Origin of the sequence: Flectobacillus major DSM 103 (assembly GCF_000427405.1) — a bacterium.
Classification (GTDB): domain Bacteria; phylum Bacteroidota; class Bacteroidia; order Cytophagales; family Spirosomataceae; genus Flectobacillus; species Flectobacillus major.
In genome coordinates, this window is the sequence record NZ_ATXY01000004.1 from 1 (window position 1) to 57671 (window position 57671).

At 37.1% G+C, this 57671-nt stretch carries 49 protein-coding genes (1 of these 49 running past the window's edge); 27 read left to right on the plus strand and 22 right to left on the minus strand.

The features are described from left to right. Positions 1–43: 43 nt before the first annotated feature. Entirely contained in the window at positions 44–397 is a 354-nt protein-coding gene (locus FLEMA_RS0100695; RefSeq protein ID WP_026993800.1) for a hypothetical protein, read from the plus strand. A gap of 78 nt (positions 398–475) precedes the next feature. Continuing rightward, positions 476–3730 (plus strand): TonB-dependent receptor, encoded by a 3255-nt coding sequence (locus FLEMA_RS0100700; RefSeq protein ID WP_044170365.1) that lies wholly within the window; start codon positions 476–478, stop codon positions 3728–3730. Between the two features lie 103 nt (positions 3731–3833). Here FLEMA_RS0100700 and FLEMA_RS0100705 read toward each other — a convergent pair whose 3' ends face one another. Beyond that, positions 3834–4883, minus strand: a complete 1050-nt coding sequence (locus FLEMA_RS0100705; RefSeq protein WP_026993802.1) for a replication initiation protein — start codon at positions 4881–4883, stop codon at positions 3834–3836. 813 nt (positions 4884–5696) lie between these two features. Here FLEMA_RS0100705 and FLEMA_RS0100710 point away from each other — a divergent pair. From FLEMA_RS0100710 to FLEMA_RS0100720, 3 genes are all read left to right on the plus strand, one after another. Next, a complete protein-coding gene (locus tag FLEMA_RS0100710; protein ID WP_026993803.1) occupies positions 5697–6650 on the plus strand; it encodes a ParA family protein in 954 nt (317 codons plus the stop codon). 6 nt (positions 6651–6656) lie between these two features. Further along, positions 6657–7565, plus strand: a complete 909-nt coding sequence (locus FLEMA_RS67060; RefSeq protein ID WP_052353892.1) for a ParB/RepB/Spo0J family partition protein — start codon at positions 6657–6659, stop codon at positions 7563–7565. A 204-nt stretch (positions 7566–7769) separates the two neighbouring features. Next, positions 7770–8666, plus strand: coding sequence for an SMP-30/gluconolactonase/LRE family protein (locus FLEMA_RS0100720; protein ID WP_144080021.1), 897 nt, complete (start codon positions 7770–7772; stop codon positions 8664–8666). Between the two features lie 172 nt (positions 8667–8838). On the opposite strand, the gene FLEMA_RS67065 is transcribed toward FLEMA_RS0100720, so the two are convergent. The 3 genes from FLEMA_RS67065 to FLEMA_RS0100740 form a co-directional block, all read right to left on the minus strand. Beyond that, positions 8839–9375, minus strand: a complete 537-nt coding sequence (locus FLEMA_RS67065; protein WP_044170368.1) for a hypothetical protein — start codon at positions 9373–9375, stop codon at positions 8839–8841. Between the two features lie 90 nt (positions 9376–9465). After that, positions 9466–11232: a beta-helix domain-containing protein gene (locus FLEMA_RS0100735; protein ID WP_229359311.1), complete on the minus strand. Its 1767-nt coding sequence runs from the start codon at positions 11230–11232 to the stop codon at positions 9466–9468. 62 nt (positions 11233–11294) lie between these two features. Beyond that, positions 11295–14090, minus strand: coding sequence for a TonB-dependent receptor (locus FLEMA_RS0100740; protein WP_044170369.1), 2796 nt, complete (start codon positions 14088–14090; stop codon positions 11295–11297). 439 nt (positions 14091–14529) lie between these two features. Here FLEMA_RS0100740 and FLEMA_RS0100745 point away from each other — a divergent pair, with 439 nt between their 5' ends. The 13 genes from FLEMA_RS0100745 (at position 14530) to mgtA (ending at position 25849) form a co-directional block, all read left to right on the plus strand. After that, positions 14530–14754, plus strand: a complete 225-nt coding sequence (locus tag FLEMA_RS0100745) for a hypothetical protein (RefSeq protein WP_026993807.1) — start codon at positions 14530–14532, stop codon at positions 14752–14754. Between the two features lie 125 nt (positions 14755–14879). Beyond that, positions 14880–15218: a cupin domain-containing protein gene (locus tag FLEMA_RS0100750; protein ID WP_026993808.1), complete on the plus strand. Its 339-nt coding sequence runs from the start codon at positions 14880–14882 to the stop codon at positions 15216–15218. Positions 15219–15302: 84 nt separating this feature from the next. Continuing rightward, positions 15303–15569: a YtxH domain-containing protein gene (locus FLEMA_RS0100755; protein WP_026993809.1), complete on the plus strand. Its 267-nt coding sequence runs from the start codon at positions 15303–15305 to the stop codon at positions 15567–15569. Positions 15570–15620: 51 nt separating this feature from the next. After that, the gene (locus FLEMA_RS0100760) at positions 15621–15962 is read left to right on the plus strand and encodes a hypothetical protein (protein WP_026993810.1); all 342 of its coding nucleotides are present in this window, start codon (positions 15621–15623) and stop codon (positions 15960–15962) included. A gap of 6 nt (positions 15963–15968) precedes the next feature. Continuing rightward, on the plus strand, positions 15969–16394 hold the full coding sequence (locus FLEMA_RS67070) for a hypothetical protein (RefSeq protein ID WP_174395942.1): 426 nt from the start codon (positions 15969–15971) through the stop codon (positions 16392–16394). Positions 16395–16542: 148 nt separating this feature from the next. Further along, entirely contained in the window at positions 16543–16728 is a 186-nt protein-coding gene (locus tag FLEMA_RS0100770; protein WP_026993811.1) for a CsbD family protein, read from the plus strand. A gap of 32 nt (positions 16729–16760) precedes the next feature. Next, the gene (locus tag FLEMA_RS0100775; protein ID WP_026993812.1) at positions 16761–17423 is read left to right on the plus strand and encodes a BON domain-containing protein; all 663 of its coding nucleotides are present in this window, start codon (positions 16761–16763) and stop codon (positions 17421–17423) included. A gap of 537 nt (positions 17424–17960) precedes the next feature. After that, positions 17961–18350: a sll1863 family stress response protein gene (locus FLEMA_RS0100780; RefSeq protein ID WP_144080022.1), complete on the plus strand. Its 390-nt coding sequence runs from the start codon at positions 17961–17963 to the stop codon at positions 18348–18350. Between the two features lie 185 nt (positions 18351–18535). Next, positions 18536–19174 (plus strand): porin family protein, encoded by a 639-nt coding sequence (locus tag FLEMA_RS0100785; RefSeq protein ID WP_026993814.1) that lies wholly within the window; start codon positions 18536–18538, stop codon positions 19172–19174. A gap of 624 nt (positions 19175–19798) precedes the next feature. After that, the gene (locus tag FLEMA_RS67075) at positions 19799–22159 is read left to right on the plus strand and encodes a glycosyltransferase (protein WP_081681223.1); all 2361 of its coding nucleotides are present in this window, start codon (positions 19799–19801) and stop codon (positions 22157–22159) included. Positions 22160–22388: 229 nt separating this feature from the next. Then, positions 22389–22544, plus strand: coding sequence for a lmo0937 family membrane protein (locus FLEMA_RS76710; RefSeq protein WP_144080023.1), 156 nt, complete (start codon positions 22389–22391; stop codon positions 22542–22544). Between the two features lie 48 nt (positions 22545–22592). Further along, positions 22593–23054 carry a hypothetical protein gene (locus tag FLEMA_RS0100800; RefSeq protein ID WP_026993815.1) on the plus strand — a complete coding sequence of 154 codons (462 nt, stop codon included), beginning with the start codon at positions 22593–22595 and terminating at the stop codon, positions 23052–23054. 287 nt (positions 23055–23341) lie between these two features. Further along, positions 23342–25849: a magnesium-translocating P-type ATPase gene (gene mgtA / locus FLEMA_RS0100805; protein WP_044170371.1), complete on the plus strand. Its 2508-nt coding sequence runs from the start codon at positions 23342–23344 to the stop codon at positions 25847–25849. A 94-nt stretch (positions 25850–25943) separates the two neighbouring features. Here the strand turns inward: mgtA and ppk1 are convergent, their stop codons facing one another. From ppk1 to FLEMA_RS0100830, 4 genes are all read right to left on the minus strand, one after another. Further along, a complete protein-coding gene (gene ppk1 / locus FLEMA_RS0100810) occupies positions 25944–27995 on the minus strand; it encodes a polyphosphate kinase 1 (protein ID WP_026993817.1) in 2052 nt (683 codons plus the stop codon). Positions 27996–28328: 333 nt separating this feature from the next. After that, the gene (locus tag FLEMA_RS67080; RefSeq protein WP_044170373.1) at positions 28329–29252 is read right to left on the minus strand and encodes a DMT family transporter; all 924 of its coding nucleotides are present in this window, start codon (positions 29250–29252) and stop codon (positions 28329–28331) included. An 80-nt stretch (positions 29253–29332) separates the two neighbouring features. Further along, positions 29333–30238 carry an alpha/beta fold hydrolase gene (locus tag FLEMA_RS0100820; RefSeq protein ID WP_026993818.1) on the minus strand — a complete coding sequence of 302 codons (906 nt, stop codon included), beginning with the start codon at positions 30236–30238 and terminating at the stop codon, positions 29333–29335. A 194-nt stretch (positions 30239–30432) separates the two neighbouring features. Continuing rightward, positions 30433–31263, minus strand: coding sequence for a helix-turn-helix domain-containing protein (locus FLEMA_RS0100830; protein WP_026993819.1), 831 nt, complete (start codon positions 31261–31263; stop codon positions 30433–30435). 153 nt (positions 31264–31416) lie between these two features. Here FLEMA_RS0100830 and FLEMA_RS76880 point away from each other — a divergent pair, with 153 nt between their 5' ends. Continuing rightward, positions 31417–31554, plus strand: a complete 138-nt coding sequence (locus FLEMA_RS76880) for a hypothetical protein (RefSeq protein WP_159102645.1) — start codon at positions 31417–31419, stop codon at positions 31552–31554. Between the two features lie 60 nt (positions 31555–31614). Here the strand turns inward: FLEMA_RS76880 and FLEMA_RS0100835 are convergent, their stop codons facing one another. The 5 genes from FLEMA_RS0100835 to FLEMA_RS0100855 form a co-directional block, all read right to left on the minus strand. Continuing rightward, entirely contained in the window at positions 31615–32031 is a 417-nt protein-coding gene (locus tag FLEMA_RS0100835; protein WP_026993820.1) for an OsmC family protein, read from the minus strand. A gap of 263 nt (positions 32032–32294) precedes the next feature. Then, positions 32295–33206 carry a helix-turn-helix domain-containing protein gene (locus FLEMA_RS0100840; protein ID WP_044170375.1) on the minus strand — a complete coding sequence of 304 codons (912 nt, stop codon included), beginning with the start codon at positions 33204–33206 and terminating at the stop codon, positions 32295–32297. Between the two features lie 145 nt (positions 33207–33351). After that, on the minus strand, positions 33352–34470 hold the full coding sequence (locus FLEMA_RS0100845) for an efflux RND transporter periplasmic adaptor subunit (protein WP_026993822.1): 1119 nt from the start codon (positions 34468–34470) through the stop codon (positions 33352–33354). 110 nt (positions 34471–34580) lie between these two features. Beyond that, a complete protein-coding gene (locus FLEMA_RS0100850) occupies positions 34581–37865 on the minus strand; it encodes an efflux RND transporter permease subunit (RefSeq protein WP_026993823.1) in 3285 nt (1094 codons plus the stop codon). A gap of 3 nt (positions 37866–37868) precedes the next feature. After that, on the minus strand, positions 37869–39269 hold the full coding sequence (locus tag FLEMA_RS0100855; protein WP_026993824.1) for a TolC family protein: 1401 nt from the start codon (positions 39267–39269) through the stop codon (positions 37869–37871). A 415-nt stretch (positions 39270–39684) separates the two neighbouring features. On the opposite strand from FLEMA_RS0100855, the gene FLEMA_RS0100865 reads away from it, so the two are divergent. From FLEMA_RS0100865 to FLEMA_RS0100875, 3 genes are all read left to right on the plus strand, one after another. Further along, positions 39685–40368, plus strand: coding sequence for a response regulator transcription factor (locus FLEMA_RS0100865; protein WP_026993825.1), 684 nt, complete (start codon positions 39685–39687; stop codon positions 40366–40368). Positions 40369–40472: 104 nt separating this feature from the next. After that, positions 40473–41774: a sensor histidine kinase gene (locus tag FLEMA_RS67085; RefSeq protein ID WP_052353893.1), complete on the plus strand. Its 1302-nt coding sequence runs from the start codon at positions 40473–40475 to the stop codon at positions 41772–41774. Positions 41775–41959: 185 nt separating this feature from the next. After that, a complete protein-coding gene (locus FLEMA_RS0100875; protein WP_026993826.1) occupies positions 41960–44455 on the plus strand; it encodes a cation-translocating P-type ATPase in 2496 nt (831 codons plus the stop codon). Between the two features lie 46 nt (positions 44456–44501). Here the strand turns inward: FLEMA_RS0100875 and FLEMA_RS0100880 are convergent, their stop codons facing one another. Continuing rightward, positions 44502–45074, minus strand: coding sequence for a helix-turn-helix domain-containing protein (locus FLEMA_RS0100880; protein ID WP_026993827.1), 573 nt, complete (start codon positions 45072–45074; stop codon positions 44502–44504). A gap of 709 nt (positions 45075–45783) precedes the next feature. Here FLEMA_RS0100880 and FLEMA_RS77030 point away from each other — a divergent pair. Together FLEMA_RS77030 and FLEMA_RS0100895 are read left to right on the plus strand one after the other, a co-directional pair. Next, complete coding sequence (locus FLEMA_RS77030; RefSeq protein ID WP_169719922.1) at positions 45784–45942, plus strand: hypothetical protein; 159 nt, start codon at positions 45784–45786, stop codon at positions 45940–45942. Between the two features lie 164 nt (positions 45943–46106). Continuing rightward, entirely contained in the window at positions 46107–47153 is a 1047-nt protein-coding gene (locus tag FLEMA_RS0100895; RefSeq protein WP_026993828.1) for a glycoside hydrolase family 130 protein, read from the plus strand. Positions 47154–47472: 319 nt separating this feature from the next. On the opposite strand, the gene FLEMA_RS0100900 is transcribed toward FLEMA_RS0100895, so the two are convergent. Beyond that, positions 47473–47868 (minus strand): T9SS type A sorting domain-containing protein, encoded by a 396-nt coding sequence (locus FLEMA_RS0100900; protein WP_026993829.1) that lies wholly within the window; start codon positions 47866–47868, stop codon positions 47473–47475. 295 nt (positions 47869–48163) lie between these two features. Between FLEMA_RS0100900 and FLEMA_RS0100910 the strand changes: the two genes are divergently transcribed. Continuing rightward, the gene (locus FLEMA_RS0100910) at positions 48164–49024 is read left to right on the plus strand and encodes a bifunctional helix-turn-helix domain-containing protein/methylated-DNA--[protein]-cysteine S-methyltransferase (RefSeq protein WP_026993830.1); all 861 of its coding nucleotides are present in this window, start codon (positions 48164–48166) and stop codon (positions 49022–49024) included. A 97-nt stretch (positions 49025–49121) separates the two neighbouring features. Then, the gene (locus FLEMA_RS0100915; RefSeq protein WP_310587194.1) at positions 49122–49829 is read left to right on the plus strand and encodes an alpha-ketoglutarate-dependent dioxygenase AlkB family protein; all 708 of its coding nucleotides are present in this window, start codon (positions 49122–49124) and stop codon (positions 49827–49829) included. Between the two features lie 38 nt (positions 49830–49867). On the opposite strand, the gene FLEMA_RS67090 is transcribed toward FLEMA_RS0100915, so the two are convergent. The 6 genes from FLEMA_RS67090 to FLEMA_RS0100945 form a co-directional block, all read right to left on the minus strand. Then, a complete protein-coding gene (locus FLEMA_RS67090) occupies positions 49868–50635 on the minus strand; it encodes a c-type cytochrome domain-containing protein (RefSeq protein ID WP_052353894.1) in 768 nt (255 codons plus the stop codon). 2 nt (positions 50636–50637) lie between these two features. Then, positions 50638–51186, minus strand: a complete 549-nt coding sequence (locus FLEMA_RS0100925) for a YceI family protein (protein WP_026993832.1) — start codon at positions 51184–51186, stop codon at positions 50638–50640. A 4-nt stretch (positions 51187–51190) separates the two neighbouring features. Continuing rightward, the gene (locus tag FLEMA_RS0100930; protein WP_026993833.1) at positions 51191–52105 is read right to left on the minus strand and encodes a DUF5777 family beta-barrel protein; all 915 of its coding nucleotides are present in this window, start codon (positions 52103–52105) and stop codon (positions 51191–51193) included. Positions 52106–52179: 74 nt separating this feature from the next. Beyond that, positions 52180–52623, minus strand: a complete 444-nt coding sequence (locus FLEMA_RS0100935; RefSeq protein WP_044170380.1) for a Rieske (2Fe-2S) protein — start codon at positions 52621–52623, stop codon at positions 52180–52182. Between the two features lie 81 nt (positions 52624–52704). Continuing rightward, positions 52705–54078, minus strand: a complete 1374-nt coding sequence (locus tag FLEMA_RS0100940; RefSeq protein WP_026993835.1) for an outer membrane beta-barrel protein — start codon at positions 54076–54078, stop codon at positions 52705–52707. A 5-nt stretch (positions 54079–54083) separates the two neighbouring features. Then, the gene (locus tag FLEMA_RS0100945; protein WP_026993836.1) at positions 54084–54635 is read right to left on the minus strand and encodes an RNA polymerase sigma factor; all 552 of its coding nucleotides are present in this window, start codon (positions 54633–54635) and stop codon (positions 54084–54086) included. Between the two features lie 848 nt (positions 54636–55483). Between FLEMA_RS0100945 and FLEMA_RS77315 the strand changes: the two genes are divergently transcribed. After that, positions 55484–56287 (plus strand): redoxin domain-containing protein, encoded by an 804-nt coding sequence (locus tag FLEMA_RS77315; RefSeq protein WP_052353895.1) that lies wholly within the window; start codon positions 55484–55486, stop codon positions 56285–56287. A gap of 98 nt (positions 56288–56385) precedes the next feature. Here the strand turns inward: FLEMA_RS77315 and FLEMA_RS0100960 are convergent, their stop codons facing one another. Next, positions 56386–57671: the 3' portion of a glycoside hydrolase family 127 protein gene (locus tag FLEMA_RS0100960; protein WP_052353896.1), read on the minus strand. The gene runs 1123 nt beyond the window's last position; the window shows 1286 of its 2409 coding nt (coding positions 1124–2409); the start codon falls outside the window, past its right edge — the gene reads right to left on this strand; its stop codon occupies positions 56386–56388.

The following is a 57671-nucleotide window of genomic DNA, read 5'->3' on the forward strand; positions in this document are numbered from 1 at the left end:
TACCCGAAAAGATTAATTAATACTGTGGATATACTTTTGTAGTATGAAATTACTGAAATATATACTTATCGTGCTAATTGGTCTACTATCTGTAGAGCAAAAGTCTACGCATTTAGACAGTGTATATGCTATCGTTAAAAGCCATGTAAAAACCAGTCTGTTGCAAGGCTCTCATCTTTCAGTTTTCAATACGTTCAAACAAACTTCTTTTAACGATAATTCTTTTGATATAGAAATTGATGATGACGACGAAATTCGAGAATTAATCACATTTTCTGTACAAAAAACGCTTACCAATCCTATCCAATATGTATTTTTTACGCAGGCTATAGTGCGTAAGAAAAGCGATTTCCAACAATCGACTCGTTACATATTATTTCGTCAACTCCTCATTTAGGCCATAATTCATTTAACATTTAATTCTTCGTATATCCAAAAGGGTATATGCGTTAACTACTATATCTTAATCAAAATCATGAAAAACAATTTTTATGCTAAGCAATTTTGTCAATTGCTGACCACTCTCATTATGCTCTTTTGTGGCGTAAATACGTATGCTCAAATTACTACTTCGGCCATTTCGGGTCGAGTAAAAGACAAAGCAGGCCACGAAATTCCGGGGGCTTCGGTTATTGCTACTTACTTGCCAACAGGAGCAAAATATGGCGTAGCTTCTAGTTCTGACGGCCATTTTACTATTGCCAATATGAACCCTGGAGGGCCTTATAAAATTGTAGTAACTTTTGTAGGATATGCCCCTCAAGTAGCTGAAGGCTTGACGTTTAATTTGGGTTCTAATGCCAATGTAGACTTTATTTTACAAGAAGAAAGTACCGCTTTGGCTGAAGTGGTGGTAAAAGGCGAAAAAGGCGGTACAAAGCTAGGAGCAGGTACTAATTTGGGCGAGAACCAAATCAAAACCTTACCAACCTTGAGCAGAAGCCTTACCGATATGACCCGAATGACTCCTCAAAGTGCCAATAACTCGTTTGCAGGAACAAACTTTCGCTATAATAACGTAACTATCGACGGTACAATCAATAACGATGCCATTGGCTTTAGTCCATCGTTGGGAGGACAAAGCGGTACATCGGGTATGCCAGGGAGTAGTACAAGAACAAACCCTATTTCGTTAGATGCCATTCAGGATATACAGGTGTACATTGCTCCTTATGATGTCAAAATTGGTAATTTTACAGGTGGTTCAATCAATGCCGTAACCCGAAGTGGTACAAATGAAGTGACTGGGTCAGTGTATGGATTTGGGAGAAATGCTACTATTACAGGCCCTAATAATGCAGGCGATGGAGCTAAAGTTCCAAGCAGTTATTACGATTATCAGACAGGTTTTAGAGTGGGTTTACCTTTGATAAAAAACAAACTATTTTTCTTTACGAATGAAGAAATTACCCGCCGCCAAGAGCCACTTTTTTATGGGGCAGGTTATAAAGATGCCAACGGCAATCAGTTGTCGTTGATTGATGCAGCAACAGCACAAAAAATTACTGATTTTGTTAAAACTAATTATGGATTTGATGTTGGTGAAGCCAATAACTACAATATTTATGCTAAAAGTAATAAATTCTTTAATCGCTTAGATTGGAATATCTCAGACAAACATCAGTTGTCGATTCGCAACAATTATATCACTTCAGAAGCCAGCAATCTTGAGCGTGATTTAGCGAATTTTAGGTTTTCTAGCATGGATTTCAAACAAATCAACAACCAAAATTCGACAGTAGCCGAGCTAAAAAGCCGTTTTGGGAATGCCTCTAATAGCCTCATTTTAGGGTATTCAGATATTCATGATTACCGACAGCCTTTGAGTGGCAATGCGTCTTTTCCGCAGGTAGAAATTGCGGCTAATGGAGGTACTATTTTCTTAGGAAATGACCGTGAAGCAACGATTTTTAATATGCGTCAAAAAACCATTGAATTTACCGACAACTTTACTTGGTTTTCAGGGAAACATACATTTTTGGTAGGTACTCACAACGAAATTTATCATATCAATTATGGCTTTGTCAATTCTTGGAATGGCCGTGTAGCATACCGTAATTTAGACGAGTTTTTTGCTGGAAAAGTAAACCGTGTGCGTGGCTCATATAATTTTACAAATAACGACCGCGATTATAACTTTGATAATCCGTATGCCAAATTCAATGTAGGAATGTTTAGTGTATATGCTCAGGACGAAATTCAGGTAAATGACCGTTTAAAACTTTCACCTGGCTTAAGGTTTGACTTAGCCACAACCGACTCGCCAGCGATTAGTACCATCGCCCACAATACGCCTATCGACCCTAATGCGGGTACTACTTACAGTGCTACGCCACTGTCGCAGATTAATAATAAGATTTTTGGACAAGTATTGGTATCGCCAAGAATTGGCTTTAACTATGATGTTAATGGCGACAAATCGTTGATTATTAGAGGTGGTTCGGGGATATTTACGGGTAAAATTCCTTTTGCTTGGCTAGGGTATGCCTTCTATAACGATGGCGTTGGTTATGGTTCGTTTGATGTTAATAACCTTGCAACAAAAACTGGTGTAAAAGGTGATGTGCTGAAAGATGGTGCAAAAACTTTTGCTTTCAATAACGGACAAGGCAACCAAACTCAGGTTGATGTTATGAATAATAACTTCAAAATGCCTCAGGTTTGGAGAAGTAGTTTGGCTGTTGATTATAATACCAATGGTTATAAATTTACCCTTGAAGGAATTTTTACAAAAACTATTAACGACCTAAAATTCCAACAAGTTAACCTCAAAGATTCTGTAAAATACTTTAGTTATGATACCGACCGTCAAATGCCTATTTATTTGTCGGGAGGAGCCTCTGGACAAAAAGTAAATACTGGATTCTCAAATGCTTATATGCTGTCTAACACTTCGCAAGGGTATCGTTATAGCTTGACGGGTCAGGTAGCCAAAAATTATAATTTTGGCTTGAATATCTCGGTAGCTTATACTTATGGCCAGTCATGGGATTTAACCAATGGTATTCGTAACTCGATGGAGTCTAACTGGCAACTGAACCAGTCGTTGACACCAAACGACCCTAAATTAGCTTATTCAAACTTCGATATTCGTCATAGAATTATAGCGTCGATTGGTTATAAAAAGCAATGGAATAAAACTCATGCAACTACCGTTTCAACAGTGATTAGTGCTCAGTCGGGCAATCCGTTTACATGGGGCTTTGTGAATGCTACATTGGCCAATACACCACAAGCTGCTGGCTTGGCATATATTTTCAAAGATACCGACGAGGCTACCAAATACATGGTTGATTATAAAGATGCTAACGGTACTACCATTACGGCAGCACAGCAGGCTCAGGAGTTTATGAATTTTGTCAATGCAGATTCGTATTTAAGTACCCGAAAAGGCACTTTTACCGAGCGAAATACTGGCCGTACACCTTGGAACACAACAGCCGACCTCAGAATTATGCACGATATTGCTATCCATTCAGGTAAAAAGGCTCATACAATCCAAGTGTCGTTAGATGTCATCAATTTTACCAATTTATTGAATAGCGGTTGGGGAAGGGTGTATTTTGTATCAAATACCTTCAATTCAACGTCGAGTCTTGGATTGGTTCGCAAAAACTCAGGTACAGCTGCCGACCCTGTTTATAACTTTATCAAGCCTTCTACTCCTTATTCGGTCGACCAATTGGCTTCTCGATACCAAGCTCAGTTGGGTTTGCGATATAGTTTTTAAGTAAGTTTTGGCTACAATCAAAATCGGCGAATCTTGGTATAAAAGGTTCGCCGATTTTTTTGATAATCAAAAATTCAATCTCGGAATACTGCACACCTCAATTTTATGCCTTGGTTTTCTTTTTTACTAATCCTAAGCAAGCCAGTATCCAAGCGGTTCGGTTTTTTACTTTTGGGTGTACTCCATTGTTGAGTTCTATATCGAGCATAATAAACTGCCGCAATAAATCTTGGTTGGCTAAGATTTTTTCAATCTGGTAATCGGGCATATTGTAATCTCGTTTCAAAATAATAGAGGCTGAAGTTACAAGAGAGTACGGGTCGGCCATTTGCTGTACAGCTACAGAAAGCTCTTCTTTTTCTCGGTTACTAATCGTAATGGCATTGATAATTGTAAAGGTTAGATGCGTAATATTTCTGAGTTTTTTATCAGTACTTTCATAGTCAAAATGAATGGGTTCGTAGCTACTTTCTGCTAGTTCTCGTTTGGCGGGTTCTATTACGTACTTTTTAAAGTCCTTGAAATTGGTATATTTTTCGGTATCTACTCCTAGTATTTTCCGAAGTTCATCGATACTATAAATGAAAACACTTCTATTTTGTCCGATGTGCATCCTCAAAAGACGGTACATCGGGGTTGTATACACCGATTTAAAGCTCAATACGCTCTCCAATTTGTACTTGGCATACTGTTTCTCCAGATAGAATAAAAACGGCGAAATTTGGGGATTTGTGTAAAACTCCAAAAAACCTTTGTCGGGGTTGTATTCTATTTTGATAAATGGAAAAATATGAATAAACTTTTCTTTCTTGGATGTCTTCGATATTTCTTCAATTGTAATAGGTTTTGAGCCAAGTGTGGCTGAGTATGTTTTTAAATCGGCATACTTGATATGCTTTGAAATATACCGCAGCGGAATCTTGATGATAAGCCCCGTTGTTGTTGACATATCTTTTGATTTATCAAAATCTATTTGATTAATAAAAAATTCAAAAATCTTTTGTTCGATACGACTGTAACGGGCATGACTTACAACCAAGTTATTGGGCAGGTAGTTATGAACCCTCTTCTCAATAAAAGTTTGTTCTTCAAAAAGATATTCTGCACTTTCAACGCTTGATTCTTCTTGCTGTTTTTTTTCTTTTTTTGTCATGTTCTTGCTCATTGAAAATTATGTTAGATGTAGGTTGGGTTTGTTATTTGGGGAGGCTTTAAGTTGTGCTGTTACAAAAGTTATCCACATTTTAAATGACTTATTCTTGAATATATGCTATAAATATACGTAAAAGTGTCCGAAAACTCCCCTTAGAGTGTCCGAAAACTCCCCTTATTTTCGTTTTAAGTGTCCGAAAACTCCCCTTAGAGTGTCCGAAAACTCCCCTTACGGTTTGTATATTACTGTATATCAAGCACTTACAAGCCCCCTAAATCATACAAATTATAAATGATAAATATATAAATCAAGAGAAAAATTTAAAAAAATTACTAAAAATAATAGGTTTTAGGTTTTATTTTCTGGAGTTATCCACATTTTCAGCTTTAACAGTTTCCTTTGTTTTATTGAAAATAAAAATGCCGCGAGTGTCCGAAAACTCCCCTTATTTTCATAAAAATAAAGCTAAATGAGTCTTTATGAGACAAATACTAAAAATGCCCGAGTGTCTGAAAACTCCCCTTACGGTTTTTTTGGCTAAAACCAAGACAGACAATTTTTAGTAAAAACTGGACTTCGAGTGTCCGAAAACTCCCCTTAGAGATATTTTGGGCCTTTTTTTCATGACAGAAAAGGCTTTTTCTGTCATTTTTAGGCCTATTTTAAGAGTTATAATCCTCTATTTGTTAGAGTGTCCGAAAACTCCCCTTATTAGTTTTTTTTACAAAATACTAATAAATATCCTCCTTTTTGTAGTAAAGTTATGACAAAATAGTATATATTTGTAACAACTTTACTACAAAATATTTTACAATGCTTACACACGAAAATGCCTTAAAATTTTTTCGACATCGCCCTGCTATATCGGTTGCAGCAGTAGAAAAACAAGCCTCTATTCCTTCAGGAACAATTGCTCAGGCATTATCAAAAGGAAGACAACTCAGCGAAAAACACTTAGTAGCCCTAGATGGCGTGTTACGAGATTACGGATATACCGACGATTTATACCAAAAAGCTCGTGTTGTTTCGGTGATTAACCACAAAGGCGGTGTTGGCAAAACCACTACCGTTTGTTCGCTTGGTGAAGCATTGGCCAATAAAGGTTTTAAGGTTTTGATGATAGACCTCGACCCACAAGGCAACCTCAGCCAAATCTTGGGTATCGAACAGCCCGAATCGCAAGTAGCAGATGCTTTGATTCACGATGCTGAGTTTCCAACGATAACGCTCGACGAAGGATTAGACCTTGCTCCTAGCGATATAGACTTAGGTAATGCCGAATACCAGCTCATATTAGTACCAGGAGGTGATTTACGCCTTAAAAACCGTATGACTCCCCTACTGACCAAATACGATTATATTTTGATTGACTGCCCTCCTTCTTTGGGTAAACTCACGGTTTCGGCCATGTATGCGTCCGACTCGTGCTTGATTACGATGCAACCCGAAATGGCCGCCATGAAAGGCGTAAATTCGTTGTTGGAGAAAATACACGAAATCAAGAAAAACCTTAATCCGATGCTCGATATAGATGGTTTGGTATTTACGATGGTCAAGAAAAACAGTGTACATGATGGAATCAAAGAAGCCGTTCGTCAAAATCTTCCTTTGCGTATTTTCAATACAGAAATAAAACATTTGGTTGATTTTCAGAAAGCTCAAGTAGCTGGTAATACCATTTCAAAGTTTGCCAATAATTCGGAAGCTGCAAGTCTTTACAATGCTTTTTGTGCCGAATACATCGATTACCTTCAGTTTGTAAAATAATTAGAAATGGCTAAAATCAATATAGGCAATTTAATTGCTAGCAAAACCAAAGAGACATTCAGCAACAATCAGTTAATCAATAGTGAGACTGTCAAAAATAATATTCAAATTCTGGAAGAGCTTAGGGTTTTTATTCCACCTTTGGGCATAGATGAATATAGCCAGCTAGAGGCTAATATTATTAAAAATGGGTGTCGTGATGCCCTTACTGTTTGGGAAACAACCGCAGGAGTACTTGACCCTTCAGTAGATAATCCACAAGTGCCACAGTATATTTTGGTAGATGGTCATAACCGATATGACATTTGCAAAAAGAACAATATTACCTTCAATGTACAATTAATGTCTTTTACTTCTTTGCAACAAGTAAAAGAGTATATGATTGATTTACAGTTAGGTAGGCGTAATTTAACCCCCGAACAAGTTTCCTATTTTAGAGGCTTACGTTTTCTAAATGAGAAAAATGATATAGGTAAATATGAGCGTCAGAACCATGCGGTTCAAAATGAACCTTATGATAAAACCGATGTTGGCGATACTGCCGAGCGTTTGGCAAACGAATTTAATGTAGCTCGTTCTACTATCAAGCGAGACGCGGCCTTTGCCAAAGGACTAAACAAACTGGACTCGTCATTGAGAAATGATATTTTGACAGGCAAAAAGAAAGTTGCTAAGGGAATGATTCAGGCTTTGGCAAAAGATAACGAGCTAACTCAACCTATAGAACAGCTAGAAGAGCTTGAGGCTATTGTACCAAAAAATCCAGAAGTTAGTAAATTCAATACGACTGATTTTGATTCAGACTATCAGTTGCTTCTTCAAACAGCCAATAAGTTTTATCAGGCCAAAAACCAAAAATCTTTGCAAGAGTTACAGGCTTTAGTCAAAAAAATGGGAAGTTATATTGTAGAATAAAAACCCAAAGATTTTGGTTAATAATCATGCGGTTCATTTTGAACCTTATGCTTTCAGGTTCATTGAAAAGCATAAGGTTCAAAATGAACCGCATACTTTTTGGCATGTTTTAGTACAAAAGAACCTTAAAAGCACACAAATCTTTGGGGAAAGAAGGGCTTATTTGACTAAATTGCTTTTTTAGTTAATCCAAAAATGAACATAATGAAAAAGACAAGTATTATTGGTGGTGTACTGGTATGGTGTGCTCAGGTGGCAGTTGCTCAACTAGAAGGGCTAAATCTGATAAAACAAGGGGCTGAATTGGTACAGGTATCGAAGCAATTTACCTTCACAGAAGGCCCAGCGGTAGATAAAAAAGGAAATATCTTTTTTACAGACCAGCCTAACGATAAAATTTGGAAATATGATACACACGGAAAACTAAGCCTTTTTATGGATAAAACAGGTCGCTCGAATGGACTGTATTTTGATAAAAAAGGTAATCTGATAGCTTGTGCCGATGAAAAAAATGAAATTTGGGTGATTAACAATGGCAAAAAGACAAGCGTATTGCTCGACAATATTAAGGGACTAAAAGCCAATGGCCCTAACGATTTGTGGATAGATGCCAAAGGAGGAATTTATTTTACTGACCCTTATTATCAACGTGATTATTGGGAACGAAAAAAAACTGAAATAACAGCCCAAAATGTTTATTATTTGCCCAAAGGCTCGAAGGAAGCCATGTTGGTAGACGACAACCTCAAACAGCCTAATGGTATTGTAGGTACACCCGACGGACAATATTTGTTTGTGGCAGATATACGTGATAACAAAACTTATAAATACCAGATAAATCAGGATGGAACGCTGACCAATCGACAGCTCTTTGTTCAGCAAGGCTCGGACGGTATGGTCTTGGATAACCAAGGAAACTTATATTTGACTGGAAAAGGAGTTACGATTTATAATAGCCAAGGTACAAAGCTTGGCAATATACCAGTGCCGTCTAATTGGGTTGGTAATATTTGCTTTGGTGGCAAAGATCGTAAAACGCTATTTATTACCGCTTCGGAGTCTGTATATACCTTACAGATGCAGGTGAGAGGAGTAGAATAAGTGTTTGTTAATCAGTAGCTTATAGTGGCTTGGTAGGAGTGGGATATCATAAAGAAAAGCCGTTACGATACGTAGCGGCTTTATCTGATTTGCACCAATATGAAAATCCATTTGGACTTTCCCCCTCGACTAATCAAGGGGAAATAGCAAAATGAACTACAACTAAAATATCTTATCGAGTAACCCATTCATTGACTTTCTTGTCATATATCAGTCTTGAATCAGGCCATTCTATGTAATGTTTCATCGTTAAATATTTGTCCAGATTTCCTTCTTTTACGAGTTCTCTGAACAAAAAACGCCCTCTTTCCCTTACCACTTCTTCGTCTAAATGGGGCGTATTTACAATTTCTTCAAATACAGTAGGCATCAATGAACCCTCCTTTAATTGAAATTTTCCCAGAACACCTCTTCTAAATTTAGGGCTTCCACCTACAGGTCGGATAACAAAAAAATAGCTTGTGCCATCAGGAGCTTGATAATAATTTTCTAAATAAAAACTTGGTAAACTTTTTATGTAAAAAGGGCGAAATTGTGTAGAAAACTTGGTTTGGTTATTAGCCCCAGTCGGCTTGATATAGATATAGGTGATAATATTGGTTAGTAAAGAATCTTTTTCCTGTTCAGAAAAATAATGAGAAGCTTGATAAGAATCGTTTTTACACGAAAAAAATAAAGAAAGGCAAATGAGTAATGCAAAGTTTTTCATATTGGTTGTGCAAAAAATGGGGTATTTCTAATTTATTAAAAACAAAACCCTATTTCGTGCTAGTATGGCACGAAATAGGGTATATTACTACTATTGTTTGTAATTTTTAGCATCAGGGTTGTATTCTGCCCAACCCGAAGTCCAGTCTGTTGTACCGTTAAAAGCACCGATATAGTTAGCCGTTTCAAAACCCGATGGCAATGCTACAGCACCTTTTGTAAGGCTATTTGTAGCAGCGGTATTGATAGTGAAATTAGGTGTTGCATTGAAAATACCAGCATTGATACCTGCCAATGTATAGTTAGCCAACAATTGGTTTCCTGTTTGTTTAGCAAACCAAGCTGAAGGAGTTTCTGTACCGATTAACAAGTTGTTGCTTGGCGTAGCTGTGTCGATATCTCTGATAGCAAAACCTCTTGGAGTAAACGTAACCGAACCACCAGTACCAAAGCCATTGTCGCCCCATTTGTCAACACCAGCCACAACAATACCTTTCAATACCAAATCACCTTTGGCTGCATTGGCTGCTGTTGTACTACCGTCGATATATACACCATTTGGATAAGCCGTTACAAAAGTATTGTAGATTTTTAGTTTGTTGTTTCTGCGTAAGTGCATACCGTTTTGGAACTGTAACGAAATAGATGTTTCAGCCGCCGCTTTAGCTCCAATAATACTTACGTTGGCAAATGTAGCCGAAGTAAATGGCTCAGCAGCAGTACCTTGCCCGTCGTTATCAACTTCAAAGCCATTTGAACCAGACTGGTCGGCTTGTGTTGTACCTCTAAGACCTACAGCAAATTGAATATTACCGTGGAAACCAAAGTCAACATCGAAGTCATCGTCCAAACCTCTGTAAGCGATAAGGTGCTTAGCATTGGCCGATCCGCCAAACCACTCAAATGAGTCGTCAAGACCATACGAAGCCATAAGGTAGTCCATTGTAGTACCATTACCTACCGAGCCAAACGTAAATGAGTTCACTTCTTGGTTAGGGTTGATAGGTACACCAGCATATTCAACTCTAACATATTTCAACGAACCCGAGTTGTCGGTATCGTCAGTACCTCCGTGCCATGCTTTGTAGCCACCTTCTAATTGGTCAGAGCCACCAGCACGGTTGTTGATCGCTTTACCACAAATTACCAAGCCACCCCAGTCGCCTGGTTCACGAGCACCTGGGTCTCTTTCAGATGTAAATACAATAGGAGCACTAGCAGTACCGTTAGCAATGATTTTGCTACCACGTTGAACAATCAATGTACCTTTGGTAGCACGGTCGCCAATGATTACAGTACCAGCTTCGATAGTCAGTGTACCTGTAGTAGCACCAGCGTTGGCTACCTGAGTGGTGTCGGCACCTACACGAACAAAACCTACTAATTTGTAAATTTTGTCTTTTGTCCAGTTTACATTACCCGTCAACAAGCCTTTTACTTCTACTACTTGTTTGGCAGGAATAGCCGAAATAGTTACTGTAATAAGCGATAACTCTGATTTTTGGCCAGCTTTGTCAGTAGCTTGAAGGCTAAAATTTACAGTAGAGCCACTCGCCAAACTTTCGATTTTGTAAGCATAAGTATAGTTGGCACTGCTTTCGCCTGCAAATGTTTTGGTTTCTAAAGGAGCACCGTTTTTCAAAAGAGTTACCGACTGCAATCCGCCAGGGGCATTGATAGATGCAGCCAGGCTGAGGTCTGCACCCGGAAGGCCCGACAATGCACTGTTAGTTACGCTGATGGTAGGTATTGGCGTTACCTCGTCGTCTTTTTTACAAGACTGTAATACAATGCCAACCGTTAAGAATAAAGCAAGCAAAAGGGTTGCTTTTCTTTGGAGAGTTTTAAAGCTCATCATTTTACTAATTTTAGGTTATGAATTGATTCTTAGAGTTGTCTGTTTAGAAACCCTTGTTTTGTTTAATAAATTGAATATGTAAGTCCTAGTGAGAAAGAGCTACCCGGTTTGTAGTTTTGAATTACTTCGTCTTTATTTCTGTCAAAAATACCGTCACGGTTACCGTCTTGAAGAATCAAGAATGATTGGTTGAGGATATCCGATGCACTGGCTTTTACGACAAGTTTTTTTCCGATTTTTCTTGAAATATTAAGGTCTACTACATTTCTAGGCATTTCGTATAGGTCTGGGTAGCCATCAAAACCTACTGCGAAGATTCTTTTTCCTACTACGTTGTAAAGAACACTTCCTTGCCATGCTGTTTCGGGTGTGCCATAATACAACCCAAGGTTGAGGATATAAGGCGATTGCCCTTGGAGTGGACGGTCAACGGCAATTTTTTGGCTATTATCAGTAATTCTACTTTTAATCAAAGCTCCGTTGAATATTAGGCTGGTATTTTTGATGATATGATTATCTGATAAGTTTTGTAACGATTTTCTTAACTCAACCTCAATCCCTGCGTCGTATGCTTTGTCGAAGTTGTCAAAGTTGAAGTTTTTAGCTCCCAACGAACCTGCATTGGCATCTATTTCGGCTTCGATAGCATTTTTGAAATCTTTGTAAAATAGGGCTACACTAACTACTTCGGCAGGTGTTGGGTAATATTCCCAACGGAAGTCGAAGTTGTGAATCTCGGCAGTTTTTAGGCTAGGATTACCATTATATACTACATTGAAGTTAAAGTCGTAGAAAGACAAAGGAGCGATTTCTCTGAACTCTGGACGGTTCAACGACATACCGTAGGCTGCTCTTAACAGCATTTTTTCTGAAAAGTTGTAGGTCATATTTACCGACGGAAGCACTTTGGTAATAGGGTTGTTGACATTTACAGCCGCTCCGCCAATGAAGGCACTTTTCAGGGATTGGGTGTTGTCTTCTACACGAACGCCAGCGATAATATTGAATTTCTTGGTGATTGGTACATTTACTTGTGCATAATAAGCCAACAATTTGTTTTCGGCTGTGTAAGAGTCATTTGGATTGGTTTGTTCGTCGATTAAGACGCCTCTCGATCCAAAGTTTTCTAGCTGGAATACCTTAGAAATATCGCTAAAATCTAACTGAGCCGATGCACTGCGTTTATAACCCAAGTTACGAGTTGAATAATCACGACTCTTCATTTCGTAGAATACCCCCCCTTTGATTTCTAATTCTTTTTGGTCGCCAAAGGCTACTTTTTTCGTAAGGTTTACACTTCCCGAATACGAATTTTCGTCAAGCTCGGTAAATACACGACCCAAATAAAAGGCTTGAGCCGTACCCACTGGGATAAATACCGTACGTTGGTCGGTTTGTGGGTCAACATCCGAGCGGTAACGTCTATAATCTGGTTGTTTTCTAAACGATTTGTTATAACCAGCAACCCAATCTACCGACAATTTACCTTCGTCAAAATCATGCTTTCCTGTAAGCTGGCCAGTATAAATACCACGATATACTTGGTCGAAAGAATGGTTGTTTTGGGTAGTACCATTTTCGATAACCGTACCAAAACGATTGGTATAATTAGCAATACTAGCTTGGTTAAATAGGTTTTTGAAGTTGAACGAATGCTTTTCATTGAGTTTCAACGACCAGTTGTGCATAATACCTACACGAATCGTGTTGTTATAGGTATCGTCGTTGAAGTCATAAATTTGCGATTTTGTATCGTTGATATTGGTATTAAAATCATTTCTTTTGGCTCTGTAATACTGATTGGTATTGCTGTAGCTTACCGATGTAATATTGCCAAGTTTGATATTAGCATCAATTACTTTAAAATTTCCTGTAAAAGCATATCGCTGGTCGAGCATAGCCGTACCTTCATTGGCTACCCAGTCGTTTCTAAATGCCTTGCTATAGTTGGTAATAGCGTCAGTCCCTTGTGTAATAGGGTCGATTTTGGCTGGAATAATACTCGGTAAATCGTTATAACCATTATCAAAACCTGTCCAATAATTGTTGCCTCTGGCAGCACTTTTAAAGTTTTTGAAAGTAGTTCCATTTCTCAAACCAAAGCTTATATCAAATACAAAGCTGTTTCTTTCAGGAATACCCTTGGTAAATATTTTTACAATACCCCCACCAAAATCGGCTGGTAGCTCTGCGGCAGGTGTTTTGTATACCAAGAATCTATCAATCTGAGAACTAGGAATAATATCAAAAGAAAACGATTTAACGTCGGTTTCCATACTAGGCGTAAAGGCATTATGCAACATTACGTTATTGTAACGTTGGCTTAGCCCTCTGATATTGATAAAGCGGTCGCCAATAATCGTAACACCTGGTACACGCTTGGCTACTGCGGCAGCGTCTCTGTCTTGGGTTTTGCCAATCTGAGCCGCCGAAATACCACTAACAATTTGTTGGGCTGCTTTTATTTCTGAAATAACCGAAACCTCGGTATTGGTCAGTTTTTGTCCTACTACACGTACTTCTTGTAGTGTTGCACCTTCTTCTTCAATCACGGTGTTGATTTCGGTAACTCTTTCAGCCTCAACTTTTACGTTAGGAATCGTTTTGGTTTTGTAACCTACAAACGAAATCTTTAAAGAATATACGCCTGGAACGACTCTGCTGAGCGAGAAAAAACCATTGATGTCGGCCGAAGTACCTTTGTTTTGTCCTTCAATAATTACGGTAGCACCAATAATGTCTTCTTTTGTAACAGCATCTTTGATATTTCCACGAATAGTACCAGTTTGTTGAGCTTGAATAAAGGAGATTGAGGAGAAGAATAACGATAATATCAGTAGTAAACGTTTATGAGTCATATTGGTTATGAGTTAAAAATGGAGTCGTCCCAATTTTTAGTTGGAAACTATTTTTTACTCGACAAAATTAAGCCCCTAATATTACCTAATTATTACTCGCTGATTAATATTAAATTAACTGAAATATATATTATTAAGTTTCTGATTTTCAGGTGTTTGGTGGATTTTTTGCCTTTCTTGAAGGTTTGAGATGATTTTTAAATCAAGGTTTTGTAAGAAAGGAAAGGTATTTAATATATCCTTAATATTTAAAAAATATTGAGGATATATAGTGCCTTATTATTATCGTTATTCTGCAAAAGATAGGATACTAAAGAATAGACATTATCGGCAAATATGTGATATGTGTAATATCTTTAGGGTATTGTGTAACACCAAGTATAGCGATTATCGTCACCTTTGTTTAATGATTATGAATTAGTCATCTAAACAAAATATCATGAACAAAGCTCCAGAGAAAGTTGCTGAAACCTTTAAAATTACTGGCGATTGGTATAGCCAATCACAACAGCTAAAGGACAAATTTGCTCAGCTCACCGATGCCGACTTAAAATTTGAAGTAGGTAAAGAAGAAGCCCTGTTGAGTAGAGTAGAAAACCGATTAAATAAAAAGCGACAAGAAGTCATTAATATTATCAAAAAAGGTCAGCCTGCAAAAGATTAAGTTGTTTTGAAAGGATAGAAATTGTGGTATTTGATAAATAGTCACAAGCTATCCCGTAAAAGCAATGAAAGGACAGCTCTTCATAAGACTGTTCTTTTCACCATACAATTTTACCTCTTAATACATTGGAAAATTCAGAATTGGAAAAATCTAAAACCTTTATTATCGTCGAAATTATTGAATATATTCCTAATTCGGTCGTAATAAAAACTATTATTCGTAAAACAACGGGTAATGTATCTGCTGTTTCTTTTGATTCTGGAGAAGCTTTATCGGGGAAAATATCGGCATTTGATACATTTATTCAGGTAATAGACGGGCAGGCAGAAGTTGAAATAGACGGTAAATCTAGTTTACTCGAAACAGGGCAAGCCATTATTATTCCTGCACACAAGTCTAGCACCATAAAGGCCAACGTGCGATTCAAGATGCTCTCTACTATTATTAAAAGTGGATATGAATGACCTTTGCTAGCTAAAAAACTAGCGAATATTGTTTCGTAACTATGGCTATATATATAATCTATTACACAATTAAAATACATTACAATGAAATCAAATAAAATATTTCTTAGCATATTGGCGGCTTTGGCGGCTGGTACTTTAATAGGCATTATTATAGCCCCAGAAAAAGGTAGTATCACAAGAAAGAATATTGTTGGAAAAGGCGAAGACTACCTCGACGAACTAAAAGACAAATACGAAGGTATTTTGGAAGTTATCAACAAAAAAGTACAAAGTACCTGGAACGAGGCTGAAGAGTTGGTGGCTAAAAATAAAGCTAACTTAGAAGACCACAAGAATATAAGCCTTTGAATATAAGAGTTTTGTATTCGTTATAGTAAAATATAAATTAAGAGATTTCTGATGAACAACAACGCAACATCAATAGAAACGCTTTGCGAAAAAGCCGAAGATTATACCAAAACTACGATAGCATTATTTAGGCTTCGTACAATCGCTAAATCGGCTGATATAGTATCATCTTTGGCTGTTCAACTGCTTCTTGCTATTGTTGTTGCAATGGTTGTTTTGATGTTAACTGTCGGTGTAGCATTTTGGCTAGGCGAAGCCCTAGGAAAAATTTACTATGGCTTTTTTGTGGTAGCAGGTGTTTATGCTGTGGGTGCTATTATACTTTATATTCTGCGACGTCAATGGATTAAAGTGCCTATTAGCAACATTGTAATTGAGAATATGTTAAAATAAAAAAGTATGAAAACCCCAAGCGAAACTGACGTATTGAACGAAATGATTATTTTGTTGCACAACAAGCAAGTACAAGATTTACAGGCTTTGAAACAACAAACGGCTCAAATCTATGAAAATATGCAACCTATCAATATTCTGAAAAATACCTTTCAGGAAGTGGGCGTTGTACCCGACCTAAAAAACAATATTCTCAATACCATTATTGGACTAACAACTGGGTATATTTCTAAAAAAATTATCATAGGCAATTCTCATAATCCCATTAAGAGAATACTAGGTACGATTTTAGAATTTACAATTGCCAATGTTGTCGCCAAAAATTCTACCAAAATTATAACTGTTGTCGAAGCCTTGGTAAGTCAAGTTGCGACCTATAATAGTAAACCCAAAGACAAACTGCCCTCCGGGGGGGGGGGGATTGTGAATTAGTGAACTGGAAAGTATGGATTTAGATAATAAATATTGAAAATACCAATTGGTGAATATAAAATAGAACTTGATTTATTTACTAATCACTCAATCACAACTATCAGCTTTGTAATGTGATAATTTTTCAACATTTTAAATAGAAAATACTATGAACACAATTGAAATTGAGGGTAATTGGGAAGAGCAAAAAGGAAAGCTAAAACAAATGTTTGCTATCTTAACAGACGATGATTTGATGTTTGAGAAGGGTAAAAAACAAGAAATGTTGGGCAAGCTTCAGACCAAAGTAGGAAAAACCAAAGAGGAATTTGACAAAATGATGTCGCAGTTGTAATCAATTCTATTTCTTCCAAAACACCGAAACCAATGAAAAGGAATGAAACGCTTCAAAAAGACGTTCAAGATGCCATTAAATGGGAACCATTATTGAATGCTGCCGAAATTGGGGTTACAGCCAAAGATGGTATTGTTACACTTTCTGGCGTGGTTGATAGCTATGCCAAAAAATCGGAAGCAGAATATGCTACCAAAAATGTAACGGGTGTAAGGGCTATCGTCGAGAATATTACTATCAAGTTTGATACTACTGGCCAAAAAGATGATGCCGATATTGCCAAAGATGTAGTTAATGCTCTTGGCTGGAGCTGGGCTGTACCAAAAGATAGAGTACAGGTAAAAGTAGAAGAGGGCTGGGTAACTTTGGAAGGTGAACTTTTCTGGAATTATGAAAAACAAGCTGCTCAAAAAGCTATCAAAGATATTGTCGGTATTACAGGGGTTACCAATGGCATCAAGATTAAGTCGGAAACCCATGATGAAATCGAAAAAAAGAATATCGAAAATGCTCTTATCCGCAACTGGTCTGTTGATAATCAGGACATTATCGTAAATGTATTGGGTAATACCGTTACCCTTACTGGAACGGTACGTTCTTTATACCAAAAAGATGAAGCCGAACGTATGGCATGGAATGCCCCTGGGGTATGGACTGTCAATAACGAATTAACAGTAGAATATAATGACGATTAGAGGGTTGGCTAAAAATGGGATAGTATATACTTTCCCGTTTTTATTATGCACTATATAATCTTCATTTTTGATGTATTTATTGCCTATCAAAATACAGGTAATGGTTTGATTAAAAGGAATATAGCTGACATAATCAGAAGTGTGATTTATACAATATTTTACGGTAAATATGTAATAGCAATCTGATGAAATTAGGCCAACCATGTATCATGGTTATGTAGCCAACCAATAAACCTAATTGAATAAATGGGAAAAAGACTATCTGGAAAAGTCAGAATACTGCCAGCTCTTTGTTTCCTAATACCATATCTAGTAGTAGGATATATACTACATAAGTCTGTTAATATAAAATCAATATGCCTATTGACTTTACTGATACATACTACTACAACGATATGCCCAAAAATAGAACTTGTTTATGAATAATTAAAAGCAATAGTTTCGCACCTATTGTTTTCAACATATTACCCTTACTAAATAGAATTGATGAAAAAAATACTATTACCCCTAGGACTGAGTTTACTTATGGTACTTACAATGATAGTCAGTTGTATCAATACCCCCGCTCAGCGAGTACGAAATGCCCAAAACAAAGTGGTTGAAGCCAACAAAGATTTGAATAAGGCCAATGAAGAATATGTAGCCGATATTCAAAATTATCGCCATGAAATAGCTGATAAAATCTTGGAAAACAACCAAAGTATAGCTAAGCTCAATGCTCAGAAGAAACTAGGCCAAGCCCCCGACAATATTGAGTACAACCAAAAAGTAGCCGACCTTGAGCAAAAAAATAATGAGATGAGAGTCAAGTTAGATAATTATAAGCTCGAAGGCAAAGACCAATGGCAAGTTTTCAAAACCAAATTTAGCCAAGATATGGACAACCTCGGAACGGCAGTTAAAACGTTAGTATCCAAAATTAAATAATCAAGCATTTTTTGTAATATTCTTATAATGAGTGTATTATATGTATATTTTGTTTTTTGATATTATATAATATACCAACTATGCTATTATTGATAAGTATTAGTGCAAAGTTTAGTACTCATATTTAATCACTCATTTATCTAGTTCTGAACACCTATACACGATAAAACTAATTCAATACAAAAATGAAAAAAGTAACTTTAATGTTTGCGATGTTATTGGCTGCAACCAGCTATATCAATGCCCAAGATAGTAGCGATAAGCGTGACAACATCATGTTTGGTCTAAAAGCTGGTACAAATTACTCTAATGTGTATGACTCACAAGGAGAGGCATTCAATGCCAATGCAAAATATGGAGTAGCCGCAGGGGTATATTTAGGGATTCCGTTTGGTAAATTAATTGGAATTCAGCCAGAAGTACTCTTTTCGCAGAAGGGTTTCCAAGCAACAGGAAAAATCCTAGGTAGTACTTATGATTTTACTCGTACTACTTCTTATATAGATGTGCCTATTTTCTTAGCTATCAAACCCATCAAATTTATTACTATTTTGGCAGGCCCGCAGTTTTCTTATTTAATCAAACAGAAAGATGTATTTGCCGATGGAACAACAACGGTTGCACAAGAAACAGAATTTAGTAATGATAACCTTCGCAAAAATATTATGTGTTTTGTTGGAGGTGTCGACATAAACCTAAATCACCTTGTGATAGGGGCTAGAGCTGGTTGGGATGTACAAAACAACAGTGGTTCGGGTAGTTCAACTACCCCTCGTTATAAAAATGCTTGGTTACAAGCTACGATTGGTTTTAACTTATATTGATGAATAGGGGCGTTTGACCAACTAACGTATATAAATTTGAGTTAGTTGGTTATACTCATAGTTCATATAATAGGCTATTGGTTTGAATAGTAATAGCTAGAAAACACTTTATGCCATCTGCCTAAATGAGAGAATGGGTTGTTTTACTCAAAAAACTACAACTTTATGTTACAACCCTTATTTTTTAAATAATTAATGATGAAATAGTTAATATGTTTATTGGTTAGATAGCAATATCGTGAATGCTTTAATCTACGATATTCAATTTCCAGTACATCAATAACTAATTCTATCAAAGTCTTTATCAATTAAGCAAAACAGTGTGAAGAGAGATGAAATCGTTCTGTACTATTACGGAACGATTTTTTGTGTTGTCGGCTCTTATCTGTGAATTATATAACTATCTATATGTATTATGTAACGTCATTTGGGCAGAAATCAGCAACTTTACTTAATATCATAACTGAGCCACTAATTACTAAAAATAGCTTTAAGCAAGAATAAGAATATCTTTCCTGAATTAAATGTAAAAATCTGTATAACAGAATGTTATATTTTTTGGGCTAGTAAGCTTTAGCTTATGTAATCTTCATTATTAATTAGTCATTACTAAATTCGGAAAAGGTGAGAAAGAGAATAGCCATAAACCATACCAATAATGTGACCGTTGAAGGAGCGATTGAAGTTTTTTCAACACAAAACCAACAGGACATCGCAGCCATAGAGTCGTCATTACCAGAAATACTGTTTGTAACATCGTATCCACCTCGTGAGTGTGGTATTGCCACATATTCGCAGGATTTGGTAAAAGCCCTCAACAATAAATTTAACCATTCATTTTCGTTGAAAGTGTGTGCTTTAGAATCGGAAAGCGAGCAGCACCATTATCCCAAAGAGGTAAAATATATACTAAATACCAGTGTACCAAAGGCTTTTGTGAAATTAGCTAAAAAAATCAACGAAGATACCACCATCCAAATTGTCATGATTCAGCATGAGTTTGGCTTCTTTGATAGTACCAAAGATGAATTTTTGTTATTCCAGAGCCTCCTTACCAAGCCCATTGTCATTGTGTTTCATACGGTGCTACCATTGCCTCAATTGTCCTTAAAAACACACGTTCAGCAGGTGGCTAGTACAGCGGCGGCAGTGATTGTAATGACCCATTTTTCATCGGATGTCCTCATCAATGATTATGATATTCTTCCCGAAAAAATTACAGTAATTCCGCATGGCACACACCTAGTACCTCATGCCGACCAAGAATTACTAAAGGTCAAATACGATTTGTCCGGAAAAACCGTACTTTCTACTTTTGGTTTATTGAGTTCGGGCAAAAGTATAGAAACAACTTTAGAGGCACTTCCTGCTATTATAGAGCATAATCCCGACGTGCTTTTCTTAATAATTGGAAAAACACACCCTTCGGTAGTAAAGCGTGAGGGCGAAAAATATCGACAAATGCTTGAACATAAAGCATCGGCACTCCATTTAGAAAAACACGTGCGATTTATCAATGCTTTTCTGCCCCTCGATACCCTACTCGAATATTTGCAGCTTACTGATATTTATCTGTTTACTTCTAAAGACCCCAACCAAGCCGTAAGTGGTACGTTCTCGTATGCTATTAGCTGTGGTTGTCCTATTATTTCTACACCTATTCCTCACGCACGTGAAGTTTTACAAAATGATGCAGGAATTATTATAGACTTTGAAAACGCCGAGCAATTGACCTATGCCGTCAATAGCTTAATCAGCGATGCTGCTTTGCGAAAAAGTATTAGCTCTAACGGACTCCACCGAATGGCCTCTACGGCTTGGGAAAATGCCGCTATTGCTCATGCTATTCTTTTTGAAGGCATTAGCAACGAACATATTACCTTACATTATCATATTCCTGTTATAAACCTTGACCATATCAAGAAAATGACCACCAATTTTGGTATGATTCAGTTTGCCCAGATTAATCATCCCGATATTGATACAGGCTATACCCTCGACGACAACGCACGGGCTATGGTGGCTTTATGTCAACACTTTGAGCTTACCAACGACCCCGCCGATATACCTTATATCAGTACCTATTTTAATTTTATTAAGTTTTGTTTACAGCCCGAAGGCTATTTCCTCAATTATGTCGACGAGCAATTTACCTTTACTGAGCAAAACCACGCTACCAATTTGGCCGACTCCAACGGTCGAGCTATTTGGGCTTTGGGCTATCTGATTTCTGTTGGAAATCTGTTGCCTCACAAGCTGATTGCCGAAGCAGAGGCTACATTACAAAGCACTTTGGACAATATTAGCAAGATTCACTCTACTCGTGCTATGGCTTTTGCTATCAAGGGTTTATTTTATGCTAATAGCAAAAACGGAACTTATCAAAACCTTCCGTTTATAGAAAAACTAGCCAATAGACTCGTACAAATGTACCGTCATGAGTCTAGTAGCGAATGGGAATGGTTTGAAAGCTATTTAACCTACGCCAACAGTATTTTGCCCGAAGCTATGTTATGTGCTTGGCTTGCCACGGGTAATCCAATTTACAAATCAATAGCCAAATCTTCGTTTGACTTTTTGTTATCCAAAACCTTCCGTGACGATAGCATTAAAGTAATTTCAAATAAAAGTTGGTTACAAAAAGGCGAAGAACAATTTCCGCCAGCTATTGGTGGCGAACAGCCCATTGATATTGCCTATACGATTTTGGCACTCAGCAAATTTTATGGTGTGTTCAAAGAAGAAGAGTATATGAAAAAAATGGAAACCTCGTTCAATTGGTTTTTAGGGAATAACCATTTGCACCAAATTATCTATAATCCTTGTACAGGGGGCTGTTATGATGGGCTAGAAGAAACGTCTGTTAATCTTAACCAAGGAGCTGAATCTACAGTGAGTTACCTAATGGCACGATTAACCATCGAAAAATCATTTAAAAATAGCTTAATTGATTCTTTGCAAGAAGAAGACTCTCTACAAATTTGAGTAATCTCAATAATTTGATGAATTGCTGATACATCCATCAAGCAAAATCTGCCATTTGCGGTTTTGTTTGATTATTAGTTTTTTATATACAATTTAATACATGGTATATCTATTAAAGAAGGCCAATGTGTGAATTATGTAACTTATAACAAGGTTTGTGTAACACTTTAGCCAAGTTAAAAGCTCAACTTTGTAGAGTAGAACTTCTAAACCCCTTAGAACAAACTGTATGAGTAATCTTCTTTATGTTATCGCAATTATTTTAGTTATTATTTGGGCAACAGGCTTTTTTGGCTTTCACGGAGGAAATATTCTTCACATTCTTTTGGTCATTGCTGTGGTAGCCGTATTACTACGGATTATCAGAGGAAAGGGCTCTCTTTAAGGATTATCGTATTATTTCAAAATATCAAAAATTAAACCAAAGTAAGCAATGAAAATCCAACACTTTAATATAGTTCTTCTTACCTTTCTAGCCATTATAGGCTTGACAAACTGTAATACTTCGCCCGAGAAAAAAGAAGCAAAAGTAGAAGAAGCTAAAGCCGATGTTGTTGAAGCTACCAAAGATCTACAACAAGCTCGCTCGGATTCTGTTAATGAGTATCGTAAATACAAGGTTGAAGCCGAAACTAGGCTCGCCGAAAATGAACGTATAATCGGTGAGATTGAAGAAAAACTCAAAACCGAAGATGCCAAAACTCGTGCATCATTAGAAAAAGACTTAAATGTACTTAATCAGAAAAATGCGGATTTGAAATTCAAAATCCAAAATTATGAAGAAGGTCCTAAAGAAAAATGGGGCATATTTAAGCAAAATTTCAATCGTGATATGGATGCCTTAGGCAAGTCGATATCTTCATTGGCCGAAAAAAACATGAAAAAAAATAAATAGAAAATGTTTTTGTTGTGGTGACAAAAAGCAAGTGAACCCTCATAAACGAAAGTGTTTGTGGCAAAGGTTCTTAATACTTAATCAATATTCCTTGTAGTACATAAACCTTATTTTGATTCAATTTTGTTGGATTAAGATAAGGTTTTTTTGCAACAGCCCGCTTCATATCAGTCCTATCTCAAATTATGATAGTTGTTATTTTTTGTGCAGAAATCAAATAATTCAGCTACTTTGTGGCATCAAGGTTTTTGTCAAAAACTAAAGCAACAATCCATCTGATGTAAACTATGATAGAAAATGAATTTTGGCAATTTGATGCCAGTTATTGGTTTCAACAATTAAATAGCTCAGAAAAAGGGCTATCTCGACAAGAGGCAGCAGTTTTACTTCAAAACTCCACCAACCACAAAAAAGAAGCATCACGATTTATAAAGGATTTACAACTATTTATAGCTCAATTCAAAAGCCCACTTATGCTTTTATTGATTGGAGCTGTAATTCTTTCGGCGTTTTTGGGCGATACCTCCGATGTCTTCATTATTATGTTTATTGTGTTATCTACGGGGCTGTTAAGTTTTTTTCAAGAAAGAAATGCTAGTAGGGTGGTAGAAAAACTACAATCTATGATTTCGTTGAAAAGTACAGTTATTAGAGACAACCAACCAATAGAAATCAACTCGTTAGAGATTGTGACGGGCGATATTCTGGTATTCAAAGCGGGCGATATGATTCCAGCCGATTGCCTTATTATTGAAGATAATGAGCTGAATGCCAACGAAGCTAGTCTTACGGGCGAGTCGTACCCAGTAAGAAAACAAGCTGGCATACTGCCAGCAAAAACAGAGCTGTCTAAAAGAACCAATTGCCTGTGGGAAGGAGCTAGTATTGTGAGTGGCAACGCCAAAGCAGTGGTAATTGCAACGGGCAATAATACCATATTTGGTCAAATAGCCCAGAGTGCCTCAACAACGATTGAGACTACTTTTGAAAAAGGTATCAAAGATTTTGGTTTCTTTTTGATGAAAATAACCCTTGTGTTATCGGTTTTTATTTTGGTCATTAATTTACTCAATCACAAAAGCCCTATCGACTCTGCCCTTTTTGCCTTGGCCTTGGCGGTAGGTATGGCTCCTGAGTTGTTGCCAGCTATTACTACCATTGCCATGAGTGCAGGTGCTAAAAGAATGCTCGAAAAAAAGGTAATTGTCAAAAAATTGGCCTCTATTCAAAACCTAGGCGAAGTGAACCTGCTTTGTACCGACAAAACTGGTACTATTACCGAAGGCTCAATCAAGGTGGTAGGCTTGGTCAATGAAGCAGGGCAAGCAAGTGAATGGGTAAAACAATTGGCTTTTTGGAATGCCACTCACGAAAGCGGTTATGCCAATCCGATGGACGATGCCCTTAGGCGGCTAAACGTTGATGCGAGCAATTCCGCCCAAAAAATTGGTGAAATACCCTATGATTTTCTCCGCAAACGCCTCAGTATTGCTGTCAAAACCAACGAAGAGCGTTTGCTGATTACCAAAGGGGCATTTGCTCAAGTTATAGAAATATGCTCGACAGTACAGCTCGACAATGGTGTTGTTGAGGATATAGCCTTACATCAAGCCGCTTTAGTAAGTAAATTTGAACAATTTGGCATGTCTGGATTGCGTGCTATTGCCATTTGTTATAAAAATATTGAAACAGATATTATCACCAAAAATGATGAAACTGCCATGACGCTGGCAGGGTTTATTTTATTGGAAGACCCTGTAAAAGAGGGTATTGTCGAAACCATCGAAGAGCTACACAAATTGCATGTAAACCTAAAAGTAATTACAGGCGACAATAAAAACGTAGCAGCATCAATCGCTCAAAAAATAGGTATTATCAACCCCAAAGTACTCACAGGGGGCGAAATAGTCAATACAAGCCCCGAAGCCCTGCAGCACTTGGTTAAGCAAACTCATATTTTTGCAGAAGTAGAACCCCAGCAAAAAGAAAGAATTATTTTGGCTCTTCGCAGGTCTTATACTGTAGCTTATATAGGCGATGGCATCAACGATGTTTCTGCTATTAATGCCGCAGACGTGGGTATATCGGTCGAAAATGCCGTAGATGTAGCTCGTGAAGCCGCCGATTTTGTGTTGATGGAAAAAAGCCTAATGGTATTGGTTGATGGTATTAAAGAAGGTAGAAAAACTTTTGCCAATACACTGAAGTATATTTTTATCAATACAGGTTCTACCTTTGGCAATATGTTTAGTGTAGCTTTTGCTTCTTTGCTATTGCCTTTTTTACCTATGCTGCCCAAGCAGATTTTGTTGATGAATTTTATTACCGACTTCCCTTATTTGACGGTAGCTTCCGACAATGTAGACCAAGAACAGCTCAATAAACCTGGCAAGTGGGACTTGAGGTTTATCCGCAACTATATGCTTATTTTTGGTATTCATAGTTCATTGTTCGATATTCTAACGTTTCTTACGCTATTGTATGTTCTCAAAGTAAAAGAATCGGCTTTTCAGACAGGCTGGTTTATCGAGTCTATTCTTACAGAACTATTCATTTTGTTTATTATCAGAACCCATAAAAATTTCTTCAAAAGCCAACCAGGAAAATACCTTTTTCTATTAAGCATTTTAGGACTTGTACTTACGCTTGGGTTGCCATATATGCCCTTTGCCAACGATATAGGTTTAACACCATTGCCCTTTATCAATCTAGGTGCAATGTTGTTGATAGTGGTAGCTTATATCATTACGGCCGATATACTAAAGGTGTGGTTTTTTAAAAAATACCGTAGCTAGTGGAGTAATGTGTTGGTTGTCAGTGTAGTATGGCGTTTAGGTGTCAAGAGGTTAATGAATTTATCAACCTCTTGGCGGTGTCAAAGTGGGTACTCTATCTTTTATTTTTTAAAAACTCATAAATAGCTTCTTGCGAACGAACTGCATTTCCAGTGGTTTTGATTGGAATATTAGGTACTGTATTGCTGAGTTGTACTGCCTGTAGGTTATCCTGCCACTGCATATCAAGTAAGGTTAGTAGTTCATTCTTAATTTCAGGGTCAAAAATTGGGAAACAGACCTCGATACGACGGTATATATTGCGATTCATCCAGTCGGACGAACCCATAAATACGTTATTTTGACCATTGTTATGAAATACAAAAATCCGACCATGTTCCAGATATTTGTCGATAATTCGGTGTACTTTAATATGTTCGCTCATACCCGCCACCTCAGGGATTAGGCAACAGATACCTCTCACAATCAGGTTGATCTTGACTCCTGCATTGGAAGCTTCGTAGAGTTTTTGGATTAAAACTTGCTCTTCGAGGTTATTGAGTTTGATAGTGATTGAGGCAGGAAGCCCCTGTTTGGCATTGGCAATTTCTTGGTCTATTAGCTGAACAAACTTTTGGAGCAAATTAAACTGAGCTACAAGTAAGTACTGAAAACTGGTAATATCTGAAATAGCAGGTTTTTTCTTTTTCTTACTAAGAAAGTGAAAAACCTGTTTCATTTCGTCGAGCATATCCTGATGCGAAGTCAGTAAAATATGGTCGGTATAAAACCGTGCGGTACTTTCGTTAAGATTTCCAGTAGCCAACAACCCCAAATACGATATTGAATCTCCTTGTTTTTTCTTGATAAGGGCAATTTTGGCATGTACCTTTAGCGAGGGAATACTATAAATAATTTTGACACCTTCAGCCTTCATTTTTTTGGCCCATTTAATATTATTTCCTTCATCAAACCGAGCTTTTAATTCTACCAAAACCGTTACTTTTTTGCCATTTTTGGCGGCACTAATCAACGCATTCACAATTCGGGAATCGCTAGCAACTCGGTATAGTGTCACATAGATTTCTTCGACGTGTGTATCCATAGCAGCTTCATTGAAAAAACGCAACACCGTATCATACGACTGGTACGGAGCATGAATCATCATATCTTTTTGCTGAATTAAGTCGAGAAGTAAGCCGTCTTGTTGTTCAAAAGGGTGTGGTGTTGGCTTCCAAGTATCGTATCTAAACTGAGGTTGCTGTATAGGCAAAGAGGCAAAATCTTTGGAATTATGATAAACACCCCCCGCAACCAAGCTAGATTTACGCAGGTTGAGTTTTTGTACCAAAGTTTGGATAACCTCGTTGGGCGTATTGGCATCATAAAGGCAACGTGTTGCATAGCCAAAGTCTCGTTTGGCTATGAGTTTTTCCATTTTTTCAACCAAATCACCTTTATAATCATCCTCCAAAGAAAGGTCGGCATCGCGGGTAATTTTGAAATTATAAAAACCATTGACTGTATACCTTTTTAGCATAAGAGGCAAAAAAGTTTTGATAATATCTTCCAAAAAAAGAATGTATTGAATCCCATTTTTATTCAATGAAAAAAATCTAGGAAGCTGCTCGGAAGGAATATTAATCATCAACAAATCTGGCGATAGCGTGGTATCGTCGACAACATCCACAAGGGCATAGAGCTTATTGTTTTCAGGAAAACAAACACAATTTTCGTCCGATAAGCGAATAGGCTGTAAAAAAGCTAATATTTGCGAAAAAAAATAAGCCTTAGCTTCTGGTATTACAACTTCGGGAATGGCCTCGTTATAAACAAGATGAATCTGATTTTTTCGTAACTCAGGAATAAGTTCTTGCGAAAGTATTTTTCCAAAAAGTTGTAATTGAGCATTGACAATTATTTGAATTTTGGAAAAAGTATCTTGATTGTTTTTTTTATTTTCTAGGTTTTCCTTTACGGCTATTTTCTTGAGAGCAATAAGGGCAGGAATACGTACACGATAAAATTCATCTAAGTTAGACGAATAAATGGCCAAGAACTTAATTCGTTCCAAAAGGGGTACAGATTTAGATTGGGCTTCTTGTAGTACTCTTTCGTTGAAATATAACCAGCTAATATCTCTATCAAAAAAACTAAAATGCGACATAATAATATATTTTAAGTAAATACCGAAGACGGGCAAAGATTGTTATAATCGACCTAAAGTTAGTCTAACTTTTATAAAATAACGTTGAACTATATTAAGAAGTGATAATGATTTGTGGTATTTATATTATTATGTTGTAATACTACTGATAACCAGCAGTTAAGAGATTTAATCCTGAAAATCAGAAAATCTTGATGCTTAATCTACTCTTATCTTTATAGGAACTTTATGCGGTCTGTAATTACTTGAAAGTTATGTTTTAAAACAGAACGAGCAGATTTTTTAATAGATTAAGTGGATTTAGTGTGCTGGCAATAACATTACCCAGTATTGCTATTTAATAGCATGAAGTATCATTCCTATCATTACAAGGGCGATACCTAGTAGTTCGATGTTGTTAGGAAAACTAACGGATAAAAATAACATTTCGCCAATTAACGTAAATATGACTTCAGCCGATTGTGTGGCTTCGATAGTGGCAAGTTGTTTTTCATCGCTGCGAACCATGTCGGTTGCCGTAAAAAAAAGTATGGTAGCAATAACTCCAGAACAGACAGCTACAATAAATGTCTGAACTAATTGACCACTTGGCGGAGTAACATGATTTATCAATAATTCAAAACCGCTTAGAAGTATCCAAAATGGCATACTGCATAGTATCATGCCTAAAATTCTTTGATAAACATCTAACTTCCCGTCGACTAATTGCATCATTTTTCTGTTGCCGATAGGATAGGCAAATGAGGCAATCAGCACAGGAATTAGCCCTAATAATAACTCAGACATCGAGATAGATTGAGCATGAGTAATTTGCATGATGGCAATACCCAATAATATAATTCCTGAAAATAGAAATGGCTTTTTGAGTTGCTCAATCTGGTTATTTTGGGTCTTGTTGACGAACAAAGAAACTATCATTCCTGCGATGATTGTGAATTGCCAAGTACTAGCAATCAGCCATGAAGGACCAAATGATGCCGCAAAAGTAAGCATCGAATAAAATATTCCAAACCCTACAGAACTCCATAATAACCACCATTTTAAGTTTTTTCGTAGCTCAAGAACGAGTTCATGAAAGTTTTTTCTATAAACAACAATAGCTAAAAAAAATGGGAGCATCCAGTAAAACCGCAATGAGGCACTCCAAACCCAACTTCCTCCAGTGATTGAAAGTTTTCGATTAATAATAAACGTAAATGCAAAAAACAAAGAAGAAAGCAATCCGAGTACAATTGCCAAGTTTTTAGAAGGTTTCATTTGATTGATTTTTGACTTTGTTCTTATTTTAAACAGCCCTTATGGTGTCTCAGTACTCCATAAGGGCTGTTTCTCATTTCTTATTTGTTGGCAAATTTTTCAAGCTCTTGATTGAATTTTGTAGCTTCTTCTACAAACAAGGCGTGTCCACTTTCTTCAAATTTTACGATATACGAATTTTTGATTCCTTTGTTCAACTCTTCTGCCAAAGGGAAAGGACAAAGTTTATCCTGTGTTCCATGAAATATGGCTACTGGAATGTTAATTTTTGCCAATACAGGTCGCAAGTCGAGGTCAAGTAAGGCAGTAATAGATTGTGTTGTGGCATAAGGAGATGCCTCTAAATTGATACTTTCCAACCATTTTTCAACATTTTTAGAAATATTACCTTCTTTTGCTGGGAAGGCACTTCCAAAACCAGCAATTAAATCTTGTCGTTGAGTCATGGTTTGATTGATTAAATTCGCACCAGCAGCTGCAGTAACACCAAATGGAGAACTATCTCTTTGTTTCCAAGATGGGGCAGCAGCACCAAACAGAGCCAATTTACTTACATGAGCAGCATTGTATTTAGTTACGTAATGAATCACAACTGCACCGCCCATCGAAAAACCACCTAAAACTGCATTTTGAATCTTTAATTTTTCTAGTACAATTTTAATATCATCCGAAAACACATCGAAATTATACTTACCATAAGGTTTATCAGATTTTCCAAAGCCACGTAATGTAATACCAATTACTCTAAATCCTTTTTGAACCAAATATTGATATTGATATTCATACATGGCATCACTCAATGGCCACCCGTGAATCAAAACGATAGGCTTACCAGTTCCGAGGTCAGTTACGTGTAAGCGTACATTTTTTTCTACTTCGATGTACTCTGCTCTTCCTGCCGAAGCTGGCACTCTTTTGGTTTGAGCGATTAGGCTATTAGTAAAAAGAGAAACTAAAATTGCGATTGCTAAAATTGTCTTTTTCATGTTTGTATTTGTTAGAATTGTTGTTGTTTTTTGATGATACAAAGTTGGGGCAATTTGTCTTGTGCCTCAATGGACGCTTTTCGCTTTTGGTTGTACTTTTTACCCATTGATAAAAAAATGCTTTTGATGTTCGCAAAACACAAAAAAAGCATGACCTTTTGAGCCATGCCTTGTTGATATTTTATAGAATTACCTTAAAATTGCTTTCGAAAAGATGTTGGAGATATACCCGTATGCTTTGTGAAAAACCTAACGAAATAGGCATCATCTTCATAGTTTAGGCTATAGGCAATCTCTTTGACACTGAGTGTGGTATGTGCCAAAAGCCTCTTGCTTTCGAGGATTATTCTATGTTTGATAATATCGTTTGGCGTATTTTTACTCAGTAAACTGATTTTTTTACTGAGGTTTTTGGGGGTTATAAACAGCATGTCGGCATAATCTGCTACGGTATGATGCGTTTTGTAATGTTGCTCTACGAGCTTGCTAAATTTTCTTAAAAACTGTACATCAACGTGCTTACTGTCGTCGGCCAATTGATGTTGTTGTTTCCAAATTCTAGTTGATTTCAAAATAATGAGTTTCAGTAAGATTCGTAGCATTTCTTCCGTATTAGCATCATCCGTTATCATTTCTAAGCGAATCTCTTCAATGATATTTTTGACATTGGCTGACTGGCTGGAATCTAATTCAATAAAAGGAACTTCAAAAACATTATTGTATAAGATACCGTCACAAGCAACCTCTTGGTCGTGAAGTTCGATACAATAAAAATCTCGATTGAAATAAATTAAATCGCCATCATTGGGGGTATCATCCAATGGCTGAATTACCACTTTAGGATTGACAAAAAGTAAAGCATCGGCCTTTAAATGAAACGCTTGAAAATCTACTTTTACTCTGAAGCCTGCAGGTAAAAATAAAACTTTGATATGTTCATGAACACCCGTGAGCGAATTATCACTAGTATTAATTTCTGATAGTTTGATATTACCAAACTGTTTATAGGTAAATTCTTTGAGCATTTGCGGTTTTAGGAGTCGGTTTTGGAGAGTTAAAACTTGATAGTATTTATTTTTTTGGGGCGAATTTCAAAGATAAAAAAAATAGAGGACATAATAATTTTTATTGTAGGCTATAGATAGGTATTTGAAAAAGTACAAACAGCTTCAATCTCAATGATAGTTTTAATTCGTCGATACATGATTCATCCCGAATTTTTAGAACAAACAAGGCGGTCGAAATTAGGTTTTCGACCGCCTTGTTTGATTAATAGTCAAAAAATGCACGATGGTTTACCTCATGAATCCCAATAAACACAAACACGAGGTCTTTATTTTAAATTACCCCAAAATTCGGGATTTTAACATCGTTGACTACAATAATGTAGCTTTCAAAGTAATTTCGGCATTGAATAATTTTGAGATAGGACAATTCACTTTGGCATGATTTACCAATTCTTCAAATTTTGCTTGGTCTAAGCCTTCTGCTTTTACTGATGTACTAAGGTTGATAGTTGTGATAGTGCCATTTTCTAAGATAACTTCAGATACAGTATCAATACTATCGGCTGTAAAACCTGCTCCTTGTAAGTTAAAGGCCAGTTGCATCGAGAAACAACCCGCATGAGCAGCCCCTACCAATTCTTCAGGATTTGTACCAATACCATCTTCAAAACGAGTATTGAATGAATATTGTGTTGCATTTAATACACCACTTGGCGAATTCAAAGTTCCTTTTCCTGATTTACCTGAACCAATCCATTGAGCTGAAGCACTTCTTTTAATTTGCATGATTGCTTATTTGTTTTTGAGTGAAAAATCTTTGTTAATTGAACAATACAAAGTTGCGATATTCTTATCTGCAAAAGAATGAATGAATCACGCCAAAGCATGGACAAATTTCACCTTTGGCTCTCTTTTATAATAATGGTCAAGTTAGGAATATTACTTTTTCTATATTTTTTAGTATATAAATGCAGAATATATTCAAAAATACTAAAGAATCGTAAAAAAAAATTCTGATTTGTTGAAAAAATAATGCTTTTAACGAAAACTTAAAATTCGATATTTAACTTACGTGCTTGGTCTTCGCCAACGGTTTTTCGGTAATGCAAAGGCGAGGTATCGGTATTTTTTTTGAAAAGTCGACTAAAATAATATTCGTCATCAAAGCCCAAATTATAGGCTATTTCTTTTACAGACTTATCGGTAAGATATAGCTCCCGCTTGGCTTCCATCATAAGGCGCTCTTGAATCATTTCAGAAGGTGATTTATCAAAATGCTTTTTGGTGATTTTGCCCAATGCTTTTAGACTAATATTCAACGAATCGGCATAAAAACTCGGTGAATGTTCTTTGATAAAATATTGCTCGATATGCTCTTTGAGTTTTTGCAAAACAGGTCGTTCGGGTACACTTACTACAGCCTCGTTTTGGCTATGAGCATCTTGTTCTTGGGTTTTGAAGCGAGTAGTATGAATCAAAAAAATCTTGAGATACGATACCAGTAAGTCGTACTGAGCCAATTCCTGCTGTTGTATTTCATCAATCATTTGTTGTAGCAGAATGTCCAACATAGCACGTTGCTGGTTATTGAGCTGTACAAAAGGAGTATCGTAGAGGTTATTGAACAATACGCCATTGCAAGATACCTCTTTTTGATGCTTGAGAATACAGAAAAAATCGGGGTGAAAATTGATAATCGTAAGGTCAAGGACTTCGTCTGTTTCGAGTTTGAAGGGCTGATAAGGACTAAAAAACAAAACTGCATTTTCTTGAACCTGATGCGTAGCGAGGTCGGCTTTGAGGGTAATATTACCTTTATTGAGGCAAATTAATGTAAAGTAATTATAACGTGATAAATCCGAAAAAGGATTTTCAGAGTCATTTTTCCAAATTTTGAAGGTTAAATCCTTAGAATCTGGCTTGTTAATACTGTAAGATAGTGCTGTTGGCAGTTGGGTCATAATACTAAATGATAAAATAGATAAGCAAAATACACAAGCATAGTTGATTTGCAACAATATATATCCAAGTTTGTAAAACTATCAAATACAATAGCCCGTGAAAGAAGAACTCACACGGGCTATTGTATCACAACACAAGTAGTGCTTATTTGGCTATATTAACAGGGAAGCCATTACGTACTTCTTCGCTTGCCACTTTGACGAGGGTATCGCCTTGCTTTAAATCTCCAAAAATTTCGACATTACCATCTACTTCTCTACCTTTTTGTACATCTACCCATTCGGCTTTGCCATTAACCACACGTACCACAAATACTCTTTCTGGAGCCACCACCAAAGCCGACTTAGGCACAATAAATGTGCTTTCTTTTGAAGGTAAGGTAATTTTCACTTCGGCTACCATACCCGGCAGTAGCTTTTTGGCACTATTGTCTATATCCATTTCAATTCGTTCTGCACGCAAACGTGTATCCAACGAACCCGCCATACGCTTTACTTTGGCATGAAAAACTTCGTTTGGACGAGCTTTTACAGAAAATGACACTTCGGTATTGTTGCTCAAATAAGCCGTATATACCTCAGGAATAGCCACCGCTAATCTTAGTATGCGTTGGTTTTGAAGAAAAAACATAGGTTTTTCAGAACCCTTGCCCGAAGGCCCTACATAAGCCCCTAAGCTAATATTACGTACCGAAATAGTGCCATCGAAAGGAGCACGTACTTCCAAATAGTTTTTGGTATCGGCTATTTCTTTGTAATTAGCTTTGGCAGCTTCCAAAATAGCCATATCTGCATTTTTACGTGCCAAGGCTTGGTCTAATTCGTTCGGCGAAATCGTTCCTGGCGTTTGGCTTGTTTGCAGCAAACGGTCGTAATTGGCCTTACTGGCAATATATACCGCTTCTTGTGATTTTAGGCGAGACGAAGCTGCTGTAAGTTGAGCCGTAATTTCGGGAGCATCTAATACCGCCAATAACTGCCCAGCTTTTACTTCCGAGCCAACATCTACTGTCATTTGTCGTACAAAGCTATTCACCTTTGCGTACAAGTCCACATCTTGTTTGGCGGTTAATTCGCCAGGAATCTGCAAGGCCGACGACATAATACCTTTTTCTAAAGCAATGGTTTCTACGGTTGTTATTGTTGGGGCTGCTTCCTTTTTTTCTTCGGTTTTGGCTTCCGATGTGCCACAACTATATAATATGATAGACGAAACAAATATTCCCGCTACGAGAACCGTGTATTTTAAATGAGCTGATTTCATATTTATTCATCAATTAGATTACAAATTCGTTTTTTGTATCAGAGTAAAAAATATAAGTAAAAAGTGGTTAGGTAAATAAGAATGCTGAGTAATAGCTGTACCTTATTTCACTAGGCTTTGCTATCATAAATACTCGGAATATAATGTTTACTTTCACGGTCTTCGGGGTCGAGAGATACCGAAGTAGTAGAAGTTTTTTCTTGAAACCATGCAAATACCAATGGTAAGAATACCAACGCTGCTACCGTAGAAGCCAACAGCCCTCCAATTACGGCACGAGCCAAAGGTGATGTTTGATCGCCCCCTTCACCCAAGCCCGAGGCCATCGGAATCATCCCTACTACCATGGCTACGCTGGTCATCAAGATAGGCCTTAAACGCAAAGCTGCTGCCTCACGAGCCGACTCAAGGGCATTGCCATTGTGCAAACGAAGGTGTTCGGCATTGGTAATCAGTAATACCGCATTGGCAATAGATACCCCCACCGACATGATTATACCCATATAAGATTGAAGGTTGAGGGTTGAATGCGTTAATTTGAGCATCAACAAGGCCCCCAATAATACCGCAGGAATAGTAGTTAGTACTACAAAAGAAACCTTAAATGACTGAAAATTAGCAGCCAACATCAAGAAAATTACGATAATAGCTACTATCAAGCCCGACTGTAAGCTATCGAGGGTTTCGGTAAGTACTTTGCTCAATCCTACTGGTTCGATAGTCAATCCACGTGGTAGCTCGCCCAAAGAATCAATAGCTTTTGTTACGCCAGTAGTGGCAGCACCCAAATCGGTTTTGTACAAATTGGCTGTTACCGAAATAACAGGTACGGCTCCAAGGTTATCATTTTCGCCATAGGTTACATCTTGCTGAATTGTAGCAACATCGCCCAATACTGGTCGGGTAGCATTTTTTGAAATAGGAATTTCGTTAATGTCGTTGATACTCTTGATTTTGTTTTCGGGTACTTGTACCTGTACGCTATAGGTTTGGTTTGATTTTTCGTCTACCCAAACACTTTTGTCTGAATACCTTGACGACGACGTAGATGCCGTAATAGAACGAGAAATTTCGGCAATATCGACACCCAACTGGGCAGCACGAACACGGTCGATAGAAATATTGATAGCTGGGTATTTGGTAGATTGTCCAATCTGAACATCTCTTAGGTAATCCAACTGTTTGAGTTTTTCTACAACCTTATTGGCATATTCTTCATTATTCTTTTTATTTCTTCCCGAAATCCTCACCTCGATAGGTGTGGGTGAGCCTTGGCTCAGGATTTTATCTGTTAGTTCGATCGGCTCAAACGACAGTTGTAAATCGGGCATAGCAGCTTTGATTTTCTTTCTGAAATCTTCTTTCAAATCTTCTAAATCTACTTTATAATGCTCGTGCAATTGTACCTGTAATACGGCTTCTTGTGGGCCACTCATAAACAAATAGATAGGACTTGTCGAGAATAACCCAGGGTGTTGCCCTACAAAAGCCGAAGTAATAGAGATATTTTCACGACCTACCATTTGCTCCAGAATACTAACCGACTTAATGAGTTTTTCTTCAGTACGTTCTATTCGTGTTCCTTGTTTGGCTCTTAAACGTACCTGAAACTGGCTTCCGTTGGCTTTAGGGAGTACATCTCGCCCAATATTAGTAAGTAATAGGTACGTTGCCAAGCTTGCCAATATCAAATAGCCAACAATAATAGGCTTGCGATAGGGTAAAATTCTATCCATAAATCGCATAAATCTATTTCTGAATCTATCAAAAATACCTATTTTGATTGGTTCTTTGGGTGCTTCTACCAACACCTTTTTCTGATTCAAAGTATCGTTTTCCGACTCAGGACTTAATCCTGTTTGTTGAAATTCTTCATCTTCGCTCAGGGTTTTTCCAGCTTTTTGTGCGTGTTCTTTTTCATGCCCTTTCATGAGCCAGTTGGCCATAATAGGAACAAATGTTTGGGATAAAAGGAACGAAACAAGCATGGAAAAACCAATAGCCAAAGCCAATGGTAAAAACAATGCCCCTGGAATACCTTTCATGGTGAAGGCAGGTGCAAATACCGCCAAAATACAGAATAAAATCAATAATTTGGGAAAAGCAATTTCTTTACAAGCATCCCAAATGGCCAGAGCCTTGGGCTTGCCCATGTCTAAATGCTGGTGGATATTTTCTATGGTTACGGTAGATTCATCAACCAAAATACCAATTGCCAAAGATAAACCACTCAGGGTCATGATATTGATGGTTTGTCCAAACAACTGGAGAAACAATACTCCAGCAATAATCGAGGTAGGGATCGTTAGGATTACAATAAATGCTCCACGAGTATCGCCCAAAAATAAAAGTACCATCAAACCCGTAAGTACAGCCCCAATGGCCCCTTCGCTCAACAAACTTTTTACGGCATTGATTACATACACACTTTGGTCAAACTCATACGACAGCTCGACATCTTCGGGCAACTGGCTTTGGAAACGAGGTAATGCTTTTTTCAAATTTTGAACGACATCCCATGTAGAAGCATCGGCCGACTTGGTAATAGCCATATATACCGAACGCTTTCCATTGACAAGGGCATAGCTACTGGTAATATCGGCACCATCTTCGACGGTAGCTACATCTCGTAAATACAAATTGGCAACACTTCCTTTGAACAACGGAATATCTTCAAAATCTGTAAGCTTTTTGATAGTAGTATTAACGGGTGTAATATAGTTGTAGTCGCCAATACGGACGTTACCTGATGGCGAAGTTTGGTTATTTAAACGAATCGCCTCAACAATTTGGTCGGGTGTAACATTGTGCGAACGCATCAACTCAGGGTCGGCTTTAATAACTACCGTTCTGATATTGCCCCCAAAAGGTGGTGGTGCTACCAAGCCTGGAATAGAAGTAAATGACGACCTAATATAGGTATTGGCCAAGTCGAGAAGTTCGTTGTTTGACCTCACTTTACTACTTAAAACCAATTCGCCTACAGGTAATGTTGAGGCATCGAAACGCAAAATAAAGGGAGGTTGCGACCCAGGCGGAAATATGGCCTGAGCCCTATTACTAAACGCCGCTACCTCGGCGGCAGCTTGTGCCATGTTGGTACCTTGATAAAAAGTTAATTTTATTAGGGTAAGTCCTTGAATATTTTTGGTTTCGATACTTTTTACCCCCGAAACATATAATAACAAATTGACATACTGCTTACCAAAAAACGTTTCCATTTGGGTAGGAGTGTACCCCCCAAATGGGTGAGAAATATAAATAACAGGCAAGTTCATATCTGGAAAAATGTCTATCTTGATATTTCTGATAGAATTAATGCCAAAAAACAATAAACCTGCTACCAGTACCAAAATGGTAATGGGTTTTCTGAGGGCTGTTCTAATTAAATTCATCGGTTATCTAGCTTGTTTCATAAGTAAATCGACATCTCCATTGGTAGCGGCTTTGAGCAATAAAGCCTGCCAAACATTGGCATAAGCCACATTGATATTGGTTTCGGCACGGTTAAGTACAAAAAGCGATTGGGTAAGGTCGATAATATTGGACAATCCATTTTTATAAAGCAAAGCCTTTTGCTCATAAGCATTTTTGGCAGCTTCTAGCTGAATTGGCGATTCTTGGTAGCTCAACAAAGCGTTGGCAATACGTTGGTCGGCCAATATGTATTGGTTTTGCAACTGATTTTGGGTTTGAGCATATTCGTATTTGAGGGCTTCTGTAATCAGCTTTTGTGCTTCTATTTGCTTTTTGATTTTGGTAGGAGCCATAAAATTCCAGAATACCCCTGCTCCGATCAAAAAATTACTTCTACTTGGCGAAATACCGCCAAAATAACTACCATCTATATGTTGGTTGTCGGGTGTATAATCATTCTTAAAGCCTGATGCCTTGGTCTGAAATGCTCCAAATAAGTTGACTGTAGGCAGTTTATTTCTTAGATACAGTTTCTGTAAATTATCAGAAATGGTAATTCGTGATTCAAAAAACTTTAGAGTAGGATTGCTATCAATTGTTGTTGCCGATGACAATACGCTTGGTATACTCACAAAATATATACTGTCTAGCTCAAAATGCTGAGGAGCAAGATTGAGCAGTACCGCCAATTGGCTATTGGCTTGAATCTCAATATTTTGGGCATCTATTACACTCAAGCGAGCATTGGACACTTCGGCGTTGGCAATCGACGAGTCTACTCCTGCATTTAGGCCATTTTTGGCTCTAGCTTTTACTACTTCTTGTAATGCCGTTACACGTTTGAGGTTGGCTTTGCTTACTTCTACAAACTTTTGGGCTGCTAATACATTAAAATAAGCTCCGCCGATTTTGATAGTATGAGCAAATTTCTCTTGTAGTACATCCAACGAATCACGCACTACTTGCGATTTGGCCACTTCTAGGGTAGCTGCCAAACGGCCAAATGAATACGCCTCCCAGTTGATATTGGTAGCATATAAAGCCCCAAAGGCCGTGTTCCAATTCTGTGAAGTAGCATTGGGCCCAGCGGCGGCTATACCAACACCCTTATACGAATACAGTGGCCCAAACTGACCGTTGGCTGTACCATAGTTTTGTTGAATGGCGGTATTGACATCGGGCAAAAACTGGCGACGAGCGTTATCAACCATAACCGATGAGGCTTCTTGGTATCGTTGTTTTGCTTTGATTGAATTGAAATTTTGTAAACCCATTTTGATGGCTTCCGAAAGGGTTAGAATGGGTTGCTGAGCCATCGTATTTCTCGTTGTTAGCCAACACACAAAGAGAAATAGCCATTTTGCATAGCGTTTCAAAGACATAGTTTTTACAGTGATTTAAAGACTAAATAGAGCTAGCTTTAGATTGATACAATTTTAGCTAAAATGTTGATGGAGCGATAATAACCAAAGTGAGGGTATCAATCGTGGGAAAAGTCTCTATTTAATCGTGTGATTCCTCAAATTTTAAAGAAGATTTTGAGGAGATTTTGAAGTTGATAATAAAATTTATTTCAAAATAGCTACATCTTGTATTATATTGCCGATTTGTTAATTGTTCAATATAATTATAATTTTATTTTTTTACATAAAAGCAAGTCTATCAATATGATTTATATTGGTATGATTTTAATAATTACAGTAAGTTTCTGAAAATCAATATTTTATATTAAAGCCTATTAGTAATTCAAAAATCTTCAAATTTTCTTCAAAAAGAATTTTGAATTTTGACCCCAATATGAAAATACTCGTAATAGAAGATAATACAGAACTGGCTAGAAATCTCCAGCAGTTTCTCAGCAAAGAAGGCATAATTTGCGAATTTTGCTATACTTATCAGCAGGCAGAGGATAGACTTCTGTCATTTGACTACGACTGTGTGGTATTGGATATTATGCTACCCGATGGCAATGGACTTGATATACTGAAGCTTATTAAAAAAAATAGACTTCAGAGTAATATTCTTATCATTTCGGCCAAAAACTCGCTTGACGATAAGATCAATGGTTTGGAATTGGGGGCAGACGACTATTTGACCAAACCTTTTCACTTGTCGGAACTACTGGCTAGGCTGAGGGCTATTTATCGAAGAAATGTATTGGGGGGCGACAATATTGTGGTTTTTAATGAGCTAACTATCAATACCTTAACCCATGAAGTAAAAGTACACGATACATTGTTGGATTTGACCAAAAAGGAGTTTGATTTGTTGGTGTATTTTTTGGCGAATAAAAATAGGGTTATTACTCGCCAGTCAATTGCCGAACACTTGTGGGGCGATTATACCGACAACCTAGCTAATTTTGATTTTGTGTATCAGCACGTAAAAAATTTGCGAAAAAAAATTAGTGCTTCCAATGGTAAAGACTATATTGGTACGGTGTATGGGCTTGGTTATAAGTTTGAAACCAATCCAAAATAAAGGATTGATTATAATAGCTTCCTCAAAAAGGTATTGTATTTTCAAAAAGCTATTATTGCCTAAATATAAAAAGCTCATTTTCAACTATATAGTTGTTCAATAATATGAAACTCATCAATAAATTTACGTCTTGGTATCTTGCTATTTCGGCCTTTGTTTTACTGGCAGGTGGAATTCTTACGTTTTATAGTTTTGAATCACATATTGAAATTGCCCAAGCCAAAGAACAAGAAAAGTTGCTGAGACATATTTGTCAGAAAATAGAAAAAGGTGTTCCTGCCGAAAAATTGGTGCGAGAACAACTTCAAATTCGAGAAATACCTTATTCGTTGCCTATTCAAAAAGTTACTTTGTCCGATACAATTGCTTGGAGTCCACAGCTGCAAAGAGTAGATAAACAAATTAAGGCAGCGGCTTCGTACAAAATACAAGGCAAACACTATTACATATCGGTGTACAACATGATGATCAATGCCGATGATGTAACACAAGTTGTATTTGAGTCGATGTTAGAAATATTCTTATTGCTAATTTTATTACTCGGCATTTTTTTACGTTTAGGCTCAGAAAGAATATTAGCCCCTTTTAATCATACCCTTGAAGTAATTCACCGTTTTTCACTCAAACAAAAGCAAACCATTGTTTTGCCAGAAAGCAATACCACCGAGTTTCAGGAGCTAAACCATTTTTTACAAAAAATGATGAATAAAGCCATCTGTGACTACAATTCGTTAAAAGAATTTTCGGAGAACGCTTCGCACGAACTACAAACCCCCTTAGCTATTATTCAAGGAAAATTGGAGCTTTTGATGCAATCCAATATCAACGACGAACAAGCTACCCTTATCCTAACGGCTTTGAATGCCCTTGACAAGCTTACCAAAACCAACCAGTCGCTGATATTATTGACCAAACTCGAAAATCAAGAATATGAAAGTATCAAAGAAATAGACTTTAGTGAGCTTATCAAGGAATCTATCGAGGGTTTTGAGGAACTCCTCGAAATGAAGTCTATTCAACTAGAACAAGATATAGAAGATAACGTATCCTTGCGTTTGCATCCTGTGTTGGCCAGTATTTTACTCAATAACCTATTTAGTAATGCTATTCGGCACAACATTTGCCAAGGCAATATCATTGTTAAATTAACGCCTTCAAAACTGTATATCCAGAATTCGGGAACGCCACCTACTGTACCTACCAAAGAGCTATTCCGCAGATTCAAAAAAGGAAATCCTGATTCTATTGGCTTAGGCTTGTCGATTGTACAACAAATTTGCGAGCTTCATTTTTTTGATATTCAATACGATTATCAAGACGGCTCACATAGGTTTGTGGTGTGTTTTAAAAATGCCAAAACCAATCGAGAAAATCAGTTTATTGAACATTCGAGCCTAGACGTGTAGCTTATACCGATTTAATGCCTAAATTAGGTATTAAAATAATGACAATCAGTCAAATACACTGCCTATTTGTTTTTCTGATTATTTGACATTTTTTAGCATAAGTTTTTCTGCCATAGTTATCTACAAATCGTACTGGCCTTTTAGCCCTCCGATTTTGTACAATTACTTATTAAACCAACTATAATATGTTTAACAATACCTTTGGCATAACAGGTTTAACAAAAAAACAGGTAGCTACAGCACGTAAAAAGCACGGTACGAATACTTTAACTTATAAAAAAGAGAATAATTTTTGGACTGCCCTCACAAATTTGGCAAAAGAACCCATGGTGATTTTGTTGTTTGTGGCATCGTGTATTTATCTTATTAGTGGAAAATGGGGCGATAGCTTTTTTTTAGCTTCAGCTTTGGTGCTAGAATGTGCCATTTCGCTTTATCAAGATTCTAGAAGTAGAAATGCTTTGGAAAAACTCAAAGATATTACACAGCCTAATTGTAAGGTAATACGAGATGGAAAAATAGTAGCAATTAAAAGCGAAGAAATCGTACTTGGCGACAACCTCCTGACAGAAGAAGGAGCGTTGATTGCTGCCGATGGTATTATTGTTCATGCCAATGATTTTTCGGTTAATGAATCTATTCTTACAGGCGAATCTTTACCAGTTATAAAAGATACCCCCTCCGATCAAAATGCTGTATTTCAGGGGGCTATGGTAGCTAGTGGCTTGGCAATTGTGCGTGTTACGGCAATCGGCAACCAAACCAAGCTTGGCAAAATAGGAAAAAGCCTAGAGGGTATTCAAGAAGAAAAAACACCCTTAGAACTTCAAATAACCAACTTTGTCAAGAAAATGGCCTTTAGTGGGCTAATCGTCTTTGTTATTTTTTGGGCTATCAATTACTATCACTCGCACAATATTTTGGATAGCCTATTGAAAGCGTTGACGTTGGCCATGAGTATTTTGCCCGAAGAAATTCCCATTGCATTTACTACTTTTATGGCAATTGGAGCTTGGCGTTTGATGAACATGGGTATTGTGGTAAAACAAATGAAAACAGTAGAAACACTGGGTAGTGCTACTGTAATTTGTACCGATAAAACAGGGACACTTACCGAAAACAAAATGAGTTTGGCCAAAGTGTTTGCCTTGTCGACAGGGCGGATTTCGGAAAGTAATGTAGCTTTTACCGAACAAGAAAAAGAAGTGTTGTCATTGGCTGTATGGGCTAGCGAGGTTTTGCCATTCGACCCTATGGAAATAGCCTTGCATACTGCCTATTCCGACTTTGTAGAACACGACCAACGGCCTGCATATAGCATTATTCATGAATATGCATTGACTGGAAAGCCCCCTATGATGACTCATATTTTTGAGAATGAATCAAATCACCGTATTATTGCCGCCAAGGGTGCTCCCGAAGCCCTTATTGCAGCCTCAAGTCTAAACGAGATTCAAAAACAACAAATATATAAAGCCATCAATACTTTGGCAGTAGACGGCTATCGAGTATTGGGCGTTGCTGAAGCCGTTTTTACAGGCTCAGATTTTCCAGAAAATCAACAAGATTTACCCTTTGAACTCAAAGGGTTAGTCGCTTTTTATGACCCACCCAAACACAATATTCAGGCTGTATTGAACGATTTTTATACGGCGGGTATTTCGGTCAAAATTATTACTGGCGACAACACCGCCACAACTACCGCTATTGCCAAGCAAATAGGGTTTAAGGGTTATGAAAATAGTATTACTGGCGACGAACTGATGCAGCTTTCAGACCATGAATTAGCCAAACAGGTTCAGCAAATCCAGTTATTTACTCGGATGTTTCCCGATGCCAAGTTGAGGGTAATCAATGCTTTGAAAGCCCAAAATGAGATTGTTGCTATGACAGGCGATGGAGTCAATGACGGCCCAGCCCTAAAAGCGGCTCATATAGGCATAGCCATGGGCAAAAAAGGTACAGAAATAGCCAAACAAGCAGCTTCTTTGATTTTGGTTGAAGATGATTTATCCAAAATGGTACATGCTGTTGGGGTAGGAAGACGCATTTATGCCAATCTCAAAAAAGCAATTCAGTACATCATTTCTATTCATATTCCGATTATCCTTACGGTATTTATTCCGCTTACTTTGGGCTGGGCGTATCCCAATATTTTTTCACCAATCCATATTATTTTCTTAGAACTTATTATGGGGCCTACCTGCTCGATTATCTATGAAAATGAGCCTATGGAAAAAAATACCATGACCCAAAAACCAAGACCATTGACCAACACTTTTTTTAGTTGGAAAGAACTTACTACCAGTATGATACAAGGCTTGGTAATTACGACTGGAACATTGCTAGTGTATCTGTATGCCGTAAGCCAAAACGCTGGCGAAGAGATAACCCGTACAATGGTTTTTACGGTATTGATAGCCGCCAATATTTTTCTAACCTTGGTCAATCGCTCTTTTTACTATTCAATTTTTACTACATTACAATACAAAAACAACCTTGTTTGGTTGATTATTGGTATTACTGCTTCGCTAGCAGGAATAACACTTTTGGTAAAACCCGTTAGTGACTTCTTTGAGTTCAAGCAGTTAAGTGCCTTACAATTAGGAATTTGTGTGGTGATGGGCTTTGTATCTGTAATGTGGTATGAGCTGGTTAAATGGGTAAAAAGGATGCTTTGAATAAAGACAAAGGCAAGACTTAAATAAAAGTATGCACTACGCTTACTTATATGTTGTTATTTTCTAAATTTTCTAAGTTGTTGCGTTTTTGTTTGAGTTGTTTGTAAAACGAGGGTGATAAACCCGTGATTTTTTTAAATTGATTAGATAAATGTGCAACACTACTGTAGTGGAGCTTATAAGATATTTCGGTTAAGTTCAGTTCATCGTACAGTAAAAGCTCTTTTACTTTTTCGATTTTATGAACAATAATAAACTGCTGAATAGTGATACCTTTTACTTCCGAAAAAATATTGGAAAGATACGTATAGTCGTAGTTGAGTTTTTCACTGATATAATCCGAATAATTGATTTTGGGGAGTTCGTCGGAATAATGAATCATTTCGATAACGACATTTTTTATCTTATCAATCAAGATACTTTTTTTGTCGTCGAGTAGCTCTAAGCCAGATTTTAGGAGGTTAATTTTTAATTTTGAATACTGTTGTTCTGTAATGTCTTCTAAGATTTCAACAACGCCTAGGTCGATTGAAACATGATGTAAGCCAAGTTTCAGGAGTTCTTCTTTGACTAACATTTTACAACGAAGACTAATCATATATTTAATATATAAAAGCATATTTATAGGGGGGTGTGTATAAAGTAAGTATAGTACTTAAAGGTACATATAACTAAAAGAAATATACGACGAAACAATATTTATCATTTTTTTGGTATAATTTATTGATTTACAGTGTGTTGTTTTCATCGGTATACGTAGCTGTTTTATAGAAAAACAAAAATCCAATAATCAGTGATATATGTAACTTTTAGGGATAATTGTATAACATTATTGGCGATAATAGTACCATCTTTGAGGTTGAATATTGGTACTCAGTATTCACACAACAAACCCACAACATGTATACACATATTTATGTCATCAATCTGCTATTAATATTAATATGGGGAATAGGTTTTTTAAAAATTCAAAAGCTACAACTCGTTGAATGCAACGAACACAAGGATATTACTCCCCCTTTTAAATCAGGATTTATAGGATTAAGCAAATTTTAATGAGAGTAAACAGTATGTTTGGATTAACAGGATTGAAGGGATTTTGGATTAATAATAGGAATTTTGAGGGTTGTTTTTGAACAGATAAATTCACTCAATGAATATTTTTCTGATTTAGCTAGCGAATTTATTCGTCAGTTACACAGGTTTAACCAACTTCATTATCCTAAAATCTAACAACCTCTATCAATCCAAACATCCTGTTAATGCTGTTCAAAATATTAATTACTTATTTCAAATTAATCCAGAAAACCCAGTTTAGACTATCTCTTATGGAACATAAATATAAAGAAGGTGATATTGTATTTGCCAAAGTGAATCCAACGCTAAAACTAAAAGTACGACGCTATGTATCAAGAGTGTACTTTTGTCAGATATTCGATGACCCAAACTCCAAAGAATTAGTCTATTTTGAGCGTGAACTACTATAAATAAGAATCCTTATTTTTTACAATAAATACTTGACTTTAAAAGTTCAAAGTTACTTTGTACAACTACTTAATATCGCAACGAATATAGTCTCTTCCCCAACATCGCCCTTAAATTACACCTAGTAATTTTTTTACGAAAGCAAGCTTGAATAAACAATAAAAGGATGATAGAAGTAAAAAAAGAAGGCATTTTATTAGAAAAAACAGCCTTCGGTTTTGAAAGTGATGGGGTATTAAATCCTGCTGTTATTATGGACAAAGGTATTATTCATTTATTTTACCGAGCCGTCAGCAAAGGAAATTATTCTACGATTGGGTATTGTCGACTAAGTGGCCCTATGACAGTAGAAGAACGATTAGAAAATCCGCTACTTTTCCCGCAAGCTCCTTTTGAGTCGCATGGAGTTGAGGACCCTCGAATTGTTAAAATTGACCAACTTTTTTATTTGACGTATACTGCTTATGATGGCATAAATTCATTAGGAGCACTGGCAACCTCGCTCGACCTAGAGCAATTTGATAAAAAAGGAATTCTTGTGCCTTGTTTAACCTTCAACGAATTTGCCCATTTATCTGAATCTAAATCGCCCCTCAATGAAAAGTATTTAAGATATAACGACCCGAAAAGTATTCATGATAAAAATGATAGTCAAATCTTTGTTTGGGACAAAAATCTGGTGTTTTTTCCAAGAAAAATCCAAGGTAAGTTTTTCTTTTTGCATAGAATAAAGCCCGATATTCAGATTGTAGTGGTAGATTCTTTGGAAGAGCTTACGCCCAATTTCTGGCAAAACTACTTTCTTAATTTAGGAAAAAACATTTTGTTATCGCCCCTCCATGAACACGAAGTAAGTTATATTGGTGGCGGATGCCCCCCTATCGAAACCGATGAAGGTTGGCTTTTGATTTATCATGGTGTACACGATACCGTAAAGGGCTATGTTTATTCGGCTTGTGCAGCCTTATTAGACTTAGAAAACCCTCAGAACGAGCTAGCAAGACTACCTTATCCATTATTTAGTCCCGACCTCGAATGGGAGCTAAAAGGGCAAGTCAATAATGTATGTTTTCCTTCGGGAGCATTGGTAATCGACGATACACTGTATATTTATTATGGTGCAGCCGACGAGCATATTGCTTGTGCTTCAGTAAGTGTAACATCGCTTTTGAAAGAATTGCTACAACACAGATACCAAGGTTTGTTGAATTAGATTAAGTAGTTGATATTTAGTGTGATATATGTTATAGTTTATTCTTATAAATAAAGCAAAAAGTTTTTAGTAAGTGTGAGTGTACAGCCCAAAAACATGATTCATCCCTAATTGAGTGAATAAGTGATTATTCTTTATGTCTACCTTGCAGCAATATAGACGTAATATTTTGTGTCTAAAAATCAGTTATTCAGTAGATTAATATCAAAAAGTCGGTCGAAAATTGTTTTTCGACCGACTTTTTGATAAACAGTTGGAGCATAACCCTAGTTCCAAAATTCGGGATGACTCATGTTTTGGGTATAAAACCTATTGAATATTATTCTACAATCATTTTTCTGTACGATGCTTCGGATGAAGAATCAAGGTTGACTGTTCTTTTCAAAGTTTCGTTACCATCTGTAATTTCAATGGTATAAAGGCCATCCTCAGCACTACTAAAATCATATTTTCCATGGTAAGTGCGAGTATTTTTGGTAATGTTTTCACGGTTGATAATTCTTCCGTCTTTGTCTTTTATCACAATACTAACAGTTTTTCCTGTTAATTTATCGAGCATCAAGTGCATATCTAAAGTGCCAGCACCACGGTATAAGCCAATGGCGAATGTCTTTGTTTTATTGCTGTTGGCACTGGCATCGTTGTCAGTGGTGTTTGCCCAGATAGAAGAAGTTGTAAGAGTAACGATTGCGAGAACTTTTAATAGAGATTTCATTTTTTTATTTGTTTAGATACGGTTATGACAAAATTAGTTTTAGGTATAATAATCTGTAAGTCAGGTTTTTGTGTTATTGTTGATCCAAAATTAGTCGAAGTTTTTTTGTTATCCATACAAAAAACAATGGTCGGTAAGAGAGATTGATAAACGGTTGTTATGGTATTTTGGAGAAAATAAATACTATAAAAACAAGGCTAAGTTATATTTGGTAAAGCTTGTTGAAGTTCGCAATTTTCGGGTTTTATGTCTATCAAAAGCATCGTACTTTTGACGTATCAAACTATCAAGCATTATGAACGAGCAAGACCAAATCAATTATTATCGAATAGCCACCGCAATCAATTACATACAAAAGCATTTCAGAAGTCAACCTACTTTAGAAGAAATTGCCGAGGCAGTTCATTTAAGTCCTTTTCATTTCCAACGCCTGTTTACCGAATGGGCAGGGGTAAGCCCCAAAAAGTTTCTTCAATACATTAGTGTTGAATATGCCAAAGATATTCTGAAAGAGAAAAAAGCTACGCTTATCGATGCCGTCCAAGAAACGGGCTTGTCTGGTACGGGTCGCTTGCACGACCTTTTTGTCAATGTAGAAGGTATGACCCCTGGCGAATTTAAAAATGGAGGAGAACATTTGGCTATCAATTATAGCTATGCCGAAAGTCCTTTTGGGCATATATTAGTAGCGTCGACCACCAAAGGAATTTGCTACATGGTATTTATCCAAAATGAACATGAGGCTTTTGAAGACCTTAAACGCCATTTTCCTAAAGCTCATTTTCGACAAATTACAGACAGAATACAACAAAATGCCCTGCATATTTTTTCGTCAGATTGGAATAAATTAGATGAGATAAAACTGCATTTGAAAGGAACAGATTTTCAGTTGAAAGTTTGGAAAACACTTTTACAAATCCCTTTAGGAAGCCTAAGTACTTATGGCGAAATCGCCGAAAAAATCCAAAACCCCAACGCTTCCCGAGCAGTAGGTACGGCCATAGGAAGCAACCCTGTAGCTTTTTTGATTCCATGCCATAGGGTAATTCAGGCGACAGGAGCGATTGGCGGATATATGTGGAATCCTATTCGTAAAACAGCAATTATAGGCTGGGAAGCCGCCCGACTAAGCCCTGATTTTTTGACGACAAATTAAATTTTTTTTTTAATATATTGATTATTAGTATGTTATTGTATTTTGTAAAAAATAAGCCTAAAAAACTTGAAGCAAAATGCAATAGCTGAAATTTTTTATGAATCAGCTGCTCAGTACAAAATCCCTTTTTGTACTTTTTCCAGAACAAGAGGCTCGGATGGGTAGTTATAGAAAAGATATTAAACTTAGCAATATGGAATTATTTAGTGATGCAATTACCCGTAACTTATTGCCCAAAGATGGTATAGTGCAGTATTATGGCAAGATATTGTCAGGACAGGATGCTCATTTTTTTTACCAAAAACTTATGGATTCTATAGCATGGAAAAACGATGAAGCAGTTATTTTTGGTAAACACATTATTACCAAACGCAAAGTAGCTTGGTATGGCGATAGCCGTTATTCGTACACTTATTCTAATACAACCAAAGAGGCTTTGTTATGGACAGAAGAACTATTGATTTTGAAAAAATTAGTAGAGGAAATAACCCAAACTCATTATAACTCATGCCTGCTCAATTTGTATCATGATGGCAACGAAGGTATGGCATGGCATAGCGACGACGAAAAGGCATTGGGCAAAGATACCTCTATTGCATCGTTAAGTTTTGGTGCAACCCGTCGATTTTCGTTGAAGCACAAACAAACTCAAGAAACCCTATCTATCGATTTAGAGAGTGGTTCTTTGCTAGAAATGAAAGGTACAACCCAAACCCATTGGTTACATAGCTTGCCCAAAACCAAAAGGGTGTCGACCCCACGTATTAATCTTACCTTTAGGACTATGGTATTGCAAGACGGGTAAAAGACGGTTTTGGCTTACCTCAACCGTCTGAAGGGGTATTAGTTGTTTTTAGCTCCAGCATCAATCCACTTTTTGATAACAGATAGCTGGCAATCAGTTAGTTTGCTTATTGGCGGCATGGCTGCATACCCACTCTGATAGGTCACAGAGCCATAAAGGCGTTTGTTGTCAACGTATGTTTTAATACTTGTATAGTTTTCTAAATTAACCCCACCCGAAATAGACCCCGTTTTGTGGCAACCAATACAGTTGGTAGCCAACAATGGCATAATTGTTTTAGAGAACGTTACATGTTGGGTATCTACTACTACCGCACAATTTACATTTTTTGCACCTTGCAAAATCCACTTAGCAATAACGTCGGTTTGTGTTTTGGATAATGCCTGTGCAGGTGGTGGCGGCATTCTTTCGTTGTCGGTACGAGTCATAAGGGTATAAATCTTACTTTTGCTAGGACTTCCTGCGGTAATACCTTTCTTTGTGATAGTGGCATACGAGGTTAGCTCATAGCCATCGGCACGAGTTTTGGCATCATGACAGCCACTTGTGGCACAGTTACTAACAATAAATGGTAATACTTGCGTATTAAAGCAAATAGAATCGCCCTTAGAGGCATTGCTAGAGGTATTGCCACAGGTATTGGTATTTGCTGTGGTACTACTATCGCTAGCCGAGGTACTTCCCGTGTTGTTTTCGGTAGGACTTGTTGTTGTTATATCGTTGGGCGAAGGGTCGCCTTTAATATTTTGGCAAGCTGGTATTGCAAGTAATAGTCCCATACTTCCCAATAGCATGATTTGCTTCATGATTAAGGCTTTTTTAGGGTTAAAGAAAACTTGTTTTTTACGGCAATTGTTTCGGCTATTTTTTCAAATACCAATTTGGGAATCTCTATGTTGTGGTCGGTTAATTTTATGTCAAAATTGCATGTAATATCCAGTTTATCAGATAATTTACTAATTTTAGCCTTAAAGACTTTGTCTTGTTTGACACCGTGTATTTCCAATATACCCTTTACGGTTACTTCATAAGTTCCGTCTTTTTCTCCATCAATATTTTCTAAAAACTTTCCTTTAAAAGTACTTATGGGGTACTTCTCAGACTCCATATAGTTTTCATTAAAATGCTCTTCCATCAGTTTATTAGGAAACCGAAACGCTGCATTTTGTATCCTTACGGCAACATCTTTGGTGGCAATATTCAGTGCTGCCGAAACATTCCTGTTTTCAGCACTGATATTTTCCATAGGGGTTTTCGAAAAAAAGCTTGTAAAACCTGTATTGCCTATATATACCTGTCCAGAGGTATTGATACTAGATAATGAGCTGATTAGTAATAGTATAATGAGGTTTTTCATTGTGTTATTGATGTTTTTTTTGAGCAGATTTATCAAAACTAAATACCCTTGAAATATTAAAACCATAGAATATATCCCCACTCGACCACTGTCCTGTTGTTTGGCCAATCAAAGCTCTTTCCATCATACCTTTTGAATTGGAAAGATGTAATTGAAAAACGTGCCCACCTGTTTCAATATCAAAACCCACCGAAAGGGCATTGGTAAATTGAGGGTCACGCAGGGGCGTATCACCAATTTGAGAAGGGGTATAATAATATTCGGCATTGAATGAGGTTCGTTTACTCAGCTTGAATCTACCGCCGATGCCCAAGCTATAAAGCGTATTGGCATCTATGGGTGTTTCGGATTTGTTGCGGTGCAATACCGTTGGAGCAAGCTGCAAAGAAAGCTTTTCGCCAAATTTTCGTGCAATCAAAAGTTGGGCACAATAGCTTTGTCGTTCTACATTGTTGAAATACATTCTATTGGGCGATGTAGGTTGTGTGGTAGTATACCCTGCCACCAATGCCGTAATGGTTACAGGCATTGATACGCTACCTGTTGACTGACGTAGCACTTTATACTTGGCATAATAGTCGTATACTTTTTCTGAGCTAGAACGCCCCAGCCCAATGGTGAGGCGATTGGTCAGCCCATATTCTAAGCCTAGTCGAATCGTAGATTGGTCTAAGCCAAAGAGTTCGGTAAAACCTGAGTTGACCGCTCCAAATCGGTGAGAAACTCTAAAATCTAAGTGTTTTTCGGCAATTGTTTCGACTGAGTGGCCACTCACCAAACGAGTAGATTTGAACGTTGCCGTTGTATAAATTGGAATATCGTTCTGTTCTTTGGAAAGTACATCTAATAAGTCATCTTGTGCAAAAGACATAGGAATTCCAGCGAGCCAAAGCCCGAATATGACTACCCAACGTTTCATAATGTAATTTTTTAAGCTTTTTGGTTGATAGAATACAAAAAACAGAATATTGGTAATTGGCTGATTACCAATGCTTAATTAGTGACAGTTAGCATATTGCCTGATATACTTACCTTAAATACCTTGATGCCAGCTCGTCCATTACTGTTTTGGCCAACTCCAGCTTTATTGAATACTGCTCCATGTGCTGTACAGTAAAATTGATTATTGGTGAACATAATCTCTTTTCTTCCTTCATGGCTACAGGTTTGGGTTACGGCTACGTACTCGGTGGTACTTACTCGGGCTAGTACTACATTGTTTTGGCGAATATACCCACCCACGGTTTTTAATGGCGATGCAGCCGACGATGTTAGGTCGATACTCAACAATTCGCCTGTGGCATCGGGCGTAATAGCACTTTCATTTTGGCAAGAGCTCAATGATGCTCCTGTACAATAAACCGCTAATAAAGCAGCACCTTTGATTCCTAAATTTTTTAGGAATTCATTGCGTTTAATTTTTTCAGAATGATTCATCTTGTAATAGTGATTGGGGGTATGATATTTTATATACAAGATGAAATCATGCTAAAAGGGTTGGGTGTACCCAAAAAAAAATTAAAAATGCCATTTCAATCCTACCTTTAGGCCAAGGTTATGGACATAGGATTGTAGAGGTAAATCCCTTACAAAGCTATTGATAGTTTTGTTGTAATAAGGCTCTAACCACACAGAGGTATGATGTGATAAATCCATTTCGGCACCTATACCTAGGTTATAACTCCAAAACGATTGTGTATTACTAAACGAACCTAGTGTTGCATAAAAATCATGCCCGTCGGGTTCATAGATTTCTACTTGTAGTGCTTGTCGATACGGCATATTATAACTCAAACCCCCTATGCCGTATAGAGCAAGGTACTTTTGGTTACGATTTGTTTTTTTTAACTTCAACTGAAACACATTGTATTTGAGCGAAATAGGTATTTTAATAAAACTTACTTTATGTTCATCTTCCGACTCCAACGAAATCGTATTACCAATAGCTGGTATTGTTGTCATTTCTTCGTTTGGAATAGTAGCTACTCCAAAAACAGTTTTGTATAAATAGTTTACTTGACCATTGACAAGTTCGGCCTGAATCGGAAATTTTCGAATAGCACTTGCAAACTGAATACTGCTCCATTCTATACCAGTGCTAATGCTCAGCCTTGAATTGAGGTCGAAACTAGCCCTGAGTCCATAAGAGCTAGCTTTTTCTATCGTTTCGTTACCATAATTAAATGCTTCTGGCTCAGACCTGTACACGGTGAGGTCGCCCCATTCTGGGGAATAGAAGGCCGATATAGCCAAACGATTAATAAAAGGCGTTTTGCTAGACTGAGGCTTGGTAGCTGATACTGCTGCCACAGAAGTTTTTGGTATACCCATACTAGGTAGCCCAAAATGACTATTAAAGGGTATGTATGGATTACCTTCTTTGGCCGTAAGAATTTCCTCTTGAGATTCTACAGCAGTGCTAAGAGGGGGATTGGGGTCAGTTACTATATTTTTGGTATCTGAAGTAGAGTTTTTATCATTTGTTAAAGCGTTAAGGTTACGATTACCGATATTATGATTTTCAATTAGGTTCTTGGGTACATTTTCGGGTGTTGTATGATTGTTTAGGTAAACATACTTTACGACATTACGACGAATCAATATGGTATCGTGTTGAATAGCTTGGCTATGTTGCCGAGTATAATCTATTGCTTTAGGCGAGACATCGGCCGTTTTTTTGAGAAATAACAGATACATTGCCCCTCCCAATAAAATTGTAACAAGGCTAGCATAAATACCCAGCCATTGGGTATATTTTTTGTACCGCAAAAGTTGCGTTTGTATGGCTAGTAGTCTGAGGTTTTCCCAAATTCCAGATGGAGGTGGTATGGAAATTCCGTCAATGGCAGACCTAAAAACCTTTCCTATTTCGTTTGATTCTTGATTGCTCATTGTATTTATTTTTTAATATCGTACATCATTTGTGAAACCCATTTTTGTAAAAGTTTTCTTGCATCAAATAAATTGGATTTGGAAGTTCCCTCAGAGATACCCAATTGACTAGCAATTTCGTGGTGTTTAAAACCCTCAAACTCATATAAGTTAAATATTAGACGATAAGTAGGAGGAAGCTTTTGTACCAACTCCAGCAATTCTTCTGCATGAATTCGGCTGAGGATTTCTTCTGCTGCCACAGGATGATGGCTGTCGTAGTCTGTAGGCAAATGGCCTAAACTTCGGTTATGGACATTCTTTCGGTAAAACTCTAAGGCTACGTTTACGATAATTCGCCGAATCCAACCTTCCAAAGAGCCTTCACCTTTAAATTGATCCAGGTGCTGGAACACTCGCATAAACCCTTCTTGTAGCAAGTCTTTGGCTTCTTCAAAATTTGATGAATAACGAACACAAACAACCATCATTTTTGAAGCATATTGATGATAGAGTGTGCTGTAGGCTTGTTCATCTCCTCTTAAACAACGCTTTATAATTTCAGATTGAGTTTTCAAATAAAGATGGTTTTTGTTTTATTATAAGCTAATTAAATGGCATTTTGGAGTAACTGATTGAAGGAATCGTGCCGAATAATGTTTGGTGGCTAAATAACTGATGGTTGAAGTTAAAAATCCAAATCTATTTTGCAGGATTACTTGTCATTAAGATGAAAATGATAAAAAATAGTTGGGTGTGTGAATGCTTTTTTGTAAAAATAAATTAATGGATTGATTATTAGTGATTTAATAGTGGTTTTTTAGGGCTGTACTACTTTTTCTTGCCAGATGGCTAAGAATATTTTCTATTAAAAAGAAAAGATTAAAAGCGATATTTTGTAATATTGCCTATAGATTATGTAGATTTATAACAATCGACCAATACGCTTATCTATTAAAAACAGGCATTTTTTATGAATTTTATGAAAAACGGCTATTTGTCTGTTTGTTATTTTATTATAAAAGTGTATTTTTTTGTTTTTGTAGAAAAAACAGGTTGTTGAAATCAGCTTTATTATAGAAGTACTAAATAAAAATAGCTTGATCATTCGTATTATGAATACTGGGATAGTTTTGTAATTTCACCAACTCCTTTCTCAATGAAAAGCTACTTATCCCTAAAGATATAAATAAAACGACGTTACATACTGACCATGAACTTTATGCCCTGATACAGCAAGGCGACTCTTTTGCTTTCGACGAAATTTATGAAAGATATTGGGCCAAGTTGTATGCTTATGCCTACAATAGGCTTCGAGAAAAAGAGGTTTGTGAAGAGATTATTCAAGATGTATTTGTAGAATCGTACCACTACTCAGATCACCAGCTCGCTTTCGGGCTATCTTTATCAGGCTGTCAAGTTTCAGATGCTCAATTTTATCAAATCTACTTGGGTACGGAGTAGCGATTTAGAGCATTTTCTTCATTTTAGAGAACAGCTATTTGACGATTCCAACAACGAACATATTGCAGTGAACGACCTACGAGCCATGCTTGAAAAAAGTATGGCCGATTTGCCCGAAAAGTGCCAAGAAGTATTTCGTCTTAGCTGTATTCAGCGTTCTATATGGTCAATTTGTTTGGCTACTGCACGTCCTAATTCATTGATAAGTGCTTTTATTATTTATAGCTATTTTACAAGGGCTGGTTCGGAAGAAAAAGCCAAAACCTATTATAACCTTCTAGCCAAAAATGCTCAAGCTACTTATTATGGAACGAATATTAAAGAATTTTTGGATAATTCGGCCAAAGTAGATGTTGGCAAAATGGCTCCTGCATTTAGTATGGCCGACACAACAGGCAATGCCTTTACGTTGGCTTCACTAAAAGGTAAATACGTTTTGGTAGATTTTTGGGCAAGTTGGTGCGGGCCTTGTAGAAAAGAAAATCCTAATGTAGTAAAAGCATATAATGAATACCGTGATAAAAACTTTGAAATAGTGGGCGTGTCATTGGACGATAAAAAAAGTAATTGGGTAAAGGCTATCAATGCCGACAAACTTACTTGGGTACATGTTTCGGACTTAAAAGGATGGCAAAATGAAGCTGCCAAAATGTATGCTGTAAGTGCTGTTCCGATGAACTTTTTGTTGGATAAAAATGGTAAAATCATTGCCAAAAACCTCAGAAGTGAAGAGTTACATAAAAAATTAGCAGAATTGATCCATTAATAGGCTTTTCAAGCTATCGTTGGTTTCAATAGTACCCCTAATAAAAAAGCTACGACTGTATAACAGCGTAGCTTTTTTACATTCATCATCATTCAATTTTACTTAACTGTCCATTCATGAACGCCCGAAGCATTGTCTGCTGGGAGTTTCACTTCCATTTTAAGGGCTTTAGTATTGATTGGTTCAAACACAATAGTATTGAATTGGTCTTTGCTAGCGGCGGTTTGCGAAATCACTTTTACAGGAATCCACTGGCCATCTTTTTGATAGAAAAGCTGATACGAAACAGGAATTCTACAACCACCCCAAGGGCTATCGTCGAGCCAATAAATACTAGAGTTTGAAACGGTATATTCTTTATCAAAATCGTATTGAATATATTCGGTTGTATTTTTTTTAGGCCACCAATGTAAAAAGTTACCACTTTTATCATTAGAATCCTGTACATCAAACTGGTCGTTGAGAGCCTTCAACATCAGAACATTAGTAACCGACCCCGATACTTTACTTTTAGTAGCAATTGTTGGAGCAGCCTTAGGTCGAGCTGCCGAAGCCTCGTAAGGAATCCAAACTTCCATTTCGGCCGAACCTCTATTAGCCCAAGCATAGTACGGAATAGCTTTTACTTCTTGCTGAGTTTGAATAAGCTGATCAGAATCTAGTTGGCGTTTGGTGGATGAGCCTTTCATACTCAAGGTTATTACGCCATTCAGTATATCGGGCTGATAATTAGCTGTTACTGGAGCATTTTTGTCAACAACAATATTCATCACCGAGGCATCCTGATTATCATGACCTTCCAAGCAATACACAATAGGGCCACGTTGCAACGCAAACCTTGATTTATCGGCCTTTACGCTGTCTTTGGCTATTATTTTTCTTACGTTCATCGGCAAATCAAGCGTGATTTTATCGCCCTTATTCCAAGTACGATTAATTACGGCATAACCCTTTTCTATTGTATAAACCAATGGCTTTCCATTCAGTACAATACTAACTGGAGAACTAGGGGCATCGTCTTGGTATAAGTCGCCAGCAATAGGCTGATTAATAGCCCAACCCGGTATACGAATATGTAGGGTAAAAGGTTTTTTCTTGTTGGGGCTTAGGGTTATTTCATTTTTGCCATCCCAAGGATAATTAGTTTGTTGCGAAATTTGTAAGGCAGTATTAGGCAACAGAATACTGGCATTACCTCCTACAAAAAGGTTTATATACAAATCATTTTGGTTTTGGGCATATACATAACCTGGCACAGAAGGCAAAAAGCGAGTCATATTTGAAACACAACAGGCACAATCCCACCAAGCTCGGCGTTGGTGCTGCCCTAAAGAGGCCAGAGGATTGGGGTAAAAAAACTTATCGCCGCTCAAGGATATACCCG

Excerpts from the sequence above, each read along its gene's own strand:
- FLEMA_RS0100695 (WP_026993800.1), top strand. The coding sequence starts at position 44 with ATGAAATTACTGAAATATATACTTATCGTGCTAATTGGTCTACTATCT.
- FLEMA_RS0100700 (WP_044170365.1), top strand. The coding sequence starts at position 476 with ATGAAAAACAATTTTTATGCTAAGCAATTTTGTCAATTGCTGACCACT.
- FLEMA_RS0100705 (WP_026993802.1), bottom strand. The coding sequence starts at position 4,883 with ATGACAAAAAAAGAAAAAAAACAGCAAGAAGAATCAAGCGTTGAAAGT.
- FLEMA_RS0100710 (WP_026993803.1), top strand. The coding sequence starts at position 5,697 with ATGCTTACACACGAAAATGCCTTAAAATTTTTTCGACATCGCCCTGCT.
- FLEMA_RS67060 (WP_052353892.1), top strand. The coding sequence starts at position 6,657 with ATGGCTAAAATCAATATAGGCAATTTAATTGCTAGCAAAACCAAAGAG.
- FLEMA_RS0100720 (WP_144080021.1), top strand. The coding sequence starts at position 7,770 with ATGAAAAAGACAAGTATTATTGGTGGTGTACTGGTATGGTGTGCTCAG.
- FLEMA_RS67065 (WP_044170368.1), bottom strand. The coding sequence starts at position 9,375 with ATGAAAAACTTTGCATTACTCATTTGCCTTTCTTTATTTTTTTCGTGT.
- FLEMA_RS0100735 (WP_229359311.1), bottom strand. The coding sequence starts at position 11,232 with ATGATGAGCTTTAAAACTCTCCAAAGAAAAGCAACCCTTTTGCTTGCT.
- FLEMA_RS0100740 (WP_044170369.1), bottom strand. The coding sequence starts at position 14,090 with ATGACTCATAAACGTTTACTACTGATATTATCGTTATTCTTCTCCTCA.
- FLEMA_RS0100745 (WP_026993807.1), top strand. The coding sequence starts at position 14,530 with ATGAACAAAGCTCCAGAGAAAGTTGCTGAAACCTTTAAAATTACTGGC.
- FLEMA_RS0100755 (WP_026993809.1), top strand. The coding sequence starts at position 15,303 with ATGAAATCAAATAAAATATTTCTTAGCATATTGGCGGCTTTGGCGGCT.
- FLEMA_RS0100760 (WP_026993810.1), top strand. The coding sequence starts at position 15,621 with ATGAACAACAACGCAACATCAATAGAAACGCTTTGCGAAAAAGCCGAA.
- FLEMA_RS67070 (WP_174395942.1), top strand. The coding sequence starts at position 15,969 with ATGAAAACCCCAAGCGAAACTGACGTATTGAACGAAATGATTATTTTG.
- FLEMA_RS0100770 (WP_026993811.1), top strand. The coding sequence starts at position 16,543 with ATGAACACAATTGAAATTGAGGGTAATTGGGAAGAGCAAAAAGGAAAG.
- FLEMA_RS0100775 (WP_026993812.1), top strand. The coding sequence starts at position 16,761 with ATGAAAAGGAATGAAACGCTTCAAAAAGACGTTCAAGATGCCATTAAA.
- FLEMA_RS0100780 (WP_144080022.1), top strand. The coding sequence starts at position 17,961 with ATGATAGTCAGTTGTATCAATACCCCCGCTCAGCGAGTACGAAATGCC.
- FLEMA_RS0100785 (WP_026993814.1), top strand. The coding sequence starts at position 18,536 with ATGAAAAAAGTAACTTTAATGTTTGCGATGTTATTGGCTGCAACCAGC.
- FLEMA_RS76710 (WP_144080023.1), top strand. The coding sequence starts at position 22,389 with ATGAGTAATCTTCTTTATGTTATCGCAATTATTTTAGTTATTATTTGG.
- FLEMA_RS0100800 (WP_026993815.1), top strand. The coding sequence starts at position 22,593 with ATGAAAATCCAACACTTTAATATAGTTCTTCTTACCTTTCTAGCCATT.
- mgtA (WP_044170371.1), top strand. The coding sequence starts at position 23,342 with ATGATAGAAAATGAATTTTGGCAATTTGATGCCAGTTATTGGTTTCAA.
- ppk1 (WP_026993817.1), bottom strand. The coding sequence starts at position 27,995 with ATGTCGCATTTTAGTTTTTTTGATAGAGATATTAGCTGGTTATATTTC.
- FLEMA_RS67080 (WP_044170373.1), bottom strand. The coding sequence starts at position 29,252 with ATGAAACCTTCTAAAAACTTGGCAATTGTACTCGGATTGCTTTCTTCT.
- FLEMA_RS0100820 (WP_026993818.1), bottom strand. The coding sequence starts at position 30,238 with ATGAAAAAGACAATTTTAGCAATCGCAATTTTAGTTTCTCTTTTTACT.
- FLEMA_RS0100830 (WP_026993819.1), bottom strand. The coding sequence starts at position 31,263 with ATGCTCAAAGAATTTACCTATAAACAGTTTGGTAATATCAAACTATCA.
- FLEMA_RS76880 (WP_159102645.1), top strand. The coding sequence starts at position 31,417 with ATGATAGTTTTAATTCGTCGATACATGATTCATCCCGAATTTTTAGAA.
- FLEMA_RS0100835 (WP_026993820.1), bottom strand. The coding sequence starts at position 32,031 with ATGCAAATTAAAAGAAGTGCTTCAGCTCAATGGATTGGTTCAGGTAAA.
- FLEMA_RS0100840 (WP_044170375.1), bottom strand. The coding sequence starts at position 33,206 with ATGACCCAACTGCCAACAGCACTATCTTACAGTATTAACAAGCCAGAT.
- FLEMA_RS0100845 (WP_026993822.1), bottom strand. The coding sequence starts at position 34,470 with ATGAAATCAGCTCATTTAAAATACACGGTTCTCGTAGCGGGAATATTT.
- FLEMA_RS0100850 (WP_026993823.1), bottom strand. The coding sequence starts at position 37,865 with ATGAATTTAATTAGAACAGCCCTCAGAAAACCCATTACCATTTTGGTA.
- FLEMA_RS0100855 (WP_026993824.1), bottom strand. The coding sequence starts at position 39,269 with ATGTCTTTGAAACGCTATGCAAAATGGCTATTTCTCTTTGTGTGTTGG.
- FLEMA_RS0100865 (WP_026993825.1), top strand. The coding sequence starts at position 39,685 with ATGAAAATACTCGTAATAGAAGATAATACAGAACTGGCTAGAAATCTC.
- FLEMA_RS67085 (WP_052353893.1), top strand. The coding sequence starts at position 40,473 with ATGAAACTCATCAATAAATTTACGTCTTGGTATCTTGCTATTTCGGCC.
- FLEMA_RS0100875 (WP_026993826.1), top strand. The coding sequence starts at position 41,960 with ATGTTTAACAATACCTTTGGCATAACAGGTTTAACAAAAAAACAGGTA.
- FLEMA_RS0100880 (WP_026993827.1), bottom strand. The coding sequence starts at position 45,074 with ATGCTTTTATATATTAAATATATGATTAGTCTTCGTTGTAAAATGTTA.
- FLEMA_RS77030 (WP_169719922.1), top strand. The coding sequence starts at position 45,784 with ATGGAACATAAATATAAAGAAGGTGATATTGTATTTGCCAAAGTGAAT.
- FLEMA_RS0100895 (WP_026993828.1), top strand. The coding sequence starts at position 46,107 with ATGATAGAAGTAAAAAAAGAAGGCATTTTATTAGAAAAAACAGCCTTC.
- FLEMA_RS0100900 (WP_026993829.1), bottom strand. The coding sequence starts at position 47,868 with ATGAAATCTCTATTAAAAGTTCTCGCAATCGTTACTCTTACAACTTCT.
- FLEMA_RS0100910 (WP_026993830.1), top strand. The coding sequence starts at position 48,164 with ATGAACGAGCAAGACCAAATCAATTATTATCGAATAGCCACCGCAATC.
- FLEMA_RS0100915 (WP_310587194.1), top strand. The coding sequence starts at position 49,122 with ATGAATCAGCTGCTCAGTACAAAATCCCTTTTTGTACTTTTTCCAGAA.
- FLEMA_RS67090 (WP_052353894.1), bottom strand. The coding sequence starts at position 50,635 with ATGAAGCAAATCATGCTATTGGGAAGTATGGGACTATTACTTGCAATA.
- FLEMA_RS0100925 (WP_026993832.1), bottom strand. The coding sequence starts at position 51,186 with ATGAAAAACCTCATTATACTATTACTAATCAGCTCATTATCTAGTATC.
- FLEMA_RS0100930 (WP_026993833.1), bottom strand. The coding sequence starts at position 52,105 with ATGAAACGTTGGGTAGTCATATTCGGGCTTTGGCTCGCTGGAATTCCT.
- FLEMA_RS0100935 (WP_044170380.1), bottom strand. The coding sequence starts at position 52,623 with ATGAATCATTCTGAAAAAATTAAACGCAATGAATTCCTAAAAAATTTA.
- FLEMA_RS0100940 (WP_026993835.1), bottom strand. The coding sequence starts at position 54,078 with ATGAGCAATCAAGAATCAAACGAAATAGGAAAGGTTTTTAGGTCTGCC.
- FLEMA_RS77315 (WP_052353895.1), top strand. The coding sequence starts at position 55,484 with ATGCTCAATTTTATCAAATCTACTTGGGTACGGAGTAGCGATTTAGAG.